The 41,754-nt window shown below is 59.7% G+C and carries 45 protein-coding genes, 3 tRNA genes and 1 pseudogene; 24 read left to right on the forward strand and 25 right to left on the reverse strand.

Annotation, left to right across the window (positions count from 1 at the left end; translation table 11 throughout):
- The 7 genes from PMI24_RS24740 to PMI24_RS24770 form a co-directional block, all read left to right on the forward strand.
- The coding region (locus PMI24_RS24740; protein WP_007958897.1) for a helix-hairpin-helix domain-containing protein at positions 1-663 on the forward strand (663 nt) is incomplete at its 5' end.
- Positions 664-695: 32 nt separating this feature from the next.
- Positions 696-1,256 carry a CDP-diacylglycerol--glycerol-3-phosphate 3-phosphatidyltransferase gene (gene pgsA, locus PMI24_RS24745; RefSeq protein WP_007958898.1) on the forward strand — a complete coding sequence of 187 codons (561 nt, stop codon included), beginning with the start codon at positions 696-698 and terminating at the stop codon, positions 1,254-1,256.
- 60 nt (positions 1,257-1,316) lie between these two features.
- A tRNA-Gly gene (locus PMI24_RS24750) sits at positions 1,317-1,392 on the forward strand.
- A gap of 47 nt (positions 1,393-1,439) precedes the next feature.
- Positions 1,440-1,513: transfer RNA gene (locus PMI24_RS24755), tRNA-Cys, on the forward strand.
- A 195-nt stretch (positions 1,514-1,708) separates the two neighbouring features.
- Positions 1,709-1,795: transfer RNA gene (locus PMI24_RS24760), tRNA-Leu, on the forward strand.
- 301 nt (positions 1,796-2,096) lie between these two features.
- Positions 2,097-2,531 (forward strand): hypothetical protein, encoded by a 435-nt coding sequence (locus PMI24_RS24765; protein ID WP_007958899.1) that lies wholly within the window; start codon positions 2,097-2,099, stop codon positions 2,529-2,531.
- A gap of 182 nt (positions 2,532-2,713) precedes the next feature.
- Positions 2,714-3,007, forward strand: coding sequence for a hypothetical protein (locus PMI24_RS24770; RefSeq protein ID WP_045121884.1), 294 nt, complete (start codon positions 2,714-2,716; stop codon positions 3,005-3,007).
- 85 nt (positions 3,008-3,092) lie between these two features.
- Here PMI24_RS24770 and PMI24_RS24775 read toward each other — a convergent pair whose 3' ends face one another.
- The 9 genes from PMI24_RS24775 to PMI24_RS24815 all read right to left on the reverse strand — a co-directional run bounded on the left by PMI24_RS24775 (position 3,093) and on the right by PMI24_RS24815 (position 10,748).
- Positions 3,093-3,377: a hypothetical protein gene (locus tag PMI24_RS24775; protein WP_007958901.1), complete on the reverse strand. Its 285-nt coding sequence runs from the start codon at positions 3,375-3,377 to the stop codon at positions 3,093-3,095.
- 83 nt (positions 3,378-3,460) lie between these two features.
- Positions 3,461-3,691, reverse strand: coding sequence for a hypothetical protein (locus tag PMI24_RS24780; protein ID WP_007958902.1), 231 nt, complete (start codon positions 3,689-3,691; stop codon positions 3,461-3,463).
- A gap of 120 nt (positions 3,692-3,811) precedes the next feature.
- Positions 3,812-4,042: a hypothetical protein gene (locus PMI24_RS24785; RefSeq protein WP_007958903.1), complete on the reverse strand. Its 231-nt coding sequence runs from the start codon at positions 4,040-4,042 to the stop codon at positions 3,812-3,814.
- 71 nt (positions 4,043-4,113) lie between these two features.
- Positions 4,114-5,739: an ABC-F family ATP-binding cassette domain-containing protein gene (locus tag PMI24_RS24790; RefSeq protein ID WP_007958904.1), complete on the reverse strand. Its 1,626-nt coding sequence runs from the start codon at positions 5,737-5,739 to the stop codon at positions 4,114-4,116.
- A 143-nt stretch (positions 5,740-5,882) separates the two neighbouring features.
- Positions 5,883-6,920, reverse strand: coding sequence for a DNA topoisomerase IB (locus tag PMI24_RS24795; RefSeq protein WP_007958906.1), 1,038 nt, complete (start codon positions 6,918-6,920; stop codon positions 5,883-5,885).
- Positions 6,921-6,993: 73 nt separating this feature from the next.
- Positions 6,994-8,073 carry a molybdenum ABC transporter ATP-binding protein gene (modC, locus tag PMI24_RS24800; protein WP_007958913.1) on the reverse strand — a complete coding sequence of 360 codons (1,080 nt, stop codon included), beginning with the start codon at positions 8,071-8,073 and terminating at the stop codon, positions 6,994-6,996.
- A 3-nt stretch (positions 8,074-8,076) separates the two neighbouring features.
- Positions 8,077-8,757, reverse strand: a complete 681-nt coding sequence (gene modB / locus PMI24_RS24805) for a molybdate ABC transporter permease subunit (RefSeq protein WP_007958914.1) — start codon at positions 8,755-8,757, stop codon at positions 8,077-8,079.
- Positions 8,758-9,513, reverse strand: coding sequence for a molybdate ABC transporter substrate-binding protein (gene modA, locus PMI24_RS24810; protein ID WP_007958915.1), 756 nt, complete (start codon positions 9,511-9,513; stop codon positions 8,758-8,760).
- A 173-nt stretch (positions 9,514-9,686) separates the two neighbouring features.
- Entirely contained in the window at positions 9,687-10,748 is a 1,062-nt protein-coding gene (locus tag PMI24_RS24815; protein ID WP_007958916.1) for an NAD(P)H-dependent flavin oxidoreductase, read from the reverse strand.
- A gap of 214 nt (positions 10,749-10,962) precedes the next feature.
- Between PMI24_RS24815 and acuI the strand changes: the two genes are divergently transcribed.
- Together acuI and PMI24_RS24825 are read left to right on the forward strand one after the other, a co-directional pair.
- The gene (gene acuI, locus PMI24_RS24820; RefSeq protein ID WP_007958918.1) at positions 10,963-11,946 is read left to right on the forward strand and encodes an acrylyl-CoA reductase (NADPH); all 984 of its coding nucleotides are present in this window, start codon (positions 10,963-10,965) and stop codon (positions 11,944-11,946) included.
- Positions 11,947-12,007: 61 nt separating this feature from the next.
- Positions 12,008-12,466, forward strand: a complete 459-nt coding sequence (locus PMI24_RS24825; protein WP_007958920.1) for a GyrI-like domain-containing protein — start codon at positions 12,008-12,010, stop codon at positions 12,464-12,466.
- Here PMI24_RS24825 and ada read toward each other — a convergent pair.
- From ada to PMI24_RS24845, 5 genes and pseudogenes are all read right to left on the reverse strand, one after another.
- Entirely contained in the window at positions 12,463-13,530 is a 1,068-nt protein-coding gene (gene ada / locus PMI24_RS24830) for a bifunctional DNA-binding transcriptional regulator/O6-methylguanine-DNA methyltransferase Ada (protein ID WP_007958922.1), read from the reverse strand. The genes PMI24_RS24825 and ada overlap by 4 nt on opposite strands.
- Before the next feature lie 88 nt (positions 13,531-13,618).
- Positions 13,619-14,281: a DNA oxidative demethylase AlkB gene (alkB, locus tag PMI24_RS24835; RefSeq protein ID WP_045121885.1), complete on the reverse strand. Its 663-nt coding sequence runs from the start codon at positions 14,279-14,281 to the stop codon at positions 13,619-13,621.
- Between the two features lie 5 nt (positions 14,282-14,286).
- A pseudogene (locus PMI24_RS24840) lies at positions 14,287-14,998 on the reverse strand (2OG-Fe(II) oxygenase).
- A gap of 90 nt (positions 14,999-15,088) precedes the next feature.
- Positions 15,089-15,259: a hypothetical protein gene (locus PMI24_RS29395; RefSeq protein WP_007958927.1), complete on the reverse strand. Its 171-nt coding sequence runs from the start codon at positions 15,257-15,259 to the stop codon at positions 15,089-15,091.
- Between the two features lie 34 nt (positions 15,260-15,293).
- Positions 15,294-15,596 carry a DUF1883 domain-containing protein gene (locus PMI24_RS24845; protein ID WP_007958929.1) on the reverse strand — a complete coding sequence of 101 codons (303 nt, stop codon included), beginning with the start codon at positions 15,594-15,596 and terminating at the stop codon, positions 15,294-15,296.
- A 211-nt stretch (positions 15,597-15,807) separates the two neighbouring features.
- On the opposite strand from PMI24_RS24845, the gene PMI24_RS24850 reads away from it, so the two are divergent.
- Together PMI24_RS24850 and PMI24_RS24855 are read left to right on the forward strand one after the other, a co-directional pair.
- The gene (locus PMI24_RS24850; RefSeq protein WP_007958931.1) at positions 15,808-16,164 is read left to right on the forward strand and encodes a hypothetical protein; all 357 of its coding nucleotides are present in this window, start codon (positions 15,808-15,810) and stop codon (positions 16,162-16,164) included.
- Positions 16,165-16,237: 73 nt separating this feature from the next.
- Positions 16,238-16,468 (forward strand): hypothetical protein, encoded by a 231-nt coding sequence (locus PMI24_RS24855; protein ID WP_007958933.1) that lies wholly within the window; start codon positions 16,238-16,240, stop codon positions 16,466-16,468.
- Positions 16,469-16,470: 2 nt separating this feature from the next.
- On the opposite strand, the gene PMI24_RS24860 is transcribed toward PMI24_RS24855, so the two are convergent.
- Together PMI24_RS24860 and PMI24_RS24865 are read right to left on the reverse strand one after the other, a co-directional pair.
- Positions 16,471-16,767 (reverse strand): hypothetical protein, encoded by a 297-nt coding sequence (locus PMI24_RS24860; protein WP_007958935.1) that lies wholly within the window; start codon positions 16,765-16,767, stop codon positions 16,471-16,473.
- A gap of 140 nt (positions 16,768-16,907) precedes the next feature.
- On the reverse strand, positions 16,908-17,096 hold the full coding sequence (locus PMI24_RS24865) for a hypothetical protein (RefSeq protein WP_007958936.1): 189 nt from the start codon (positions 17,094-17,096) through the stop codon (positions 16,908-16,910).
- A gap of 247 nt (positions 17,097-17,343) precedes the next feature.
- Between PMI24_RS24865 and galU the strand changes: the two genes are divergently transcribed.
- Both galU and gorA read left to right on the forward strand, forming a co-directional pair.
- The gene (gene galU, locus PMI24_RS24870; RefSeq protein WP_007958937.1) at positions 17,344-18,183 is read left to right on the forward strand and encodes a UTP--glucose-1-phosphate uridylyltransferase GalU; all 840 of its coding nucleotides are present in this window, start codon (positions 17,344-17,346) and stop codon (positions 18,181-18,183) included.
- Positions 18,184-18,312: 129 nt separating this feature from the next.
- Positions 18,313-19,671 (forward strand): glutathione-disulfide reductase, encoded by a 1,359-nt coding sequence (gorA, locus tag PMI24_RS24875; protein WP_007958938.1) that lies wholly within the window; start codon positions 18,313-18,315, stop codon positions 19,669-19,671.
- On the opposite strand, the gene PMI24_RS24880 is transcribed toward gorA, so the two are convergent.
- Positions 19,668-20,672, reverse strand: a complete 1,005-nt coding sequence (locus tag PMI24_RS24880) for a DNA-binding protein (RefSeq protein ID WP_007958939.1) — start codon at positions 20,670-20,672, stop codon at positions 19,668-19,670. The genes gorA and PMI24_RS24880 overlap by 4 nt on opposite strands.
- 177 nt (positions 20,673-20,849) lie before the next feature.
- Between PMI24_RS24880 and PMI24_RS24885 the strand changes: the two genes are divergently transcribed.
- The 3 genes from PMI24_RS24885 (at position 20,850) to ahpF (ending at position 24,181) form a co-directional block, all read left to right on the forward strand.
- On the forward strand, positions 20,850-21,788 hold the full coding sequence (locus PMI24_RS24885) for a site-specific integrase (protein WP_007958940.1): 939 nt from the start codon (positions 20,850-20,852) through the stop codon (positions 21,786-21,788).
- A gap of 136 nt (positions 21,789-21,924) precedes the next feature.
- Positions 21,925-22,488 carry an alkyl hydroperoxide reductase subunit C gene (ahpC, locus tag PMI24_RS24890; protein ID WP_007958941.1) on the forward strand — a complete coding sequence of 188 codons (564 nt, stop codon included), beginning with the start codon at positions 21,925-21,927 and terminating at the stop codon, positions 22,486-22,488.
- Between the two features lie 130 nt (positions 22,489-22,618).
- Positions 22,619-24,181: an alkyl hydroperoxide reductase subunit F gene (ahpF, locus tag PMI24_RS24895; RefSeq protein ID WP_007958943.1), complete on the forward strand. Its 1,563-nt coding sequence runs from the start codon at positions 22,619-22,621 to the stop codon at positions 24,179-24,181.
- 82 nt (positions 24,182-24,263) lie between these two features.
- On the opposite strand, the gene gloA is transcribed toward ahpF, so the two are convergent.
- Entirely contained in the window at positions 24,264-24,785 is a 522-nt protein-coding gene (gene gloA, locus PMI24_RS24900; RefSeq protein ID WP_007958945.1) for a lactoylglutathione lyase, read from the reverse strand.
- 142 nt (positions 24,786-24,927) lie between these two features.
- Between gloA and PMI24_RS24905 the strand changes: the two genes are divergently transcribed.
- On the forward strand, positions 24,928-25,446 hold the full coding sequence (locus tag PMI24_RS24905; protein ID WP_007958947.1) for a DUF4946 domain-containing protein: 519 nt from the start codon (positions 24,928-24,930) through the stop codon (positions 25,444-25,446).
- 207 nt (positions 25,447-25,653) lie between these two features.
- On the opposite strand, the gene PMI24_RS24910 is transcribed toward PMI24_RS24905, so the two are convergent.
- The 3 genes from PMI24_RS24910 to PMI24_RS24920 form a co-directional block, all read right to left on the reverse strand.
- A complete protein-coding gene (locus PMI24_RS24910; protein WP_007958949.1) occupies positions 25,654-26,019 on the reverse strand; it encodes a histone-like nucleoid-structuring protein, MvaT/MvaU family in 366 nt (121 codons plus the stop codon).
- Between the two features lie 234 nt (positions 26,020-26,253).
- Positions 26,254-27,789, reverse strand: a complete 1,536-nt coding sequence (locus PMI24_RS24915; protein WP_007958951.1) for an EAL domain-containing protein — start codon at positions 27,787-27,789, stop codon at positions 26,254-26,256.
- A 106-nt stretch (positions 27,790-27,895) separates the two neighbouring features.
- The gene (locus PMI24_RS24920) at positions 27,896-28,768 is read right to left on the reverse strand and encodes a LysR family transcriptional regulator (protein WP_007958953.1); all 873 of its coding nucleotides are present in this window, start codon (positions 28,766-28,768) and stop codon (positions 27,896-27,898) included.
- A gap of 117 nt (positions 28,769-28,885) precedes the next feature.
- Between PMI24_RS24920 and PMI24_RS24925 the strand changes: the two genes are divergently transcribed.
- Positions 28,886-29,794, forward strand: coding sequence for a DMT family transporter (locus tag PMI24_RS24925; RefSeq protein WP_007958954.1), 909 nt, complete (start codon positions 28,886-28,888; stop codon positions 29,792-29,794).
- 246 nt (positions 29,795-30,040) lie between these two features.
- Positions 30,041-31,117, forward strand: coding sequence for a 4-hydroxyphenylpyruvate dioxygenase (gene hppD / locus PMI24_RS24930; protein WP_007958955.1), 1,077 nt, complete (start codon positions 30,041-30,043; stop codon positions 31,115-31,117).
- A gap of 63 nt (positions 31,118-31,180) precedes the next feature.
- Here hppD and rarD read toward each other — a convergent pair whose 3' ends face one another.
- The 3 genes from rarD to PMI24_RS24945 all read right to left on the reverse strand — a co-directional run bounded on the left by rarD (position 31,181) and on the right by PMI24_RS24945 (position 34,184).
- On the reverse strand, positions 31,181-32,062 hold the full coding sequence (gene rarD / locus PMI24_RS24935) for an EamA family transporter RarD (RefSeq protein WP_007958956.1): 882 nt from the start codon (positions 32,060-32,062) through the stop codon (positions 31,181-31,183).
- 139 nt (positions 32,063-32,201) lie between these two features.
- A complete protein-coding gene (locus PMI24_RS24940; protein WP_007958957.1) occupies positions 32,202-33,215 on the reverse strand; it encodes an aldo/keto reductase in 1,014 nt (337 codons plus the stop codon).
- Between the two features lie 69 nt (positions 33,216-33,284).
- Positions 33,285-34,184 carry a LysR family transcriptional regulator gene (locus PMI24_RS24945; protein ID WP_007958958.1) on the reverse strand — a complete coding sequence of 300 codons (900 nt, stop codon included), beginning with the start codon at positions 34,182-34,184 and terminating at the stop codon, positions 33,285-33,287.
- Positions 34,185-34,281: 97 nt separating this feature from the next.
- On the opposite strand from PMI24_RS24945, the gene PMI24_RS24950 reads away from it, so the two are divergent.
- The gene (locus PMI24_RS24950; RefSeq protein ID WP_007958960.1) at positions 34,282-34,644 is read left to right on the forward strand and encodes a hypothetical protein; all 363 of its coding nucleotides are present in this window, start codon (positions 34,282-34,284) and stop codon (positions 34,642-34,644) included.
- A 78-nt stretch (positions 34,645-34,722) separates the two neighbouring features.
- Here the strand turns inward: PMI24_RS24950 and PMI24_RS24955 are convergent, their stop codons facing one another.
- Entirely contained in the window at positions 34,723-36,033 is a 1,311-nt protein-coding gene (locus tag PMI24_RS24955) for an MFS transporter (RefSeq protein ID WP_007958962.1), read from the reverse strand.
- 171 nt (positions 36,034-36,204) lie between these two features.
- Between PMI24_RS24955 and PMI24_RS24960 the strand changes: the two genes are divergently transcribed.
- The 4 genes from PMI24_RS24960 to PMI24_RS24975 all read left to right on the forward strand — a co-directional run bounded on the left by PMI24_RS24960 (position 36,205) and on the right by PMI24_RS24975 (position 41,638).
- On the forward strand, positions 36,205-37,329 hold the full coding sequence (locus PMI24_RS24960) for a sugar diacid recognition domain-containing protein (protein ID WP_007958968.1): 1,125 nt from the start codon (positions 36,205-36,207) through the stop codon (positions 37,327-37,329).
- Positions 37,330-37,420: 91 nt separating this feature from the next.
- On the forward strand, positions 37,421-38,560 hold the full coding sequence (locus tag PMI24_RS24965; RefSeq protein ID WP_007958969.1) for a glycerate kinase: 1,140 nt from the start codon (positions 37,421-37,423) through the stop codon (positions 38,558-38,560).
- A gap of 223 nt (positions 38,561-38,783) precedes the next feature.
- A complete protein-coding gene (locus PMI24_RS24970; protein ID WP_007958970.1) occupies positions 38,784-40,409 on the forward strand; it encodes a methyl-accepting chemotaxis protein in 1,626 nt (541 codons plus the stop codon).
- 41 nt (positions 40,410-40,450) lie between these two features.
- Positions 40,451-41,638, forward strand: a complete 1,188-nt coding sequence (locus PMI24_RS24975) for a pyridoxal phosphate-dependent aminotransferase (protein WP_007958972.1) — start codon at positions 40,451-40,453, stop codon at positions 41,636-41,638.
- Positions 41,639-41,754 lie beyond the last annotated feature (116 nt).

The raw sequence follows: 41,754 nt of genomic DNA on the forward strand, positions 1-41,754 counted from the left end.
GATGACCCGCCGCAACGGCTGGAGTGCTATGACATCAGCCACTCCAGCGGTGAAGCCACGGTGGCTTCCTGCGTGGTGTTCGGCCCGGAAGGGGCGATCAAGTCGGATTATCGTCGTTACAACATTGAAGGCGTGACCGCTGGCGACGATTACGCCGCCATGCACCAGGCCCTGACCCGGCGCTTCAGCAAGCTGAAGGAAGGCGAGGGCAAGTTGCCCGACATCCTGTTGGTGGACGGCGGCAAAGGGCAGCTGTCGATGGCGCGTGATGTGCTCAACGAACTGGCTGTTCCGGATCTGATCTTGCTGGGGGTCGCCAAGGGGGCCACGCGCAAGGCGGGATTCGAGACTTTGTATCTGAATGATGCGGCAAACGAGTTTACCTTGCGGGGTGATTCGCCGGCGCTGCATCTGATCCAGCAGATTCGTGACGAAGCCCACCGCTTTGCGATTACCGGCCACCGTGCACGGCGCGGCAAGACCCGCCGCACGTCGACGCTGGAAGGCGTTGCGGGCGTCGGGCCGACCCGGCGTCGGGACTTGTTGAAACATTTTGGTGGATTGCAGGAGCTGTCTCGTGCAAGCATCGAAGAGATCGCCAAAGCACCGGGGATCAGCAAAAAGCTAGCAGAGTCGATTTATGCAAACCTGCATAGTGAGTAGAATGCCCATTCACCTCGTAGCCAGTTGTGCCGATGAATATCCCTAATCTGATTACCGTTCTCCGCGTCCTGCTCATCCCGATCTTCATTCTGTTGTTCTATCTGCCTTACCAATGGAGCTATCTGGCCTCAAGTTCGGTATTCGCCTTTGCGGCGGCAACGGACTGGCTGGACGGCTATCTCGCGCGACGACTGGAGCAAAGCACGCCGTTTGGTGCGTTCCTGGATCCTGTCGCTGACAAACTGATGGTCGCTGTTGCCCTGGTGTTGCTGGTGCAAGAGCATGGCAACCTTTGGCTCACACTGCCGGCCGCTGTCATCATCGGTCGCGAGATCGTTGTCTCGGCATTGCGTGAGTGGATGGCCGAACTTGGTGCCCGGGCCCATGTGGCCGTGTCGAATCTGGGCAAGTGGAAAACTGCTGCGCAGATGCTTGCACTGGTGATTCTCCTGGCCAATCCCAAGGTTTTCAGTTTCTGGGTTGTCATCGGTTACGCGTTGCTGATGGTGTCGGCAGGCCTGACCCTGTGGTCGATGGTTCAATACCTTCGCGCTGCCTGGCCACATCTGAAGACCGATGTTGAAAAGAAATAAAACTTTTTTGAATCAAAGGGTTGACGGGGCATCTGGAATCTATAGAATGCGCCACACCAAGCGGGAATAGCTCAGTTGGTAGAGCACGACCTTGCCAAGGTCGGGGTCGCGAGTTCGAGTCTCGTTTCCCGCTCCAAGTTTGTACGACGTTTGTTGTTGCGCTACTGACAGCAAATGTTTTGAGGCCGAGTAGCAAAATGGTTATGCAGCGGATTGCAAATCCGCCTACGCCGGTTCGATTCCGACCTCGGCCTCCACTATAAACAAGCTCCGTAGATCCATGATTTACGGAGCTTTTTTATTTGCGTTGCACTGAAAGATTTTGTCTTTGAAACGGCAACTGCAAACTTGCTTCACCGGGAAGTGATGTATATATTTCCCCCTCTGCCGCCGATGTGCAGTTCCTGTCAGGACTGTGAATCGCCATCAGAGCCAAGCAACACCGCGCTACCGCCCGAATGGCGAAACTGGTAGACGCATGGGACTTAAAATCCCCCGCTCGTAAGGGCGTGCCGGTTCGATTCCGGCTTCGGGCACCATGAATATCAAGGGCTTGCGTGAGTTTACTCATGCAGGCCTTTATCATTTGCGCTCCGCAATTTCGGAGCCTGCTCCGCAACTCACTTGGTCGGGGTGACTTTCTTGCCGATCCTTTTCCGGGTGTCATTCTCCGTCAACACTGCGGTGGTGTGCCCGAGCTGCACCTTGTTTTCCATGGCGCACAAGTATCGCGAAACACGCACGGCTTTCTTTAACTCGGCCTGGCGTCGGGTTTTGTATTAAAGATTTCAGCTTTGCAGACGACATAGTGGTGTTAAGAACAATACGCCGGAGGAAAAAATGGGATTTTTCGACAAGGTCAAGGAGCTGGCTCTCAAAGCTAAATGCGGAGTCGGCATTCACGCCGGAGACTATGTCAAGGCTGTTAGTGGCCCGGCGTGTTTGCTGGAAAAAACATGCCCTGACTGTTTTGAGCATTTGACCAAACACAAGCATGAGTTTGGTGAGTTCACTTACAAAAACCATCATACCTGTACGATGATTCGCAACTGTGTACATTGCGACCACGAAGATTCAAAGGTGAAGCATGAAGATTTCGTCGAGATGGGCACAGATGATTTTTGCAAGGTGAAGGAAAAATGCATCAGATGCGGCTTCACTCAGGTGAAGAAGGAGGACCACTACATGACTGAGGTCTCCCGTAACGATACGCATAAAACGCTTTCGTGCATCCGGTGTAACAAGACCGAGACAAGGCAGTTAGAACGATACTGAGTTTGAAAACATCCAAAACCCGGCCACCGAGCCGGGCTTTTTATGCGCATGATTCTTGTCTGAGCGCTGTTTTGAAAAGCCACCACCTTTTTCCCTTTCCTATCCCAGGTGTACTTTTCGGTCATTGCGGGCGAAGTGAGCTAGTGTTTCTTTCGGGCTCAACCGAACACAGGACAATGATGATGAAGCGACTGCTATTGAGCGTTTTGCTGATGTCTTCAGGCCTTGCTCAAGCTGGCATCCCACTGCTGAACGCAACATGCCCTGGAAATATCGAGGTCCACGCTGACAAGGGCGGCCCGATCTACATCAATGGCAAAGAAGGAAAACTGAAGAAATTCAACGATAACGCCTTCGAAGCCAAAGGCAGTGGCGTGACCATCTCGCTGACGATCATGCCCGACGGCTCACCTGATGTTTCATATACCGGCAAGAACAAAGCCAATGGCGTTTGCCAAGTGAAGGAAACCAAGTAATCCGGGTTATTCCATGTCGGGGCTTGTGTCGTAAGGGCATTCAGCGAACAGCAAAAAGGGCCGATTCAATCGGCCCTTTTTTTGTTCAGACGAAGGCTTGCCCGGTAAACCCTCTAGGCAAACGCTGAAGTCCGGCCATCGCGGTCAACCGCTCGATCCACTCGGAACGCCAGTCGGACGCCGTGTGCGCATCCTTTGAATGGCGAGCCGCGCGCCGCGCCGCATTGCGCTGGTCTTTGCGCGCATCCTTGTATGCGTCGGTATTGCGGCAGCTGCGGCACTTCACACGATTGAGTTCGCTGCTGGAGGAGAGGTTGTTGCCCTTGTGCCCGCAGGCCAGGTGCCCGTCGACTTTGAAATGAATGACCATAAGACGTCTCCTTGGTGACGTGTAAAGGTATTGACCTCTCACGACCAAGGACGTTCTTTTTTCGCGCACCGTGAATCGATGGCTTACCTGAAGCGTGGCAGTGGCCGGTCGATCGGTTTGAGCGATGACAGGGTGCTGCGAATCAGCGGGGTATCCTTTTCGATATCGTTCAGCCGGTCGCGGATGCGCAGGGCGGTGGGGTGCCCGCCTTGATGGTCGACCCAGTCGGCGATCTCTTTGCAGGCCGCGGCCAGACGTGCTTCGCGGGCATCGAGCAAGGTGAGGAGAGTGGTGATGGACTCTCTTTCGGACATGGAACACCTCCGTTCATTAATCCGCTCGGTGGCAGCAAAAAGCCCGCGAAGGGCGAGCTTTCTGCCGTTGGGGCGCTGCTCCTTCAGCTGGTTTGAGTATAGACCCGTAAATGACAGCTATCAGCCCGACGACTCAGGGGCGGTCACTCGCGAGCTGGCGGCGTTGAGCCGATGACATTCCTTGCGGGCGTCTTCTTCCCGATCGTAGCCGTCGCCGATGAAGCCGCCGGTTCGCGTGTCGCAGATGCGATACCAGCCCAGGGCTTCGGCGGGCTCATGGAGAGTCTCTCCGGCGCGCCGGCCGTGGATGACGATCTTGTTGCAGCGCTTCACGACGAATATGTCTTCCATGGCGTCACCGCGGCTGATTCGTACCAGATCAACTATAGAAGCCCTGAGCAATCGTGCAAAAAATAGCCAAGTCAGTTCGTCGGGTGCAGTTGCCAGCCTGATGGGTGCCAGCGCAAGTGGTGAGTCGGATTCAACGCCTCAAGGAAGTCCTGATCGTGGGAAACGGCGACGATTGCGCCCGGAAATGTCTGTAATGACCGCTCGAACGCTTCTACCGATGGCAGATCCAGATGATTGGTCGGCTCATCCAGCAGCAACAGCTGCGCAGGATTCGTTCGCCACAAGGCCAGCGCCAGTGCGGCTTTCAGGCGCTCGCCACCGCTCAACGAAGCGCAGGGAGCCGTGGCGCGGCTCGCATCCAGCTGCAAGTGCGCGAGATAGCTGCGCAGGGTGCCCTCGGTCAGCGCCGCCCCTTGCATCATCAGCTGTTCGGTGATGGAACGCTGATCGTCCAGTTGCGCCAGTTGCTGATCCAGGAATGCGAAGGGCACGTGAGTCGTGGCGGTTCCATCGACGGGTGTCAGTTCCCCGGCGAGCACTTTCAACAGGGTTGATTTGCCACAGCCGTTGGGACCGCTGACAGCGATGCGCATCGGGCCGTGGATCGTAAGGCTCAGTGCGCCGTTTGACAGCCAGGGCAGCCGAGCGTCGATCAGCGTGCAAATCTGGCGGTTGTTCGGCACCGCGCTCCCGGGCAGGTTGATCAGCACGCTGTCCTCGGGTTGCACCTTGGCGTAAGCCTCGCGCACCTGGGCATCGAGCTCTGTCTTGCGGGCCTGATGACCCTGACGGACATGCCCCATGATCTCCCGGGCGGCGCCCTTGATCGCCACGTATTCGAAACTGGCAATGTTGGCGGTTTCGGCGTTGCGCCGAGAGTTGGCAGCGTGGCGCTGTATCGTGTCGTGCTCGCGCCGTAATCGAATCCGCTCGCGCTGGCGTTCGCTTCTGACGTGGTCGAGACGTGCTTGCGCCGCGGCTTGATGGATTCGCTGATGCTCGCGGAATGCCGAGTAATTGCCACCGAATTCGATAGCCCCCGATGCGCTCAACTCGACGATCCGCTGCATCCGGTCGAGTAGTTGTCGATCATGGCTGACAACGATCAAACCGGTGTGCCAGCGCTCCAGCGACTTCATCAGCCATTGCCGTCCTGATGCATCCAGATGGTTGGTCGGCTCATCGAGAACCAGCAACGGAGCCTGACTCAAAAACGCACCAATCAGGGCGATGCGCGCTTGCTGGCCGCCACTGAGGTTTCCGGTGTGATCGGTGAAGGCAACTTCGGCCAGGCCGGCGTCATCAAGCAAGCGCCGCAAACGGTCCGCCAGATCCCATTGTTCGCCAATGAGGTCGAAATCCTCGACTGATCCGCAGCCCCGGTTCATTCGCTCCAGCGCCTGAAGAATCGCGGCGCTGCCGGTGGACTCGGCGACCGTCTCGCCAGGTGCCGCGATAAAGCTCTGCGCCACATAGGTTGACGCTACGGCACGCGTCACGCTGCCGCTGGTAGGTTGCCATTCTCCGGCGATCAGGCGCACCAGTACGCTTTTGCCCACGCCATTGCGCCCGACAATGGCGGTCGGGGTGTGATCGAATTTCAGATTGAGTGCAGTGAAAATCGTCTCGCCATTGGCGAACTGAAAACCCAGTTGATTCAGGGAGACGAGAGCAGGCGTACGCGAGACGTGAGTCATCGGCACCTCCAAAAAATGTCGTGAACAGTGACAAGTGCCATGAACGGCGTGTCGCGATTACATTTTTGAAGGCTTAGTTGTTCACTTCTGCGGTCATCCCGGGGAGGTAGGAGGGCGTAGCCTAGTCGAGACGGCCGAAGGCTTCAAGGTGTACCTGCCTGCTCGACCATTCGCTCAAGGAACAGCGCCAGCGCGACTTCTTCCTTGCGCAGGCCTTTGCGGATGCGCGGTTTTGGCAACTCGGCCAAGGCGCCGAGCATGAAATGCTCGACCACCGCCGGGTGGATGTAGCACTTGCGACAGACCGCCGGCGTGTTGCCCAGTTGCCGCGCGACGCCCTTCACCATTTCGACCACATGCCGCTTGGCCTCGGTCTCGGACTCCCATTGCAGCTCCCGCAGAACCGCCAAGGCGAGGGCGCTACCGGCCCAGGTCCGGTAATCCTTGGCGGTGAAGTCGGCGCCGGTCAGGGTTTGCAGGTAGGTGTTGACGTCGGAGGAACTGACCGTGTGCCGCTCGCCGTTTTCATCCAGATACTGAAACAGGTTCTGCCCCGGAATTTCCAGACAGCGCTTGATGATCCGCGCCAGGCGCCGGTCCTTCACCGTGATCTGATGTTCGATGCCGCTCTTGCCGCGAAACTGGAACAGGATCGCGCTGCCGTTGACCTCGACATGCCGGCTGCGCAGGGTGGTCAGGCCGTAGGAGCGGTTGTCCCGCGCGTATTGCGTGTTACCGACGCGGATCAGGGTGGCGTCGAGCAGCGTGATGACCGTCGCCATGACCTTGTCGCGGCTGAAGCCCGGCGATGCCAGCAGCGCTTCCAGCTGTTTACGCAGCTTGGGCAGCGCCAGACCAAATTCACGAAGACGCGAATACTTGTCCGCGTCGCGCACCTCGCGCCAGCGCGCGTGATAGCGATATTGCTTGCGCCCACGGGCATCGCGGCCGGTGGCTTGCAGATGGCCGCGCGGGTCGGCGCAGATCCACACGTCGATGTAGGCCGGTGGAACGGCCAGTGCGTTGATGCGTTTGATCTCGTCGGGATCGGTGATGCGCTGGCCTGCGGGGTCGAAGTAGGCGAATTTTCCGCGCAGTTTTTTGCGGGTGATACCGGGCTGCGTGTCATCGACGTAATGCAGATCCGAAGGCAACACCTCGGTGAGCGCAGTATCGGGCATGGCGGACTTCCTTCGCGGCAAATCAGGCTGTTAAAGCCATTGACCGCGCGTCATGACGGTCGTGCCCGCAGATTTACGCCAGTACCGCAACAGCCTTGATCTGGGCCCACAACGACTGGCCCGGATGCACGCCAAGCTGATCCCGTGAATAGCGAGTGATGCGCGCCAGCAACGGTGTCCCGCCGGCATCGAGGCGAATGAGCACGTGCGCGGCGTTATCGGCCGGCTGTTCGCTGACGACCGTGACCGGCAGGCGATTGAGGATGCTGCTGAACTCGCTGTTTTGCAGAGTCAGGCTGATGTCGCGTGCGTGCACCTTGCAACGCAGTCTCTGGCCCGTTGTCATCGGCGCGTGAGTCACGCGAATGTTCAGTGACGAGTTCGGCAGTTGCAGGGTGAGCAATTGATAGTCGGCATCGTAGCCGCTGACCTGGCCTTCGATGATCACGCCGGCGTCGTTGTCCATGGCCAGAGGCAGGTCGAGCCGTGCCAGGGTTTCGCCAATCGGACCGCTGGCCAGCGCTTTGCCGTCGCTGAGCAGCACCAGATGATCGGCGAGCCTGGCCACTTCGTCCTGCGCGTGACTGACATACAGCACCGGAATTTCCAGTTCGTCGTGCAGGCGTTGCAGGTAGGGCAGGATTTCGCTTTTGCGCTGACTGTCGAGGGCCGCCAAAGGCTCGTCCATCAGCAGCAGTCTGGGGCTGGTCAACAGCGCGCGGGCGATGCCGACACGCTGACGCTCGCCGCCGGACAAGTGCTGCGGGTGACGATCGAGCAAGTGGCCGATGCCCAGCAGTTCGGTGGCTTGGGTCATGTCGACCCGGCGCTGCGCGTTGGGAATACGCTTGAGGCCGAATTGCAGATTGGCCAGCACCGAAAGGTGCGGAAACAGGCTGGCTTCCTGAAACACATAGCCGAGCGCGCGTTTGTGCGGCGGCACGAAAATGCCTTTTTCGCTGTCCTGCCAGACCTCGTCATTGATGCGGATAAACGCCTGCGGCGCGCGTTCGAGTCCCGCGATGCAGCGCAGGCACGTGGTCTTGCCCGAGCCGGACTGCCCGAACAGCGCCGTCACACCGCGACCGGGCATCTGCAGGTCAACATCGAGGCTGAAGCCCGACCAGGCCAGTTTCAGACGTGCATCAATCATCGATCAGCTCCAGCCCGCGCGGGTCTTGCGGCTGGAATACAGCGCCAGCAACACCAGAAACGAAAACACCAGCATCGCCCCGGCCAGCCAGTGCGCCTGCGCGTACTCCATGGCTTCGACGTGGTCGTAGATTTGTACAGAAACCACCCGGGTCTTGTCGGGAATATTCCCGCCGATCATCAGTACCACACCGAATTCGCCGACGGTGTGGGCGAAGCCGAGGATTGCTGCAGTGATGAAACCGGGGCGGGCCAGGGGCAGAATCACGCTGAAAAAAGTGTCCCAGGGATTGGCGCGCAGGGTCGCGGCCACTTCCAGAGGACGAGTGCCGATCGCGGAGAAGGCGTTTTGCAACGGCTGCACCACGAACGGCATGGAATAGAGCACCGAGCCGATCACCAGGCCGGTGAAGCTGAAGGTCAAGGTGCCAAGCCCCAGCCATTGGGTGAAATGGCCAATGAAGCCATTGGGGCCGAGCGCCAGCAACAGATAGAAGCCAATGACCGTCGGTGGCAGCACCAACGGCAGGGCAACAATCGCGCCGATGGGGCCGCGCAGCCAGGAACGGCTGCGCGACAGCCACAGGGCAATCGGAGTGCCGACGACCAGCAGGATTGCGGTGGTCAGGGACGCCAGTTTCAGGGTCAGCCAGATCGCCGCGAAATCGGCACTGGTCAGCGACATTTACAGCTGATAACCGTAGGACTTGATAACCGCAGCGGCTTTCGGGCCTTTGAGGTAATCAACCAGCGCCTTGGCAGCGGCGTTGTCCTTGCCCTTGTTGAGGATCACTGCGTCTTGCTTGATCGGGTCGTGCATGCTCGCCGGAACGATCCACGCCGAACCGCTGCTGACCTTGCCGTCCTTGTAGATCTGCGACAGGGCGACGAAGCCCAGCTCGGCATTGCCGGTGGACACGAACTGATAGGCCTGGGTGATATTCTGGCCTTCGACGATCTTGGCTTTGGTGGCCTCAGTCAGTTTCAGCTTTTCCAGCACCTGAGTGGCGGCCAGACCATAAGGGGCGGCTTTCGGGTTGGCGATGGACAGATGCTGGTACTCGTTTTTCTTCAGGACGTCGCCTTTGGCATCGACGTAACCTTCCTTGGCCGACCACAGCGCCAGGGTGCCGATGGCGTAGGTGAAGCGCGAACCCTTGACGGTATCGCCTTCTTTTTCGAGTTTTTCCGGGGTGGTGTCGTCAGCCGAGAGGAACACTTCGAACGGCGCGCCGTTTTTGATCTGGGTGTAGAACTGGCCGGTAGCGCCGTACGCCGCGACCAGTTTGTGCCCGGTGTCTTTTTCGAAATCGGCGGCAATCGCCTGGATTGGCGCGGTGAAGTTGGCCGCGACAGCGACTTGCACTTCGTCGGCCTGAGCGGCGCCGATGGCGAATATCGCGAGCAGGGCAGGGGCAAAACGTGAGGCACGATTGATCATGTAACGGCTCCGTGGGTGGCAAGTGCAGTGGGCAGTTGTTATTGGAAGGAAGACTGCGCCGATGCGAGGGGGTGAAACGCTATATAGCGAAATATATAGCGAAATGCCGCCAAACGGGAAGCACTGCTTTTAAACCGGGCGAGGGCGCCACGCTCCTCACCCGTTCGGGGTCATCATCGCGTCAGTTTTGCCAGTGCGCCTTCCGCCAGTTGCCGGGTCAGTTCAGCGGTGCCGAGGTCTTTGCCGAGCGTGAACGCCTGGCCGGCCCAGAGGTTGCTGAACTCCGCTTCACCCTTCGCACGCAGCGGCATCAAGGCACCGCCGGCCAGTGGAAAGGCAGGGGCCTTGTCCGACATCGGGCCCAGCTCCCGCATCACCCGATTGAGAATCCCCCGCGCCGGGCGCCCGGTAAACAGATTGGTCACCGCCGTTTCGCTTTCCTTGGCAGTGCGCAAGGCCTTGTGGTGCGACGCACTGACTTTCGCTTCAGGAGTAAACAGATACGCCGTCCCGACCTGAACCGCCGAAGCGCCGAGCAGGAACGCTGCCGCCACGCCGCGCGCATCGGCAATCGCACCGGCAGCGATCACCGGCACACTCACCGCGTCGACCACTTGCGGCACCAGGGCAAACGTACCGACCTGACTGCTCAGGTCAGCGCTGAGGAACATCCCGCGATGGCCGCCGGCCTCGTAACCCATGGCGATGATCGCGTCGCAGCCGTTCTGCTCCAGCCAGATCGCTTCGTCGACGGTGGTCGCCGACGAGATGATTTTCGCGCCGGTGGCCTTGACCCGATCCAGCAAGGATTTTTCCGGCAGGCCGAAGTGGAAGCTCACTACTTCAGGGCGAAATTTTTCCAGCACTTCGCAGGCGGCCGCATCGAAGGGCGCGCGGTTGGACACCGGCGTCGGCGCATCGAAATCGACACCCAGTTCTCGATAGTAGGGTTCCAGCAGATTTTTCCAGTCACGGGCCTTTTGCTCATCGGCGGCCGGAGGCTGATGGCAGAAGAAGTTGACGTTGAACGGCTTGTTCGTGCCCTGGCGAATGGTTTTCAGCTCTTCGCGCAGTTGCTCGATGGTCAGCATCGCCGCCGGCATCGAACCGAGGCCACCGGCGTTGCACGCTGCGATAACCATGGATGAGTTGGTGGCACCGGCCATGGGGCCCTGGATGATCGGCAGTTCGATGCCGAAAAGGTCAAGAATGCGGGTATCAGGCCATTGGCTCATGGAATTGCTTCTCCGACGACAAAACAGGGCAGGGACGGTAGCAGCCGGTTTTTTAACGCAAAGCCACCCCCATGACCAGCACAGATTTGTAGCTTGAACAGCCGGCGCCTGCTCGGCGTTCGGGCCCGATTGGCTAAAGGTCGAGTGGGGCAAAATGTTGCAGTGTGCTATTCCAGTCCCTCGACATCCTGAATTCCACCCGTGAGAGGCAGTCATGTTCAAAGGCATTTTGATCGACAAAGACGACAGCGGTTATCGCGCCAACCTGCACGAGATCAACGACGAGCAGCTGCCGGAAGGCGATGTGACGGTACGCGTCGCGTATAGCACGCTGAATTTCAAGGACGGCCTGGCGATCATCGGCAGCAGCCCGGTGGTGCGCAAGTTTCCGATGGTGCCGGGGATCGATCTGGCGGGCACCGTTGAAGTCAGTTCGCACCCGGACTACAAGGTCGGCGATGCGGTTCTGCTCAACGGCTGGGGCGTTGGTGAAAACCACTGGGGCGGTCTGGCGCAAAAAGCGCGATTGAACGGTGACTGGCTGATTCCGCTGCCCAAGGCATTCACCGCCGCGCAAGCCATGGCCATCGGCACGGCCGGTTATACGGCGATGCTGTGCGTCATGGCGCTGGAACGCAACGGCGTGACCCCGCAACAGGGCGAAGTGCTGGTGACCGGTGCCAACGGCGGCGTCGGCAGTTTTGCCATCGCATTGCTGAGCAAGCTGGGCTACCGCGTGGTCGCTTCGACCGGTCGGGTGTCGGAACACGAGTACCTGAAACAACTGGGTGCCAGCGAAATCATTGATCGCGCCACTCTGTCGGAACCCGGGAAACCGCTGGCCAAAGAGCGCTGGGCGGGCGTCATCGATTCGGTCGGCAGCCATACGCTGGCCAATGCCTGCGCCAGCACCCGGGCCGAAGGCACGGTGGCCGCGTGCGGTCTGGCTCAGGGCATGGATTTTCCGGCATCCGTGGCGCCGTTTATTTTGCGTGGCGTGACGCTGGCAGGGATCAACAGCGTGACTCAGCCCAAGGCCCGGCGCATCGAGGCCTGGGATCGTCTGGTGAAGGATCTGGATTTCAGCCTGTTGCCGCTGATCAGCCACGAAATCGGCCTCGGCGAAGCCCTCGAAGCGGCCCCGAAGTTGCTCGCCGGTCAGTTGCGCGGGCGGGTTGTGGTCGACGTCAATCGCTGACACATTAGCGCCACCGCGGCCCGTCCGGGCCGCACTTCGAGCTAATGGAGTGGCGTTTTCGATGGACTTACAACAGCAATACGTCGATTCATTCACGGTTTCCGGGCTGCGCGTACGCACCACCAACGCAGCCGAACACAACCCTGAAACCGCGCAGATCGGTCCGATGTGGGGACAGTTTTTTGCCAAGGGGCTGGCCAGGGTGATTCCCGGCAAACTGACCGAGTCGTCCGTGTATGGCGTGTACTCGGCTTACGAGTCCGATGCCACCGGAGCATTCGATGTCACCGCCGGGGTGGCGGTGACCGAACCGTCAGCAGACTTCGAGACGATCCGGATCGAAAGCGGCAATTATCTGATGTTCGAAGGGCGCGGCCCGTTGCCGGGAGCGGTCATCGAGACCTGGGGCCGAATCTGGCAGCACTTTGAAGCCAATCCGCAGATCGAGCGTCGATTCGCCACCGATTTCGAGGCCTATACCGGCCCCGAATCGGTGGCGATTTACATCGGCCTGCGTTAAGCCGGCGTTTCGCGCAGCAACAGCTCACGCTTGCGCTCCACGCCCCAGCGGTAGCCGCTGAGATTGCCGTCGCTGCGCACCACGCGGTGGCACGGAATGGCTACCGCGAGGCTGTTGGCGCCGCAAGCCTGGGCCACTGCGCGCACGGCTTTTGGCGAGCCGATACGCAAGGCGATGTCCGCATAGCTGGCGGTGCTGCCGACCGGTATTTCGCGCAGCGCCTGCCACACCCGTTCCTGAAACGCCGTGCCACGCACATCCAGCGGCAAATCCAGCCCGATGGCAGGCGCTTCGATGAAGCCGACGACGCGCGCGATCAGTTGCTCGAACTCGGCATCGGCGCCGATCAGGTTGGCCCGGCGGAACTGGTCCTGCAGGTCGCACACCAATTGATGCGGATCGTCTCCCAGCAGAATCGCGCAGATTCCGCGTTCGCTCTGTGCCACCAGAATGGCGCCGAGCGAGCACTGGCCGACGGCGAAGCGGATGTCGTTGTTCTGGCCGGCGGCCCGGAAGTCGCCGGGTTTCATGCCCAGCACCTGATCGGCCGCCTCGTAGAAACGGCTGTTGGAATTGAAGCCGGCGTCATACAACGCCTCGGTCACCGAGCCGCCGTCTGCCAGACGCTGACGAACCCGGCGCGAACGATGCGCGGCGGCGTAGCCTTTAGGCGTCAGGCCCGTCGCAGCTTTAAACACGCGATGAAAATGAAAGGCGCTCAGGCCGGCGGTCTCGGCGAGATCGTTGAGCGCCGGCAGGTTTTCCGACGCCTCGATCTGTCGGCAGGCTGCGGCAACGGTGGCGGCGTGCTGTGCAGCGACTTCGGTCTGATCCTTGCTCGCCCGTTTGCTGGGGCGATAGCCCGCTGCCTCGGCGTCCTCGGCAGTGTCGAAAAACTCGACGTTCTGCGGTTTCGGCAAGCGCGCCAGGCTGCTGGGGCGGCAATAGATGCCGGTGGTTTTCACGGCATAGACAAATTGGCCGTCCGCCCGAGGGTCACGTGCCACGACAGCGGCCCAACGTGGATCGTCTTCAGTGTTCAGCGAGGTGGAAAGCGTTTTCATGATGGAGAGTCCGTTGACCTGTTGAATTTCAGGTTAACCAGTGCCACCGGCCGGAACACTCCGACCCTTGCGGTCAAACTTTGCAGGATTATCCAGCGGTGCGAAACGTCAGGTTGAAGCGCTGTTCGCCAAGGCGCGGGTGCCGACCAGGCTTGATCGGCAGGATGCCGTGATAGCGCAGCCGGTCGACACCGCCCCAGACCACCATGTCGCCGTGCAGCAGCGAAATCTTCTGGCTCCTGTCGCCGCGCGCGAAACCGCCGAACAGGAACGTTGCCGGCAAGCCCAATGACAGCGAAACGATCGGCGCTTCGTAGGCATTTTCGTCTTTGTCCTGATGCAACGACATCTTTGCGCCCGGGACATAACGATTGATCAGGCAGGAATCCGGTACGAAGTCGGCAAATCCGGCGCGTTTCGCTGCCGTCTGCGCCAACTCGCGAAACACCTCGGGCATGGCCGGCCAAGGGCGATGGCTCACGGGATCTTCAGATGAATAGCGATAGCCGCTCCGATCGGTGATCCAGCCCAGTGCACCGCAACTGCTGGTGGCCACCGACATGCTGAAACCTCCGGGTGTCATCATGTGGCGCAGCGGGGCGCAGGCGATGATCGATTCCAGGGCCGGCAACAACTGCTCGATTTGCGGCAGGGCAAAGCCGCGTAGCACCCAGGATTGCTCGCCGATCTGTTCGGCGCGCCGGGGCTGCTCGGATTCTGTGTCGGCGAACAGATCGAAGGTGGTTTGCATGATCGTCAGGTCGCGTCGTGGAAGATGATGCCCAGAGTATGCCGTTTTCCGCTGTGCAGTCGGCTGACACCGTGACGCATGGTCACCCGATAGTCGCCGCACGCCTTTGACCGGGCGCTGGTTGACGGCAAAGATCAGCGCGTCGCCTTTTCTCAGGTCCATCACCAGCGGACGGGACTGCATTCTCGGACGTTGTTCGGTCATGACGAACTCACCGCCGGTGAAGTCTTCGCCAGGTTCTGACAGAAGAATCGCCACTTGCAACGGAAACACATGTTCGCCGTACAGGTCCTGATGCAGACAGTTGTAGTCTTGCGGGCCGTATTGCAGCAAGAGCGGGGTAGGTCGCAATTGACCGGCGGCGTGACAGCGCTCGAGAAATTCGCTGTGTTGCTCTGGAAAGCGCGCTGGCAGGCCCATTCGTTCATGCCAGCGATTGGCCAGAGGCACGAGTCGCGGGTAAAGCGCGCTGCGCAGGCGTTCCACCACGGGGGGAAGCGGATAGCGCAGGTATTTGTATTCCCCGCGCCCGAAACCGTGGCGGGTCATGATGACCTGGGATCGAAACGGTTCACTTTGTGGGTAAAGCGCACTCAACCGATCACAGGTGTCCGGGCGCAGCAGCGTGCGGATGACGGCACAACCGTCCTGATCCAGTTGCTGCTCCAGAGCAATCCAGTCGAGCGCATCGAGCGGGGAGGCGGGTGAGGGTGACATGCTGATTCCTTGGCTTACATTCAGGTATCAGTCTGGGCCGTCCACCCGGTCGCAACACTCCGCCGCTTGCGGTCGAATTTCGCCCGGGTCTTACAGGGCCTTGCTGACGCTGATGTCGCTGATCACATCATCGCTCTGGCCATGCAGGGCATCCAGTGCGGCCTTGGCTTCTTCCGGCGTGCCGTTTTCCAGCTGGGCGAACTCGAAGCGGCGTTCACCGTTGAGTTTGTACTTGATCACGTATTTGGTCGTTTGGGCCACGTTGATGCTTACCTGTCTGCGTTGGCGGAACTGCTCAGCTGAGTTTGGAGCTGGAGCGGCGAATGATCTTGATCGAGTGCGTCAGGGTCGGCTTGCGGGTCACGCTGATCGCGCGGCGGTTGACGGTGTCGATGGTGATGTTCCAGAAACCGGTGCTCGGCGCGGTAATGCGGGCCGGGAATGTGTCGAAAGCACCGCCGTGATAGGTGTGACGGCCGCCATTCTTGAAGCTGCGGAAGTTGGCGTCGTTCATCAAGCGGATGTTGCAGGTTTGCGAGCATTGAATGACGACGATGTCGTCTTCGTTGAGGTGCTCGCGCTGGTGAATGAATTTCATGGGCGCCTCCAGAAGGGCTTTTTCTACAAAATCAAAACGATAGCATTGTCGATTGGCGCAGTTTATCAGCCCGGACAGGTTATTATCCGGCTGTCAGGCACCGCTTTGACAATTAAAAACAGATATTCACGATTCTATGTGAGTTAAATGCAGCAGGCCTCGGAGAAAAACGGCATTCGTGCTGTCGGAGGGTCTTTATCGGAGGTTTTGTATGAAGTGGGGTGTGGTGATTCTGCCGTTGGCATTGGCTATGGGTGGTTGCGCAAGCGTTTCGGAAATCAATGAAACGTTGCCGACCATGAACGTCATTTCCGGCAAGAAACCCCATGAATATGCTGAGTGCCTGGCCGAAAAGCTGTCCAGCAGCCGGGGTGCCCTGCAGGTGGAGCGGAGCAAGGACGAAGTCCGGGTCATCGTTCCGGGCAAGCTGGGATCGGGTCCGGCCGCGGTGTTTGACATCGAGGATCGCTCCGGTGGCAGCAGTATCAAGCTGCACGAGCGGATGTCCAATGTGCCGCTGCGTCCATGGGATGTGCGCAAAGCCGCCACGGCCTGTATTTCCGGCTGATAGACTATCAGCAGTCAGCATTGATGCCGTCACAGCGTTGCTGTGGCGGCATTGTCATTTCTGGGAGCGGTGAATGAAGAGAGAGCAGGTGCGTGAGCGACACAAGGAAGGGCTCATTGCGGCGACCCATGTGATCCAGAACCCGGCGAATTCGGGGGAGTGGATCGTGTTTTTCAAGAAAAGCGCCGGTCGCAGTTACTTTCTGGTCGACGATAACGACGAAGTCGAGTCCTTCAACCGGCTCGACGACCTGATCGAGGTTGTACGCGGGCTGGGGATCAAGTTCGCCGAAATTCACATGTAAGGCTATTTACATACGACCACCACGCTACGGGTTTTGTAGTTGCCGACGTCGACGCCCAGCGTCTTGTCGTCTTCCTTGGGCGCCGGTGTGCCGTCGGTCCCGACGATGCGATAACCGGTTCCGGCGCACGATGCGTCAGCCTTTTCATAACAGCTGGCCCAGGAGTTGGCTTCGCCGGAGCAGTCGATGCTCAACCCTTGTTCGCCGTTGTTCAGGTAGGTGGTCTGCGAGGTGGCGCAACCGGCCAGGGCCGCGAGCGCAATCAGGGGCAGGAAGCTGATGAAGGGGCGGTTGATCATGGCAATGTCGTCTTCGAGGAGGAGGGGGCTAGACGCTATGACAGCGCCGGCATGAAAAGGTTATAGCGATTGGCCACGTCTTTGTGCGCAGTCCAAAAAAAGCCCTGCGCGAAGGCAGGGCCGGGATTCGTCGTTGCGGATCAGTCTTGATCCTTGCCGCGACGTTTCGGTGCAGGAGGCGTGTAATCAAGCACCGCGGCTACTTCAATTGCCATCGCTTCAGTGGGCAACGGACCGGACACATCTTCGCCGTTGGCGGCGGTGATATGCCACTGGCCATCTTTCCCCTTGGCGACGGTGTACCCATTGATGATTTTTGCTGCGGACATCTAACGGCCTCGTTGGCTGGTTCAAAGGCGCCATGATAGCGGTAAATGGGCGAATGGGCGCAGGTCGATGAGGTGTTCCGAGATCTTTGGGCTACGCTGATTGCGCAGCCTCTGTGTGCGGATTGAACTATCCGCCAGATTATTTCTCTATGTTGACATCGGTTAGCCAGTGCGGGGCATTGTAAGGTGCACGCCGCCTGATTAGACTGCGCCGAAACTCGTACACACAGCCCTTTCAAGGACTTATATGATCAAGAAATGCTTGTTCCCAGCAGCCGGTTACGGTACTCGCTTCCTCCCAGCGACTAAGGCCATGCCCAAAGAAATGCTGCCGGTGGTAAACAAGCCACTGATCCAGTACGGCGTCGAAGAAGCTCTGGATGCTGGCCTGAACGAAATCTCCATCGTGACCGGCCGTGGCAAGCGTGCCCTGGAAGACCACTTCGACATCAGCTATGAGCTGGAAAACCAGATCAAAGGCACCGACAAGGAAAAATACCTGGTCGGTATCCGCAAGCTGTTGGACGAGTGCTCGTTCTCCTACACCCGTCAGACCGAAATGAAAGGCCTGGGTCACGCGATCCTGACCGGTCGCCCGCTGATCGGTGACGAGCCGTTCGCCGTGGTGCTGGCGGACGACCTGTGCGTCAATCTTGAAGGCGACGGCGTACTGACCCAGATGGTCAAACTGTACAAGCAGTTCCGCTGCTCGATCATTGCCATCCAGGAAGTCGATCCGCAGGAAACCAGCAAGTACGGCGTGATCGCTGGCGAAATGATCCGCGACGACATCTACCGCGTACACAGCATGGTCGAGAAGCCAAAGCCGGAAGACGCACCGTCGAACCTGGCGATCATCGGCCGTTACATCCTGACCCCGGACATCTTCGACCTGATCGAACAGACCGAGCCAGGCAAAGGCGGTGAAATCCAGATCACCGACGCCCTGATGAAACAAGCCCAGAACGGCTGCGTGATGGCCTACAAGTTCAAGGGCAAGCGTTTCGACTGCGGTGGTGCTGAAGGCTACATCGAAGCAACCAACTTCTGCTTCGAGAACTTCTACAAGACTGGCAAGGCTTACTGATAAAGCCTGATCTGCCTGTACGAAAAAGCCACCTTCGGGTGGCTTTTTCATTTTCCGCCCCTATATCGGCAGGAGTACTTGCCCAGCGGACGACGGCGGGTATGCTGATCGCCTGCCGAGGAGATAGAAATGGCCTACGATTTTGACCTTTATGTGATTGGTGCCGGTTCCGGCGGTGTGCGGGCTGCGCGTTTTGCTGCCGGGTTCGGTGCGAAAGTGGCGGTGGCCGAGAGCCGTTATCTGGGCGGTACTTGCGTCAACGTCGGTTGCGTACCGAAAAAACTGTTGGTGTACGGCGCTCACTTTGCCGAAGACTTCGAACAGTCCTCGGGATTTGGCTGGAGCCTGGGCGAGGCGGATTTCGATTGGGCGACGCTGATTGCCAACAAGGATCGCGAGATCAATCGCCTGAACGGCATTTATCGCAATCTGCTGGTTAACAGTGGCGTGACCTTGCATGAAGCCCACGCGAAAATCGTTGGTCCGCACGAAGTTGAGGTCAACGGCGAGCGCTACACCGCGAAAAATATTCTGATCGCCACCGGTGGCTGGCCGCAGATCCCCGAAATTCCGGGTCATGAGCATGCGATCAGCTCGAACCAGGCGTTCTTCCTCAAAGAACTGCCCAAGCGCGTCCTTGTCGTTGGCGGCGGTTACATCGCCGTCGAATTTGCCGGGATCTTCCATGGCCTGGGCGCCAACACGACGTTGCTGTATCGCGGGGATCTGTTCTTGCGCGGTTTCGACGGTTCGGTGCGTAACCATCTGAAGGAAGAGCTGACCAAGCGCGGTCTGGATCTGCAATTCAATGCCGACATTGCCCGTATCGACAAGCAACCGGATGGCAGCCTGAAGGCGACCCTCAAGGATGGTCGCGTACTGGAAGCGGATTGTGTGTTCTACGCCACCGGTCGGCGTCCGATGCTGGATAACCTGGGGTTGGAAAACACTGACGTGCAGCTCGACGACAAAGGCTTCATCAAGGTCGACGAGCAATATCAGACCACCGAGCCGTCAATTCTGGCGCTGGGCGATGTCATCGGTCGTGTGCAGTTGACGCCAGTGGCGCTGGCTGAAGGCATGGCAGTGGCACGGCGCCTGTTCAAACCTGAGCATTACCGTCCGGTGGATTACAAGATGATCCCGACGGCGGTGTTCAGCCTGCCGAATATCGGCACCGTCGGCCTGACCGAAGAAGAGGCGCGGGAAGCGGGTCACGAAGTCGTGATCTACGAAAGCCGCTTCCGGCCGATGAAGCTGACCCTGACGGACTGCCAGGAGCGCACGCTGATGAAACTGGTGGTCGATGGCAAGTCCGACAAGGTGCTGGGCTGTCACATGGTCGGGCCGGATGCTGGCGAGATCGTGCAAGGTCTGGCAATCGCGTTGAAGGCTGGTGCCACCAAGCGTGACTTCGACGACACCATCGGGGTGCACCCGACGGCGGCCGAAGAATTTGTCACGATGCGTACGCCGGTCGGCGCTTAAGTCTTTTTCGGTTCTGCTGCGTCTGGCGCTGCCGCAACGGTGGTAGCTAGGCGCAGGCTGTCTTGCGCCTTGGTCAATTCCTTCTCCAATGACTGATTGAGCTGCGACTGCTCGTCGACGTTCTGCTTGAGCGTCTGACTTTCCAGCAGGGCCACGCGCAGGCGTTCCTGGAGGAGGGTGCGTTCGCTGTCGACGCGGGACGCTTGCTCCAGCAATTGATCCTGGCGCTGATTGCTGTGCTTGAGCTGATCCTGCATCAGGCTCAGTTCGCGCACGGTGCCGCGATTTTCGGTCAGCAAGCGCTCGTTGTCGCGGTGCAGCTGGGTGATCTCGTCCTGACGTACCAGCGCGCTTTGCTGCGCCTGGCGCAACTCCATCTGCAACTGCTGCACCTGGGTTTCGTGACGACTTTGTTCCTGCTCGCGCTGTTCCTTGATGGCGTTGCGGTAGTGCTCAAGCGCATCACGGGCGTGCAGGTGCTTTTCTTCCAGCGAGCGGATCTGCTCGTCCTTGTCCTGCAAGCGCAATTCAAAATCGGCCAGCGCCTGATTCAGCCCGGCGTTGCGGGTCTGTTCGGTCTGCAGCATCGAGCGGGTATCGCTCAGGGCTTCGGATTCCTTGGCCAGTGCTGCGGCCTGAATGTCGTGCTTCTTCTCCAGTTGCGCGTGATCCTGACGAAGCTGATTCAGCTCCTCCTCCAGTGCCTGACGCTGTTGCTCGTACTGCTCGCGTGCCTGATCAATCGGCTCTTGCGCCTGTTCTTTCAGGCGTTGGGCAAGGCGCGTGACGAGTGCCAGCAGCTCGTCATCGATGGGCTCTGCCGAAGGATCGGTCGGTTCGCTGCCGTCATCCAGCTCCTTCAGGTAACGATGGATCGTGGTTTTTGAACCCGTATTGCCCAGTTCGATGCGTACTGCGTCGATGCTAGGGTGCTCACCACGGGCGAGGATCGCTGTGCGCGCGATCTGAACTACTGCTTTGTTAACGCCGCCACGGGCCATATCTGCTCCTACCATTTCGTACTGTGGTACATGCCACCAAAGTACGCAGTGTACCATGTTGAAAATAAAGTGAAACAAGCGCCCATAAACGGGCGGGATATACTGGTATTACCCCGTGTGAAACCCCTAAAATCGGTTTCCGAAAAAAACCTCAGTACGCCACGAGAAAATCAGCCCATGAGCGATATCGATCGCTATCTGCAAGCCGCCACCCGTGACAACACCCGCCGCAGCTATCGTTCGGCCGTCGAGCATTTCGAAACGGTCTGGGGTGGGTTTCTGCCAGCGACAGCGGACAGCATCGCGCGGTATCTGGTGGCGCATGCGGGCGTGCTGTCGGTCAACACGCTGAAGTTGCGTCTGTCGGCGCTGGCGCAGTGGCACAACAGTCAGGGCTTTGCCGATCCCACCAAGTCGCCGGTGGTGCGCAAAGTGTTCAAGGGCATTCGCGCCCTGCATCCCGCGCAAGAAAAACAGGCCGAGCCGCTGCAGCTGCGCGATCTTGAGCAGGCCGTCGCTTGGCTTGAGCAGGAAATGAAGGACGCTAGAGAGAATCAGGACCGGCCGCTATTGCTCAGAGCCTGCCGTGATCGGGCTTTAATCCTGTTGGGCTTCTGGCGCGGCTTTCGTAGTGATGAACTGTGTCGGGTGCAGATCGAACACGTGCAGGCCCACGCTGGTAGCGGCATCACCCTGTACCTTCCACGCAGTAAGGGCGATCGGGAAAACCTCGGCCAGACTTATCAGGCCCCGGCGCTGCTGAAGTTGTGCCCGGTGCAGGCTTATATCGAATGGATCACCGAGGCAGCACTGGTGCGGGGCCCGGTGTTTCGCGCCGTCGACCGCTGGGGCAATCTGAGCGAGGAGGGCTTGCACGCCAACAGCGTGATTCCGTTGCTGCGTCAGGCCCTGGAGCGCGCGGGGATCTCCGCCGAGCGCTACACCAGCCATTCCCTGCGGCGCGGCTTCGCAACCTGGGCCCATCAAAGCGGCTGGGATCTCAAATCGTTGATGAGTTACGTGGGCTGGAAGGATATGAAGTCTGCCATGCGCTATGTTGAAGCGAGCCCCTTTCACGGGATGGCCCGGATTACGGATAAGCCGCTGTCGCCGTAGATATCGTTTTCTTCTATTAATACCCTCAGCTAATAGCGAAAACAAATCAGCAGCATCAGGTTTGCCAATGAGCCATCCGTCGAGTGACTGGGTAGGATTCACCCATCGAATTCACAACCCTGACGGAGAGTCATCAATGCCTATCATCAACAGCCAAGTAAAACCGTTCAAAGCTACCGCGTTCAAAAACGGCGACTTCGTACAAGTCTCGGACGCTGACCTGAAAGGCAAATGGTCCGTAGTGTTCTTCTACCCGGCCGACTTCACTTTCGTTTGCCCAACCGAGCTCGAAGACCTGGCTGACAACTACGCCGCCTTCCAGAAACTGGGCGTAGAGATCTACAGCGTTTCGACCGACACCCACTTTGCCCACGCTGCCTGGCACAACACTTCGCCAGCCATCGGCAAAATCCAGTACACCATGATCGGCGACCCGACTCAGGTCATCTCCCGCAACTTCGACGTGCTGATCGAAGAAGCTGGCCTGGCTGACCGTGGCACCTTCGTGATCAACCCTGAAGGCCAGATCAAAATCGTTGAACTGAACGATGGCGGCGTTGGCCGTGATGCTTCCGAGCTGCTGCGCAAAATCAAGGCTGCTCAGTACGTCGCTGCTCACCCAGGCGAAGTTTGCCCGGCCAAGTGGAAAGAAGGCGAGGCCACTCTGGCTCCGTCCCTGGACCTGGTCGGCAAGATCTAAGTCTGTGACACACGCAATGCAGGGCGGGACTCCGCACCTACTTAAGTAAGCTGCACCGCCCAATAGAAAAGCCCGGGCGAGATTCGCTCGGGCTTTTTTTCGCCTCAAATAAAGTCAGGAGATCGCCCGTATGTTGGACGCCAATCTTAAAGCCCAGTTGAAATCGTACCTGGAACGGGTCACCCAGCCGATCGAGATCGTTGCCTCACTCGACGACGGTGCGAAATCCCGTGAAATGCTCGACCTGCTGAAAGACGTTGCCAGTCTTTCGCACCAAATTACCTTGATCGACAGCGGCGACGATGCACGCAAACCGTCGTTCTCGATCAACCGCCCCGGTGCCGACATCAGCCTGCGTTTCGCCGGCATCCCGATGGGCCATGAATTCACTTCGCTGGTGCTGGCCCTGCTGCAAGTCGGCGGCCACCCTTCGAAGGCCAGTGTCGAAGTGATCGAACAGATCCGCTCGCTCAAGGGCGAGTTCAACTTCGAGACTTACTTCTCGCTGTCCTGCCAGAACTGCCCGGACGTCGTTCAGGCGCTGAACCTGATGGCCGTGCTGAACCCGAACATCCGCCACGTCGCCATCGACGGTGCGCTGTTCCAGGACGAAGTCAACGATCGCAAGATCATGGCCGTGCCGAGCATCTACCTCAACGGCGAAAACTTCGGCCAGGGCCGCATGGGCCTGGAAGAGATCCTCGCCAAACTCGACACCGGCGCCATCGAGCGTCAGGCCGAGAAAATCAGCGCCAAGCAAGCCTTTGATGTGCTCGTGGTCGGCGGCGGCCCGGCCGGTGCTTCGGCGGCGATCTATGCCGCACGTAAAGGCATTCGCACCGGTGTTGCAGCCGAGCGTTTCGGCGGCCAAGTGCTGGACACCATGGCCATCGAGAACTTCATTTCCGTGCAGGAAACCGAAGGCCCGAAACTGGCGACCGCGCTGGAAGAGCACGTCAAACAGTACGACGTCGACATCATGAACCTGCAACGCGCCGACAAGCTGATCCCGGGCAAGAATGGCGAGTTGCATGAGGTTCACTTCGCCAGCGGCGCAACCCTCAAGGCCAAGAGCGTGATTCTGGCGACCGGCGCGCGGTGGCGTGAAATGAACGTGCCGGGCGAGCAGGAATACCGCAACAAAGGCGTGGCTTACTGCCCGCACTGTGACGGTCCGCTGTTCAAAGGCAAGCGTGTGGCGGTGATTGGCGGCGGTAACTCCGGCGTCGAAGCGGCTATCGACCTGGCGGGTATCGTGTCCCACGTGACCCTGCTGGAATTCGACGTTCAGCTGCGCGCCGACGCCGTATTGCAACGCAAGCTGCACAGCCTGCCGAACGTCACCGTGATCACCAGTGCGCTGACCACTGAAGTCACCGGCGATGGCCAGAAGGTCAACGGCCTGCGCTACAAGGATCGCAATACTGACGAGCTGCGCACGGTCGAGCTGGAAGGGATCTTCGTGCAGATCGGCCTGTTGCCCAACACCGATTGGCTCAAAGGCACTATCGAGCTGTCGCCGCGTGGCGAGATCATTGTCGACAACCGCGGTGAAACCTCGATCCCGGGTATCTTCGCTGCCGGCGACGTGACCACCGTGCCGTACAAGCAGATCGTGATTGCAGTGGGCGAGGGCGCCAAGGCTTCCCTCAGTGCTTTCGATCACCTGATCCGTACTTCGGCTCCGGCGTAAATCCCGGGCCTGAAAAAGAAAAACCCCCATCAGCGATGATGGGGGTTTTTCTTTGCGTGTTGCTTTTTACCCAGGTCCAGCTTTACAGCGGAGCTGGCTGAATGATCTCGACCCAGTAGCCATCCGGATCCTTGATGAACGCCAGGCTCTTCATGCGGCCATCGGTCAGGCGCTTCTGGAAGTCGCAGCCCAGTTCTTCAAAGCGTGCGCAGGCAGCGACGATGTCCGGTACCGAGATGCAGATGTGGCCGAAACCGCGTGGATCGGTGTTGCCATTGTGGTAGGCGAAAGCCGCGTCGTTTTCGGTGCCGTGGTTGTGGGTCAGTTCCAGAATGCCGGGAATCGACTTCATCCATTCGGTGCGGGCAGCGGCGTCGGCCGGAATCTGCGATTTGTCGACCAGGGCGAGGAAGTACAGGCTGAATTCCGCTTCCGGGAAATCACGCTTCTCTACCAGCGAGAAACCCAGTACGCGGGTGTAGAAATCCAGCGATTTGGTGATGTCTTTGACGCGCAGCATGGTGTGGTTGAACACAAAGTTGCGGGTTGCGCTGTCTGGGGTGGCGGTGACGCCAGGGAAAGTGTTCAGTTCTTGCAGGCTCATGGGCCCTCCGTAACAAATTGGGGCAAGTGAATGGGCGCAATGATACGCATGCCTGGCAGCATCGCCAAACCGAAAGCGCGGGCTTGCCCTGCGAGCGGGCGGGCCTCAGACTTTACGGCTCAATCCGCGAGTGCCTCTGGTAATGATCCGACCGTTCAAATCGCTGTTCGTTTTCCTGGGTTTTTCCCTGCTTGCTCTGCCGGCCTTTGCCGAAGCACCGAGTATCACCTGGCCCGCCGGTTGGGAAGTCGAGGCGCTGCCCGAAACTTCTCCTGAAGTCTCGCGTCAGCGTGCGGTGAAGACTGACGCCGATGGCAATCAGGTGATGGTGATGGAGTTGACGATGACCCGCGTGGAAAGTGGTCATCAGGTCAACTTGCAGGGCGTGTTGCTGGAAATGCGCAAGTCGGTGCAGAAAGACTTTTTCCAGAGCGGTTATCAGAGTGTCTGCAACAAGGTTCATGCGAGCACGCTGGGATCGCTGACCGCGCTTGAGACCACTTGTACGGTGACTGAAAACGGCCGTCATGTGTTGTCGCAAACATTGGTTGCAGCGGTCGAGGCGGATAAGGCTTACGTACTTTCGTATGCCGGGCAGGCAGAGGTTTATAAGGCGAGCGGCGACGACATAGTGGCTGCGCGAAACAGCTTGAAATTCTAGTCGTCTGTTCGTGGTCAGCCAGATGTTAGATACCGGAACTGATTAAACATAAAGTTAATCTCCGGCTAACGGGGCAACATTCGGAAGCATAGTTCCAGCGCGGGAGCGGTTTGAGACTCAACTTTCCCGCCAGAAAAAACGTTGTATTTGTTAAATATTGTCCGAAAAAAAGCCCTGCATATGCAGGGCTTTCATGTTTGCGAGGGATTAACCGCGCAACCAGGAATCAACGGTGGCTGCACCGTATTGTTCCTTCCAGGCTTTCAGGCCACGGTGGTTGCCACCCTTGGTCTCGATCAGCTCGCCGGTGTGCGGGTTCTGATAGACCTTGACCACGCGAGCGCGGCGGGTTTTAGGTGCGGTGGTCGATTGCAGACCGGATTTCGCCGGGTTCGGATCGAGAATGGCGATGATGTCTTTCAGGCCTTTGCCGTAGGTTTTCATCAGCCCCTGGAGCTTTTCTTCGAATTCGATTTCTTTCTTGAGCCCGGCATCGTTCTTCAGCGATTCCAGCTGCTTGAGCTGTTCCTGAAGGGCCTTTTCAGCTGCACGAAATTCAGCGAGTCTGGACAATATCTTTACTCCAATAGTGTGTTTGGCTGATACCAACCGCAAACAAAGCTATAAGCCAAGAGCCTTGAAGCGACTCGGTGATAATGGCTCACCTGCCCATCTTGCAACAGGTAAGAAAAATTGTAGTAGTTAATGCGACAAGAGTAAATCCTGACTTTTTCTTCATGTAACAACAACGCTGTTTTGTATCAATTTGGTGCGAGCTGTCGGCGAGTCAGGATTTATCCCGCCAAGTTAATGATGAGTTAATGCTTCGATGAAGTCTGTAGCCGGCATCGGTTTGCCAAAAAGGTAGCCTTGCAGAAAGTTGACATGGTGGGCGGCCAGATAATCACACTGGGCTTGCGTCTCGACACCTTCGGCCACAATGCCCAGATCCAGTTTGGTGGAAAGCTCGATGATGCTGTCCAGAATGTGCCGGGACAGGGCATCTTTATCGATCATGGCGACAAATGTCTGATCGATCTTGAGGAAGTCGACATTGAAGGTCCTCAAGTAGCCGAGGCTTGAGTGACCGGTACCAAAGTCGTCAATCGCGATCTTCACGCCCATTGCACGCAGCTGCGCGAAGAGTTGATGGGTGATGTCGGACGGCTCGATCAGCTCGCGTTCGGTCAGCTCCAGAACCAGGTTGATGCTGCCGGGCTGGAACGCTGACAAAAATTCACGGCAATCCTCAACCAGCTCCAGATCGTGGCAGTGGCTGGCGGTGATGTTGATGCCGATGTGGAACGGCGCGGTAAAGGTCGCTGACAGCGGCCCCAGCACGACAGCAGTTTGCTGCATCAAGGCGCGGGTCATCGGCACGATCAACCTGGAGTGTTCGGCGAAGGGAATGAACAGGTCCGGACGCACCAGCCCCTCCTTGGGATGGTTCCAGCGCATCAGTACTTCCGCGCCCGACCAGCGTTTGCTGTCGCCGTGCACCACCGGTTGAAAGTACGGAATGAATTCTCCCGCCTCCAGCGCTCGCAGCATTTCATGGCTGGGCGAGGTGGAGCGCCTCTGCACGATGTAGCCGATCGCTCCCGATACCGCACCGAAGAACATCAGCAGACTGAACAGCGGCGGGTACTCGTCTTTCATGTAGCGCCAGGTTTCGCCTGCCGGAAACGCGGCGCTGACCGAGAACGCGTAGTGCGACGAGTGCAAGGTTCTTTGCGCCACAGGCAACGCGGGCAGGGCGCCCTGATGCACTTTGCCGTCGGCGGAGAGCCAGTTGTTGCCGACTTGCAGCAACAACAACGTGTGCCGGCCGATCAGGCGCAGGATGTTGCTCAGGTGATAGCCGTCCAGCGTGGTCAGTGCGCCGCCGCGACCCTCGCTCAGGCGATAGACCAGCAGCGCGGTGTCAGGCGTCACCGGGTTGCCGTTCATGAGCCACAACTTGCCTTGGGCGTAGTCGCCCGGATTCACGGCTTCCTTGAAGTCGCCGAACAGTGAACTGCAATAGAGATTGTCGTCCCATACCAGATTGGTCGAACGTACGAACGGGCGGCGGGTGACTTGTTCGCGCAAGGCCAGTTTGACGGTCTCGCAGGTCTGGCCGGCCAAAGGCAACAGTTCGCGGGCGGCCTGGGCGGTGTTGTCGAGCATCAGTTCGAACTGCCGCAGGGCTTCATCGGCGGTGTGTTGCGAACTCTGCTGAAGGGCGCGTCCGGCCTGCATATAAAGAATCACGCTGCCGAGTACGATCGGCAGCAGGCCGCACAGCAATGTCACGATAATCCGGGTGCTGCGCTTGCGGCGGGGCCTGACGGTCAGTGGCATGGGCGCATCCTGTCGCGATGGAGTGGGGCTCTAGATGGCAGGCGAAGCGTGCGCGCAAAGCCCGAGGTCTGAGCCCATGATAGATGGCCAATGACAGCTGCGCCGCTCAACGGTAATCCAGCCGTGTTGCCAATTGAATGAATGCCAGCGTGGCGGGCGATGCCTGGCGCTGATCCAGCACCGCCAGACCGACTTGTCGGGTGACGGCGGGAGACAGCGGTCGCTTGACATAGCGCGGGTCGGGATTGAAAGGCAACGAGCCTTCGGCCACCACAGTCATCGCATCGCCCCGACTCACGGTGTCGAGGGTGCTGAGCAGCTGCGAGCAGCGATAGCGGATGTTGGGGCTCAACCGCGCGGCGTTGAACAGGCGCGAAACCAGTTCCGACGAACCCGCCTCGGTCAGCACAAACGGATCGTTGCACAGGCCTTTAAGACTCACTGAGTCGTGCGCCGCCAACGGGTGACCGAGCGGGAGCAGGGCGACCATCTGATCTTCGATCAAGGCAAACGTGTCGAAGCGTTCCTCGGGCAGTACCACAAAACCGATGTCGATCCGCCGCTCTTCCAGCCACTGGATAACCTGCCGATCCGGGCCTTCATCGATGTGCACCTCGATCCCCGGATGCGCCTCGCGATACTGCTGCAGAATCTTCGGCAACAACTTGATCGAGGACGTCGGTCCGAACGAGCCGATGCGCAGCGTGCCGCGTTTCATGCCGCGCGCATCCGCTGCCTCTTGGCGCAACGTATTGGCCAAACCAAGCATCGCGCGCGCCCGCAGCAGCAATTGCTCGCCGATGTCGCTCAGTTCCACTTGCGATTGGTGCCGGCGCAGCAGTTCGACGCCCAGTTCCTGTTCCAGAGATTTCAAGGCGTGGGACACCGCCGACTGGGAAATCCCCAGACGATGGGCGGCGAGGGTGAAACCGCGCAGTTCGGCCACCAGCGAGAAGATTTCGAGTTGGGTCAGGGTCATGAGTAAAGACTCATTTTACGATGATGAGGAATCAATCGAATGATACGTCATCCGTCAGTCTCATCGTTGGGAGCGTTATGAGTTGTCATTGAACCTGTCCGTCCGGTCGCCTCGGACATGCCCGTCTATCTGAACCTGGCCCTTGTCACCATGATCTGGGGCGGAACGTGGGTAGCCGGGCGGTTTCTGGCCGGTAGCCTGAGCCCGGTGTTTGCCGCCAGCCTGCGGTTTCTGCTGGCCAGCGTGGCGTTGGTCGTGTGTTTAAGGCTCGCTCGAATCCGGTTGGCGCGGCCCACGCCCCGGCAATGGCTGCAACTGGCGTTGCTGGGGTTCTTCGGGATTTTCTTCTACAACCTGTGCTTCTTTTACGGGCTGCAATACATCAACGCTTCTCGGGCTTCGTTGATCGTGGCGCTGAATCCGGCGGTAATCGGTCTGGCGTCATGGCTGCTGTTCAAGGAGCGGCTGAGCCGGTTGAAGGTGATCGGAATTGCGGTCTGTATCAGCGGGGCGGGTGTGGTGATCGTCAGTCGCAACCCGCAGCTGTTGAGCGAAACGCCGGACGCGTGGATTGGCGATCTGCTGATCCTCGGCTGCGTTTTGAGCTGGGGCGTCTATTCGCTGTGCTCCCGCAGCCTCAACCAGAGCATCGGTCCGGTGCAGACCGTGACCTTTTCGATTCTGCTGGGCACCCTGATGTTATGGGCGCTGGCCCTGAGCCGGGGCGAAGTCGACGTTGCAGCGCTGGCCGCGCTTGGCACACGCCAATGGCTGAGCCTGGCCTATCTGGGCGTGCTCGGTTCGGCGCTGGCCTATATCGGTTACTACGATGGCATCCGCAAAATCGGCGCCACGCGCTCCGGCGTGTTCATTGCGCTCAACCCGCTGACCGCCGTGCTGGCCGGGGCAATCCTGCTGGGCGAACAGCTGACACTGGCCATGTGCCTGGGCGGCGTGCTGATTCTGGCGGGCATCTGGCTGTGCAACAAACCCCTTGCACCGGGCCGAAAAAAGCGGATTTTATAGAGAGGGCAGACAACCCTATTTACGCTGTGTAGAATCGGGTTACGCATACAATAATAATCGTCTTCTGGCAGCAGAAGCCTCGCCCGCAAGAGCCTTGGGTCGACAATGAAGATATTCGGGTTTCAACTGATCTACGGTGACTTCCTCGCCCGCAGTGTGCGTGGCATCTCCTGTGCGCCACCCACCGGTCTCAGCATTACTGACAAATAACTCTGGTTAATTGATAAGAATGATGAGGCGCCAACCATGGCAGATTTATACGAAAACCCAATGGGCCTGATGGGCTTCGAGTTCATCGAGTTCGCATCGCCGACTCCTGGCACCCTGGAGCCGATCTTCGAGATCATGGGCTTCACCAAGGTCGCGACCCACCGTTCCAAGAACGTGCACCTGTATCGCCAGGGCGCGATCAACCTGATCCTCAACAACGAACCCCACAGCGTTGCTTCGTACTTCGCGGCTGAACACGGCCCGTCCGTTTGCGGCATGGCGTTCCGGGTCAAGGATTCGCAGAAGGCCTACAACCGCGCACTGGAACTCGGCGCACAGCCGATCCACATCGAAACCGGCCCGATGGAGCTGAACCTGCCGGCGATCAAAGGCATTGGCGGCGCGCCGCTGTACCTGATCGACCGTTTCGGCGAAGGCAGCTCGATCTATGACATCGACTTCGTGTTCCTCGAAGGCGTTGATCGCAATCCGGTCGGTGCGGGCCTGAAGATCATCGATCACCTGACCCACAACGTGTATCGCGGCCGCATGGCCTACTGGGCGAACTTCTACGAGAAGCTGTTCAACTTCCGCGAGATCCGCTACTTCGACATCAAAGGCGAATACACCGGCCTGACCTCGAAAGCGATGACCGCACCGGACGGGATGATCCGCATCCCGCTCAACGAAGAATCGTCGAAAGGCGCCGGGCAGATCGAAGAGTTCCTGATGCAGTTCAACGGCGAAGGCATCCAGCACGTGGCCTTCCTCACTGATGACCTGGTCAAGACCTGGGATCAGTTGAAGAAGATCGGCATGCGCTTCATGACCGCGCCGCCGGACACCTACTACGAAATGCTCGAAGGCCGCCTGCCGAACCACGGCGAGCCGGTGGATCAACTGCAATCGCGCGGCATCCTGCTCGACGGTGCGTCGGATAAAGAAGACAAGCGTCTGCTGCTGCAGATCTTCTCGGAAACCCTGATGGGCCCGGTGTTCTTCGAATTCATCCAGCGCAAGGGCGACGATGGTTTCGGCGAAGGCAACTTCAAGGCACTGTTCGAATCGATCGAGCGTGACCAGGTGCGTCGTGGCGTACTCGCTACCGAGTAATCCGCATCAGATGTAAAAAAGCCCGGCCTGCAGAAATGCAGGCCGGGCTTTTTATTGCGCGTCTTACGGGCGCCGTTGGCGCATCAGATGTTTGAATCCTTCAAACACCAGCACCACGACTGCGAGCCAGATCGGGATGTAGGTCAGCCATTCACCGGGCTTGATGCTCTCGCCAAGCAACAGCGCCACACCGAGCAACAGCACCGGCTCAACGTAACTCAACAAACCAAACAGACTGAATGGCAGCAAGCGGCTGGCGATGATGTACACCACCAGCGCAGACGCACTGATCAGACCGAGCAGCGGAATCAGCCACGTCAGCGCCGGGTACTGATCGAACACGCCGAAACCCTGTTCGCCGCCGCGCACAAACCAGTACGCTACCGGCAGCATCAGCGTCATGTCGACCCACAAACCGCCGAGGTTGTCGGTCTTGAGGTATTTACGCAGCACGAAATACAGCGGGTAACCGACGACTACGACCAGCGTCGCCCAGGAAAACCCGCCGACCTGATACAACTCATTCAACACGCCGAGGCTGGCAAAGAACACCGCGACTTTTTGCAGGTACGACAGGCTTTCGCCGTAAGCGATGCGCCCGGTCAGCACCATGGCCAACGGCAGCAGGAAGTAGCCCAGCGACACATCAAGGCTGTAGCCATTGAGCGGCGCCCACATGAACAACCACAACTGCACGCCGAGCAACGCGGACGAAACGATCAGGCCACCGATCAACTTCGGCAGCGCAGGGACCCGGCGCAGCAGCTCCAGCACCCGCCGCCATTCGCCAGACAACAACATGAACACGGTCATGCAGGGCACGGTCAGCAGCATCCGCCAACCGAAGATTTCCACGCCGCTCAACGGGGTGAGCAGCGAGGTGTAGTAATACATGACGGCAAACAGCGTCGAAGCTGTTACCGATAGAGCGATACCTTTAGACAAACTGTCCTCGCGGGGGTGATGGTGAAACGGGGCGCGCAGGATACGTGGTTTTTGTGCTGAATATTGGCCGAGTGATCAATATTTCCAACATTCGACACAGGCCCTGTGAGAGCAGGGGCCTGTGTCGAAGCATAGGTGCTTAAGCCTGATGCGGTTTGCGCCCAGACACAAAATGGCTCACATCATTAAACCCCGGCGTAGACGCATGCCCCGGCGTCACCAGCGAGTCGATAAACGCCTCATCCTGCGCCGTAATCTTCACCGCCTGCGCCTTGGTGTACGCATCCCACTGTTCCTCAGTACGCGGCCCGACAATCGCCGACGTCACCGCGCCGTTGTTCAGCACCCAGGCAATCGCAAACTCGACAATCCCGACCCCACGTTCCTGGGTGTATTGCTGAATCTGCTGGGCAATGCGCAGCGACTCCACCCGCCATTCAGTCTCCAGAATCCGCTTGTCCTGGCGCCCGGCGCGGCTGTTGGCGTCCGGGGTCACGTCCGGTGCGTACTTGCCGCTGAGCACGCCACGGGCCAGCGGGCTGTAAGGCACCACGCCGAGGCCGTAGGTCTGGGCAGCGGTGATCTGTTCGGTCTCGGCCTGACGGTTGACGATGTTGTACAGCGGCTGGCTGATCACCGGGCGATCGACGCCCAGTTTGTCCGCCACGCGAATCACCTCGGCAATCCGCCAGCCGCGATAGTTCGACAGGCCCCAATAACGGATCTTGCCCTGGAGAATCAGATCGCCAATCGCCGAAATCGTAACTTCCAGCGGCGTGTTGTGGTCTTCGCGGTGCAGGTAATAGATGTCGAGATAGTCGGTGCCGAGCCGGGTCAGGCTGGCCTCCAGACCATTGAAGATGTGCTTGCGGCTCAAACCGCTGCGATTCGGCACGCCATCGACCGGGCCGAAACCGACCTTGGTCGCCAGCACCCATTCATGCCGATGACGGGCGATGGCCTCACCGACGATCTCTTCCGAGCGGCCGTTGGTGTAGACATCCGCGGTGTCGATGAAGTTGATGCCCTGATCCCACGCCTTGTCGATGATGCGCAGCGAGTCTTCTGCGCTGGTCTGCTCGCCGAACATCATCGTGCCGAGGGTGAGGGTGGACACCTGCAACCCCGAGTGACCCAGTGTGCGATAGCTCATGCCGAAATCCTTTTGTCGGTGGGAAAGCTTCCATCAAATACCAGAAGCGCCCGACGCGGCAAAGTGAATTTATCGGCGCAACGCCTCGCAACGCTCGCGCAAAAACGCCTGCAACACCTTGACCCGTTCCGACACCTGCACCCGGTGCGGGCACAGCAGATTGAACGGCACGCTCTCGCCTTGCCAGTCATCGAACAGCGTCAGCAGCCGTCCGGCGCGCACGTCTTCGGCCACGTCGAGCCAGGCCTTGTAGGCGATGCCGTGCCCGGCGAGCGCCCAGCGGCGAGCGACTTCGCCGTCGTCGCTGAGGTAGTCGCCGCGTACTTCGACCTCAACCGTTTCGTCGTCGCGATGGAAGCGCCAGGTGTTATAGGGCCGACCGTTGCGCAGGTAGAGCAGGGCGCTGTGTTCGCTCAATTCGGCGGGGTTTTGCGGTGTGCCGTGGCGCTCCGTATACGCAGGGCTCGCGCAGGCGACACGACGATGCTCAGGCAGGATCGGCAACGCCACCAGCGTCGAATCACTGGGGACGCCAAAGCGCAACGCGACATCCACCGTCTCGCGAAACAAATCCGCATGCCGGTCGTTGAGCAGCAATTGCAGCTGAATGTGCGGGTGCTCGCGCTTGAAATCGTCCAGCCACGGCAACAGCACATTGCGCCCGAAGTCCGACGGCGCCGCCAGTTGCAGCACGCCGCTCAGGCCTTCGGTCTGTTGCTTCAGCGCCTGTTCGCCCTCGGCCAGTGTCGCCAGCGCCAGGCGCACGCTTTCCAGATAGCGCCGGCCTTCCTCGGTCAGACGCATGCTGCGGGTGGAGCGGGCGAACAGGCGGATGCCGAGGCGGGTTTCCAGGCGTTTCAACGCGATGCTGGCGGCCGCTGGCGTCAGCTCCAGCGCCCGGGCGGCGGCGGAGATGCTGCCGGAGTCGGCGGTGCGGACGAAGATTTCCAGATCGAGGATCGAGCTCATTAGTAAAAATCCGTTGAAGATCCTTGGCGTTTTGCGGGATTTTTCCGGGATTGGCAAGCGCAGATACTGAAATCCTGAATAACCGCAGGAGACAGACATGACTTGGACATTTGATCATCTTGCTTTCAACACTGGTGACGGGCAGACGCTGCAGGACGCTTTTGGCGGGTTGTTGGGATTGACGCCGGGGCGCCGGCCGCCGTTTCCGTTTCCCGGGCGATGGTTGTATCAGGATGGGGAGGCGTTGGTGCATGTGATTGAGCAGCCTGCACTGGACGACACTGCTTTGAGTCATATTGCGTTTCGTACCGATGAAGACGCGGCGGTGGTTTTAAAGCGGGTGCAGGGCAGTGGGTTGCCGTATCAGGTGGCGCAGGTCCCGGAGGACGGGATCTGGCAGATTTTTGTGAAGATGCCGGGCGGGTTGGTGCTTGAGCTGGATGCAAAAACCAGTGTGTGACGCTCGTTCCCACGCAGAGCGTGGGAACGATCAAACGAAAAACGGCCCGAAAGGGCCGTTTCTGTATTCCGCTAAGGCTTAAGCCCGCAACGTCCGCGTCATCCGCAACGCCAGCAAACTCCCGCCAACAATCACACCCGCCAACAGATACAACGCCGCATCCGTCGACCCGGTGCTGTCCTTGACCCAACCCACAAGGTAAGGGCTGAGGAACCCGGCCATCTGCCCCATCGAGTTGATCAACGCCAAACCACCTGCCGCAGCACCCGCGCTCAGCATGGCAGTCGGCACCGGCCAGAACATCGGCAGACCGGTCAGCGCACCCATGGTCGCGATGGTCAGGCCAAGAATCGCAATCGCCGGATTCGCCGCGAAGTTCACCGCGATCAGCAGGCCGACAGCGCCCATCAACATCGGCACCACCAAATGCCAGCGACGTTCTTTACGCAAGTCCGCCGAGCGCCCGACCACCAGCATGAACACCGCCGCCAGCAAATACGGGATCGCACTCAACCAGCCAATCACCAGATTGTCGCTGAAGCCGAGGTTCTTGATGATCGACGGCAGCCAGAAGTTGATCGCGTACACGCCGCTCTGGATGCAGAAGTAGATCAGGCCGAAGGCCCAGATCGCCGGATTCTTGAACACCGCGCTCAGCGAGTCGGAAGTGGTTTTCGGTTTGTTCGCCAGGTCTTCCGCCTGATCTGCTTCCAGCACCGAACGCTCATGCGGGGTCAGCCACTTGGCGTTGGCGAAGTTATCGCTGAGCAGGAAGTAGGCGAGTGCGCCCAGTACCACGGTCGGAATGCCTTGCAGCAGGAACATCCACTGCCAGCCGGCGAGGCCACCTTGGCCGGCGGCGAAGTGATTGAGGATCCAGCCCGAAAACGGGCTGCCGAGCAGGCCGGACAGCGGGATCGCCGACATGAACAGCGCCATGATCCGGCCACGGCGGAAGGTCGGGAACCACTGCGAGAGATACAGCACAACGCCCGGGAAGAAGCCGGCTTCAGCCGCGCCGGTAAACAGGCGCAGGGTGTAGAACTCGGTCGGCGTGGTGACGAACAGCAGGCAGGTCGACAGCGTGCCCCAGGTGATCATCATCAGCGCGATCCAGCGCCGTGGGCCGAATTTGGTCAGCGCCAGGTTGCTCGGTACGCCGCACAGCACGTAGCCGATGAAGAAGATACCGGCACCGAGGCCGTACACGGTTTCGCTGAATTTCAGCGCGTCGAGCATCTGCAGTTTGGCGAATCCAACGTTGACCCGGTCGAGGTAGTTGAACAGGTAGCAGATGAAGATGAAGGGGATCAAACGCAGGGTGATGCGTTTGTAGACGGCATTTTTATCGTCATCGATGGTCTGGGCGGCAGCGGCGCTCTGCGACATGGCGGCTCTCTCTTTATTATGATTTTTTGCGATGCAAAGGGTAACGTTGATCGCCCTGAGAGTCTCGGCCACCTTTGGCCGGATTGTCTTTGTGCCTGAGCACAGGGTTTGTTGCCAGACCCTGTGCGGGTGAACAACCGTCCGCGCCTGTTTTCAAGGATTCCAGCCTCTATGTTCGAACTCGATCACGACCTCGCCCAGGACATCGTCGACCGGGCCATGGCCATTTTGCCTTACAACGTCAACGTCATGGACAGCCAGGGCCTGATCCTCGGCAGTGGCGAGCCGGAGCGAATCAACACGCGCCACGAGGGCGCGCAACTGGTGTTGGCCAACGGGCGAGTGGTGGAGATTGACGCGCAGACCGCCGTGCATTTGAAAGGCGTGCAGCCGGGGATCAATCTGCCGCTGTTGCTGGATCAGCGTTTGATCGGCGTACTCGGCATTACCGGCGAACCTGAGCAACTGCGTACTTACGCCGAACTGGTGCGCATGACCGCCGAGATGCTGGTCGGCCAGCGTAACCAGCAATCCGAACAGCAATGGCGGCGGCAGCGTTGCGATGACTTGCTGGCGCTGCTGTTGAGCGAGGCGGGGGATTCGCCAAGGCTGGTCGATGAAGCTCAGCAACTTGGCCTCAAACCGCAACTGACACGGGTGCCGTATCTGTTCGAGTTGGGTCTTGAACACGGGCCGGGACAGACGGTTGAGGCGTTGAGTGCCTGGTTGATGTCGCGCTATCCGGACAGTTGGTGCGTGAGTTCGGCCAAGTCGTCACTGCTGTGGTGCCGGCCAGCAAGTCAGAACGTCGAGCATGATCGCCTGCTGGAAAAACTCGATGGTCTGGGCTGGAACATCCTGCGCATTGCCGTCGGCGGGCAGGCCGATGGACTGACCGGGTTGCGCCGTTGCTATCGAAGGGTGGGCGATTTGCTCGCCTATGGCCGCGAAGTGCTGCCGCGTTCACGGCTGCTGACCCTCAATCGCTATCGATTGCCGGTGATGCTCTGGCGCCATCGCAACGACGATGCGCTGGATGAACTGCTCAAACCGTTACGCAAAGTGATCGCCAAGGACAGCAACGGCCAGTTGCTCGCGACCCTGCGCAGTTGGTGCGATCACGACGGACAGAGCCAGGCCTGCGCCGATGCGTTGGGCATTCACCGCAACAGCCTGCGTTACCGGATGGAGCGAATTGCCGAGTTGAGCGGGGTCGATCCGTTGAAGCTCGACGGGATGCTGGCGTTGTATCTCGGGGTGCAATTGCTGCCGCAGACCGACGATTTGTCGAAATGAACAATAAACGCCTGCACGACTTGTGCAGCGGACAGGCGTCAACCGGCAAGGCGACTGGCAGCATGAGGGGCATTGGAACTGGAGAATTCGCATGAAAATCGTCATCGCCCCCGATTCGTTCAAGGACAGCCTGAGTGCCCAAGGCGTTGCAGAAGCCATTGCGCTGGGCCTGGCGCAGGTCTGGCCGCAGGCGACGCTGGTCAAATGCCCGATGGCCGACGGTGGCGAAGGGACGGTGGAGTCGATTCTCGCCGCTTGCGAAGGCGAGTTGCGCCGCACCCGCGTGCGTGGCCCGTTGGGCGCAGCGGTCGAAGCCGCGTGGGGCTGGCTGCCGCACAACCACACAGCAATCATCGAGATGGCCGAGGCCAGCGGATTGCAACTGGTGCCGCCGGGTCAGCGTGACGCGTGCATCAGCAGCACGTTCGGCACCGGTGAACTGATCCGCGCGGCGCTGGATGCCGGCGCACAACGCGTGATCCTGGCCATCGGCGGCAGCGCCACCAACGACGGCGGCGCCGGCGCGATGCAGGCGCTGGGCGTAAAACTGCTGGATGCTCAAGGGCAAGCTCTGGTGCCGGGCGGTCTGGCGCTGGCGCAACTCGCACGACTGGACCTGAGCGAACTTGACCCACGTCTGGCGCAAGTCCGCTTCGACATCGCCGCCGACGTCAACAATCCACTGTGTGGGCCCCACGGCGCCTCGGCGATTTTCGGCCCGCAGAAGGGCGCATCTCCTGCGCAGGTGCAACAACTGGATCAGGCCCTCGGCCACTTCGCCGAACTCTGCGCGCAAGCGCTGGGTAACGATGTACGGGATGAACCGGGCAGCGGCGCGGCAGGCGGGCTGGGTTTCGCCGCCAAGGCGTTTCTCGGTGCACGCTTCCAGGCCGGTGTCGAAGTGGTCGCGGAACTGGTCGGTCTGGCCGACGCGGTGAAGGGCGCCGATCTGGTCATCACCGGAGAAGGGCGCTTCGATGCCCAGACCCTGCGCGGTAAAACCCCGTTCGGCGTAGCAAGGATCGCCAAGCAGCACGGTGTGCCGGTAATCGTCATCGCCGGCACCTTGGGCGAGGGTTATCAGGAACTCTACGATCACGGCATCGACGCCGCATTCGCCGTTACCAGCGGCCCGATGACCCTTGAACAGGCCTGCGCCGAAGCACCACGTTTATTGCGCGAACGTGCCACAGACATCGCTCGTGTCTGGCGCATGGCAACCCCGGCCTGACCTGTCGCCCATCATCTGAAACAACGGGTGTTTCACCGCTGAAACACCCGCAACACTTTGAAAAATATTTCATCTTTCCCCGCAAACTTCCTCAAGCCTGGCCGATACAGAAGTCAGGCGCACACAAGACTTCCTAAAACAGTGACGCCGGACTGAAGCCCACTCCACGGGCCAGTGATCACGGCATGGACGCTCGTAGTTTCAATCATCCGAGAGTCCTCCTATGTCCTTGCGTAATCTGAATATCGCGCCCCGTGCCTTCCTCGGTTTTGCCTTTATTGCCTTGCTGGTGATCGTGCTTGGCGTGTTCGCCGTCAACCGCATGTCGATCATCCGGCAGGCGTCGCTGGAGATGGAGTCGACGCAGTTGCCGAGCGTCACGCAACTCGCTGTGGTCACGGAAAACGTCTTGCGCCTGCGTATCCTCTCGTTCCGCATTCTGGTCAACCGCGACCCGGCCGGGTTGCAGGAAGCCCAGACCCGCATCGGCGTGCTGGTGGACAAGGTGCGCGCCGCCCAGGCCAGTTACGCGGCACTGCCGGCCGGTTCGGAAGAGCGCGCGCTGTATCAGACTTTCGCGACGACGCTGGACAACTACCTGCAAGCGCAGAACCAGATGATGGACCTGTCGCGCCAGGACAAGGTCGATGAGATGCGCACCCTGATCAACACGAAGATCAAGGACGGCACCGACAAAATGGGCGAACAGCTCAACCAACTGATTGCGATCAACTCGGCCGACGCGAAAGCCGCGTCGTCCCAGGCTGGAGACCAGTACAGCGGCGCGATCACCGGGATCATCGTGGTGGCGGTGATTGCTGCGTTGCTGACCGTGCTGCTGGCCTGGCTGCTGACCCGCAGCATCGTCACCCCGTTGAACCGCGCCGTCGCTGCCGCGCAAACCATTGCCGGCGGCAACCTGACCAAAGCCATTGAAGTCGACGGCAAGGACGAACCGGCGCGCCTGCTCGAAGCGCTGGCCGCGATGCAGACCAATCTGCGCAAGACCATCGAACAGATCGCCGGCTCCGCCACGCAACTGGGCGCCGCTGCCGAAGAACTGAGCGCCGTGACCGAAGAAGCGTCCCGTGGCCTGCAACAACAGAACGACGAAATCGAACAGGCTGCCACCGCTGTCAACGAAATGACCGCCGCAGTGGAGGAAGTCGCTCGCAACGCGGTGTCGACTTCAGAAGCCTCGAACCAGTCGACCCACGCCGCCCGCGAAGGTCGCGATCAGGTGGTGAAAACCGTCGACGCGATCCAGACCATGACTCACGACGTGCAAAACACCGCGCAAATGATCGAAGGCCTGGCCGCTCAGGGCCGCGACATCGGTAAGGTGCTGGACGTGATCCGCGCCATCGCCGAACAGACCAACCTGCTGGCACTCAACGCCGCCATCGAAGCGGCCCGTGCCGGTGAGGCGGGACGCGGTTTCGCCGTGGTAGCGGACGAAGTTCGCGCCTTGGCCCATCGCACCGCGCAGTCGACCCAGGAAATCGAAAAAATGGTCGCCGGCATCCAGAACGGCACCGGCGAAGCGGTCGAGTCGATGCAGCAAAGCAACCAGCGCACCCAGTCCACCCTGGAAATGGCCCGTGCCGCCGGCGTCGCGCTGGAGCAAATCACTCAATCGATTCACCAGATCAACGAACGCAATCTGGTGATCGCCAGCGCCTCGGAAGAACAGGCGCAGGTGTCCCGCGAGGTTGACCGCAACCTGGTCAACATCCGCGACCTGGCCACCCAATCGGCCGCCGGCGCAAATCAAACCAGCGCCGCGACCCATGAACTGTCGCGTCTGGCGGTGGATTTGAATGCGATGGTGGCGCGCTTCGTGATTTGACCTAGGGTGAAGGCTGGAGACCGCGCAATCAGGAGACGTACATGCGCTATTCAGCCTTGACCCAACGAATCGCCGGGGAGGGAGCAGCGGCCTGGCGGATTCACGACCGAGCGCTGGAGTTACGCGCCGAGGGCATTGATGTGTTGCTGCTGTCCGTGGGTGATCCGGATTTCGATACGCCGCTGCCGATCATCCACGGCGCCATCGACAGCCTGCTCGCCGGCGATACCCATTATTCCGAAGTGCGCGGCCGGCTGGAGCTGCGCAAGCGGATTGCCGAGCGTCATCGGCGCCGCAGCGGCCAGGATGTGGATGCCGAGCATGTGATCGTGATGCCCGGCGCGCAATGCGCGGTGTATTCGGTGGCGCAGTGTCTGCTGGATCCGGGCGATGAAGTCATCGTCGCCGAGCCGATGTATGTGACTTATGAAGGTGTGTTCGGTGCCTGCGGAGCTACCGTGGTGCCTGTTCCGGTTCGTCCGGAAAACGGCTTTCGCGTCGACCCGGTGGATGTCGCGGCACGGATCACTCCGAAGACGCGGGCCATGTTGCTCAACAGTCCAAATAATCCTTCCGGTGCGAGCCTGTCGTTGTTGATCTGGCAGGAGCTGGCGGCGCTGTGCATTCGTCATGACTTGTGGCTGATCAGCGATGAGGTCTACAGCGAATTGTTATACGAAGGCGAGCACGTCAGCCCGGCGAGTCTGCCGGGCATGGCCGAGCGCACCGCAACCATCAACAGCCTGTCCAAATCCCATGCGATGACCGGGTGGCGGATCGGCTGGATGATCGGACCGAAACCCTTGGCCGAGCATTTGGTGAATCTGTCGTTGAGCATGTTGTTCGGCCTGCCGGATTTTGTGCAGAAAGCGGCGCAGATCGCGCTGGAGAAAGATTTGCCGGAAGTGACGCAGATGCGCGAGGAATACCGGTTGCGTCGGGATCTGGTGTGCGAGCGCTTGCGTGGCTGTCCGGGGTTGTACCCGATCAAACCGGATGGCGGGATGTTCGTGATGGTCGACGTGCGCCAGACTGGGCTCGGCGCGCAGGATTTCGCCGAGCGATTGCTGGAGGGGTATGGGGTTTCGGTGCTGGCCGGGGAGGCGTTCGGGCCGAGTGCGGCGGGGCACATTCGCATCGGGCTGGTGGTGGATCGGGTGAAGCTGGCGGATGCGTGTTCGCGGATTGCCCTTTGTGCTGCGCAGCTTCTCCAAGTGCGCAGCGCCTGAAGATTTCCTCCTGATCGTTCCCACGCTCCGCGTGGGAATGCAGCCCGGGACGCTCCGCGTCCCTTCCAGAGCTGGAACGCGGAGCGTCCCTTGAGGCATTCCCACGCAGAGCGTGG

Source organism: Pseudomonas sp. GM25, from assembly GCF_000282255.1.
Classification (GTDB): Bacteria; Pseudomonadota; Gammaproteobacteria; order Pseudomonadales; family Pseudomonadaceae; genus Aquipseudomonas; species Aquipseudomonas aphyarum.

What these genes read in the sequence shown, in the direction of transcription:
- PMI24_RS24860 (WP_007958935.1), bottom strand. Translation starts at nt 16,767, where the DNA reads ATGATCAACCGCCCCTTCATCAGCTTCCTGCCCCTGATTGCGCTCGCG.
- PMI24_RS24790 (WP_007958904.1), bottom strand. Translation starts at nt 5,739, where the DNA reads ATGACTCACGTCTCGCGTACGCCTGCTCTCGTCTCCCTGAATCAACTG.
- PMI24_RS24880 (WP_007958939.1), bottom strand. Translation starts at nt 20,672, where the DNA reads ATGGCCCGTGGCGGCGTTAACAAAGCAGTAGTTCAGATCGCGCGCACA.
- modC (WP_007958913.1), bottom strand. Translation starts at nt 8,073, where the DNA reads ATGATTGATGCACGTCTGAAACTGGCCTGGTCGGGCTTCAGCCTCGAT.
- modB (WP_007958914.1), bottom strand. Translation starts at nt 8,757, where the DNA reads ATGTCGCTGACCAGTGCCGATTTCGCGGCGATCTGGCTGACCCTGAAA.
- PMI24_RS24940 (WP_007958957.1), bottom strand. Translation starts at nt 33,215, where the DNA reads ATGAGCTATCGCACACTGGGTCACTCGGGGTTGCAGGTGTCCACCCTC.
- PMI24_RS24960 (WP_007958968.1), top strand. Translation starts at nt 36,205, where the DNA reads ATGTTCGAACTCGATCACGACCTCGCCCAGGACATCGTCGACCGGGCC.
- gorA (WP_007958938.1), top strand. Translation starts at nt 18,313, where the DNA reads ATGGCCTACGATTTTGACCTTTATGTGATTGGTGCCGGTTCCGGCGGT.
- PMI24_RS24765 (WP_007958899.1), top strand. Translation starts at nt 2,097, where the DNA reads ATGGGATTTTTCGACAAGGTCAAGGAGCTGGCTCTCAAAGCTAAATGC.
- PMI24_RS24850 (WP_007958931.1), top strand. Translation starts at nt 15,808, where the DNA reads ATGAAGTGGGGTGTGGTGATTCTGCCGTTGGCATTGGCTATGGGTGGT.
- PMI24_RS24905 (WP_007958947.1), top strand. Translation starts at nt 24,928, where the DNA reads ATGATCCGACCGTTCAAATCGCTGTTCGTTTTCCTGGGTTTTTCCCTG.
- ada (WP_007958922.1), bottom strand. Translation starts at nt 13,530, where the DNA reads ATGAAAACGCTTTCCACCTCGCTGAACACTGAAGACGATCCACGTTGG.
- alkB (WP_045121885.1), bottom strand. Translation starts at nt 14,281, where the DNA reads ATGCAAACCACCTTCGATCTGTTCGCCGACACAGAATCCGAGCAGCCC.
- PMI24_RS24955 (WP_007958962.1), bottom strand. Translation starts at nt 36,033, where the DNA reads ATGTCGCAGAGCGCCGCTGCCGCCCAGACCATCGATGACGATAAAAAT.
- gloA (WP_007958945.1), bottom strand. Translation starts at nt 24,785, where the DNA reads ATGAGCCTGCAAGAACTGAACACTTTCCCTGGCGTCACCGCCACCCCA.
- galU (WP_007958937.1), top strand. Translation starts at nt 17,344, where the DNA reads ATGATCAAGAAATGCTTGTTCCCAGCAGCCGGTTACGGTACTCGCTTC.
- PMI24_RS24795 (WP_007958906.1), bottom strand. Translation starts at nt 6,920, where the DNA reads ATGCCCGATACTGCGCTCACCGAGGTGTTGCCTTCGGATCTGCATTAC.
- hppD (WP_007958955.1), top strand. Translation starts at nt 30,041, where the DNA reads ATGGCAGATTTATACGAAAACCCAATGGGCCTGATGGGCTTCGAGTTC.
- PMI24_RS24825 (WP_007958920.1), top strand. Translation starts at nt 12,008, where the DNA reads ATGGACTTACAACAGCAATACGTCGATTCATTCACGGTTTCCGGGCTG.
- modA (WP_007958915.1), bottom strand. Translation starts at nt 9,513, where the DNA reads ATGATCAATCGTGCCTCACGTTTTGCCCCTGCCCTGCTCGCGATATTC.
- PMI24_RS24970 (WP_007958970.1), top strand. Translation starts at nt 38,784, where the DNA reads ATGTCCTTGCGTAATCTGAATATCGCGCCCCGTGCCTTCCTCGGTTTT.
- PMI24_RS24915 (WP_007958951.1), bottom strand. Translation starts at nt 27,789, where the DNA reads ATGCCACTGACCGTCAGGCCCCGCCGCAAGCGCAGCACCCGGATTATC.
- PMI24_RS24780 (WP_007958902.1), bottom strand. Translation starts at nt 3,691, where the DNA reads ATGTCCGAAAGAGAGTCCATCACCACTCTCCTCACCTTGCTCGATGCC.
- PMI24_RS24950 (WP_007958960.1), top strand. Translation starts at nt 34,282, where the DNA reads ATGACTTGGACATTTGATCATCTTGCTTTCAACACTGGTGACGGGCAG.
- PMI24_RS24770 (WP_045121884.1), top strand. Translation starts at nt 2,714, where the DNA reads ATGAAGCGACTGCTATTGAGCGTTTTGCTGATGTCTTCAGGCCTTGCT.
- ahpC (WP_007958941.1), top strand. Translation starts at nt 21,925, where the DNA reads ATGCCTATCATCAACAGCCAAGTAAAACCGTTCAAAGCTACCGCGTTC.
- acuI (WP_007958918.1), top strand. Translation starts at nt 10,963, where the DNA reads ATGTTCAAAGGCATTTTGATCGACAAAGACGACAGCGGTTATCGCGCC.
- PMI24_RS24965 (WP_007958969.1), top strand. Translation starts at nt 37,421, where the DNA reads ATGAAAATCGTCATCGCCCCCGATTCGTTCAAGGACAGCCTGAGTGCC.
- PMI24_RS24775 (WP_007958901.1), bottom strand. Translation starts at nt 3,377, where the DNA reads ATGGTCATTCATTTCAAAGTCGACGGGCACCTGGCCTGCGGGCACAAG.
- PMI24_RS24845 (WP_007958929.1), bottom strand. Translation starts at nt 15,596, where the DNA reads ATGAAATTCATTCACCAGCGCGAGCACCTCAACGAAGACGACATCGTC.
- PMI24_RS24785 (WP_007958903.1), bottom strand. Translation starts at nt 4,042, where the DNA reads ATGGAAGACATATTCGTCGTGAAGCGCTGCAACAAGATCGTCATCCAC.
- PMI24_RS24855 (WP_007958933.1), top strand. Translation starts at nt 16,238, where the DNA reads ATGAAGAGAGAGCAGGTGCGTGAGCGACACAAGGAAGGGCTCATTGCG.
- PMI24_RS24865 (WP_007958936.1), bottom strand. Translation starts at nt 17,096, where the DNA reads ATGTCCGCAGCAAAAATCATCAATGGGTACACCGTCGCCAAGGGGAAA.
- PMI24_RS24815 (WP_007958916.1), bottom strand. Translation starts at nt 10,748, where the DNA reads ATGAGCCAATGGCCTGATACCCGCATTCTTGACCTTTTCGGCATCGAA.
- PMI24_RS24920 (WP_007958953.1), bottom strand. Translation starts at nt 28,768, where the DNA reads ATGACCCTGACCCAACTCGAAATCTTCTCGCTGGTGGCCGAACTGCGC.
- pgsA (WP_007958898.1), top strand. Translation starts at nt 696, where the DNA reads ATGAATATCCCTAATCTGATTACCGTTCTCCGCGTCCTGCTCATCCCG.
- PMI24_RS24945 (WP_007958958.1), bottom strand. Translation starts at nt 34,184, where the DNA reads ATGAGCTCGATCCTCGATCTGGAAATCTTCGTCCGCACCGCCGACTCC.
- PMI24_RS24925 (WP_007958954.1), top strand. Translation starts at nt 28,886, where the DNA reads ATGCCCGTCTATCTGAACCTGGCCCTTGTCACCATGATCTGGGGCGGA.
- PMI24_RS24975 (WP_007958972.1), top strand. Translation starts at nt 40,451, where the DNA reads ATGCGCTATTCAGCCTTGACCCAACGAATCGCCGGGGAGGGAGCAGCG.
- ahpF (WP_007958943.1), top strand. Translation starts at nt 22,619, where the DNA reads ATGTTGGACGCCAATCTTAAAGCCCAGTTGAAATCGTACCTGGAACGG.
- PMI24_RS24885 (WP_007958940.1), top strand. Translation starts at nt 20,850, where the DNA reads ATGAGCGATATCGATCGCTATCTGCAAGCCGCCACCCGTGACAACACC.